Source organism: Flavitalea sp. (genome assembly GCF_035489435.1).
In the GTDB taxonomy this organism is placed as follows: domain Bacteria; phylum Bacteroidota; class Bacteroidia; order Chitinophagales; family Chitinophagaceae; genus DATHKG01.
In genome coordinates this window covers 1-57,671 of sequence record NZ_DATHKG010000111.1, presented here as the reverse complement: position 1 = coordinate 57,671, position 57,671 = coordinate 1, and the positions used below count along the sequence as shown (strand labels likewise).

42 protein-coding genes and 1 tRNA gene (1 of these 43 running past the window's edge) are annotated in these 57,671 nt (G+C 41.2%); 25 read left to right on the top strand and 18 right to left on the bottom strand.

Annotated elements, in window-relative coordinates:
• Positions 1-361: the 3' portion of a GNAT family N-acetyltransferase gene (locus VK664_RS18190; RefSeq protein ID WP_461400117.1), read on the top strand. It extends 146 nt beyond the left edge of the window; only the last 361 of its 507 coding nucleotides appear in the window; its start codon lies off the left edge, out of view; the stop codon is at positions 359-361.
• Between the two features lie 38 nt (positions 362-399).
• Here VK664_RS18190 and VK664_RS18185 read toward each other — a convergent pair whose 3' ends face one another.
• From VK664_RS18185 to VK664_RS18175, 3 genes are all read right to left on the bottom strand, one after another.
• On the bottom strand, positions 400-525 hold the full coding sequence (locus VK664_RS18185; protein WP_461400128.1) for a hypothetical protein: 126 nt from the start codon (positions 523-525) through the stop codon (positions 400-402).
• Between the two features lie 290 nt (positions 526-815).
• Positions 816-1,637 carry a class I SAM-dependent methyltransferase gene (locus VK664_RS18180; RefSeq protein WP_461400116.1) on the bottom strand — a complete coding sequence of 274 codons (822 nt, stop codon included), beginning with the start codon at positions 1,635-1,637 and terminating at the stop codon, positions 816-818.
• 65 nt (positions 1,638-1,702) lie between these two features.
• Positions 1,703-2,299: an RNA polymerase sigma factor gene (locus VK664_RS18175; RefSeq protein WP_461400115.1), complete on the bottom strand. Its 597-nt coding sequence runs from the start codon at positions 2,297-2,299 to the stop codon at positions 1,703-1,705.
• A gap of 96 nt (positions 2,300-2,395) precedes the next feature.
• Here VK664_RS18175 and VK664_RS18170 point away from each other — a divergent pair, with 96 nt between their 5' ends.
• The 5 genes from VK664_RS18170 to VK664_RS18150 are packed head-to-tail and all read left to right on the top strand — an operon-like array spanning position 2,396 to position 11,757.
• Complete coding sequence (locus VK664_RS18170) at positions 2,396-3,421, top strand: FecR family protein (protein ID WP_461400114.1); 1,026 nt, start codon at positions 2,396-2,398, stop codon at positions 3,419-3,421.
• A gap of 28 nt (positions 3,422-3,449) precedes the next feature.
• A complete protein-coding gene (locus VK664_RS18165) occupies positions 3,450-6,947 on the top strand; it encodes a SusC/RagA family TonB-linked outer membrane protein (RefSeq protein ID WP_461400113.1) in 3,498 nt (1,165 codons plus the stop codon).
• Positions 6,948-6,972: 25 nt separating this feature from the next.
• Entirely contained in the window at positions 6,973-8,421 is a 1,449-nt protein-coding gene (locus tag VK664_RS18160) for a RagB/SusD family nutrient uptake outer membrane protein (RefSeq protein WP_461400112.1), read from the top strand.
• Entirely contained in the window at positions 8,399-10,051 is a 1,653-nt protein-coding gene (locus VK664_RS18155) for an FG-GAP repeat domain-containing protein (protein ID WP_461400111.1), read from the top strand. Before VK664_RS18160 ends, VK664_RS18155 begins: the two co-directional genes overlap by 23 nt.
• Positions 10,052-10,080: 29 nt before the next feature.
• Positions 10,081-11,757, top strand: a complete 1,677-nt coding sequence (locus VK664_RS18150) for an FG-GAP-like repeat-containing protein (RefSeq protein ID WP_461400110.1) — start codon at positions 10,081-10,083, stop codon at positions 11,755-11,757.
• Between the two features lie 46 nt (positions 11,758-11,803).
• Here VK664_RS18150 and VK664_RS18145 read toward each other — a convergent pair whose 3' ends face one another.
• Both VK664_RS18145 and VK664_RS18140 read right to left on the bottom strand, forming a co-directional pair.
• Positions 11,804-12,523 carry a LytR/AlgR family response regulator transcription factor gene (locus VK664_RS18145; protein ID WP_461400109.1) on the bottom strand — a complete coding sequence of 240 codons (720 nt, stop codon included), beginning with the start codon at positions 12,521-12,523 and terminating at the stop codon, positions 11,804-11,806.
• A complete protein-coding gene (locus VK664_RS18140) occupies positions 12,520-13,632 on the bottom strand; it encodes a sensor histidine kinase (RefSeq protein WP_461400108.1) in 1,113 nt (370 codons plus the stop codon). The genes VK664_RS18145 and VK664_RS18140 overlap by 4 nt, the downstream gene beginning before the upstream one ends.
• A gap of 306 nt (positions 13,633-13,938) precedes the next feature.
• Between VK664_RS18140 and VK664_RS18135 the strand changes: the two genes are divergently transcribed.
• The gene (locus tag VK664_RS18135; RefSeq protein WP_461400107.1) at positions 13,939-15,288 is read left to right on the top strand and encodes a vanadium-dependent haloperoxidase; all 1,350 of its coding nucleotides are present in this window, start codon (positions 13,939-13,941) and stop codon (positions 15,286-15,288) included.
• Positions 15,289-15,338: 50 nt separating this feature from the next.
• Here the strand turns inward: VK664_RS18135 and VK664_RS18130 are convergent, their stop codons facing one another.
• Together VK664_RS18130 and VK664_RS18125 are read right to left on the bottom strand one after the other, a co-directional pair.
• Positions 15,339-15,962 carry a response regulator gene (locus tag VK664_RS18130; RefSeq protein ID WP_461400106.1) on the bottom strand — a complete coding sequence of 208 codons (624 nt, stop codon included), beginning with the start codon at positions 15,960-15,962 and terminating at the stop codon, positions 15,339-15,341.
• Between the two features lie 36 nt (positions 15,963-15,998).
• Positions 15,999-17,945 carry a tetratricopeptide repeat-containing sensor histidine kinase gene (locus VK664_RS18125; RefSeq protein ID WP_461400105.1) on the bottom strand — a complete coding sequence of 649 codons (1,947 nt, stop codon included), beginning with the start codon at positions 17,943-17,945 and terminating at the stop codon, positions 15,999-16,001.
• 171 nt (positions 17,946-18,116) lie between these two features.
• Between VK664_RS18125 and VK664_RS18120 the strand changes: the two genes are divergently transcribed.
• Together VK664_RS18120 and VK664_RS18115 are read left to right on the top strand one after the other, a co-directional pair.
• The gene (locus VK664_RS18120; protein ID WP_461400104.1) at positions 18,117-20,252 is read left to right on the top strand and encodes a tetratricopeptide repeat protein; all 2,136 of its coding nucleotides are present in this window, start codon (positions 18,117-18,119) and stop codon (positions 20,250-20,252) included.
• A gap of 5 nt (positions 20,253-20,257) precedes the next feature.
• Positions 20,258-21,361, top strand: coding sequence for a hypothetical protein (locus tag VK664_RS18115; protein WP_461400103.1), 1,104 nt, complete (start codon positions 20,258-20,260; stop codon positions 21,359-21,361).
• Positions 21,362-21,394: 33 nt separating this feature from the next.
• On the opposite strand, the gene VK664_RS18110 is transcribed toward VK664_RS18115, so the two are convergent.
• Positions 21,395-21,892 (bottom strand): Hcp family type VI secretion system effector, encoded by a 498-nt coding sequence (locus VK664_RS18110; protein ID WP_461400102.1) that lies wholly within the window; start codon positions 21,890-21,892, stop codon positions 21,395-21,397.
• A 207-nt stretch (positions 21,893-22,099) separates the two neighbouring features.
• On the opposite strand from VK664_RS18110, the gene VK664_RS18105 reads away from it, so the two are divergent.
• Positions 22,100-25,213, top strand: a complete 3,114-nt coding sequence (locus VK664_RS18105) for a hypothetical protein (protein WP_461400101.1) — start codon at positions 22,100-22,102, stop codon at positions 25,211-25,213.
• Between the two features lie 5 nt (positions 25,214-25,218).
• On the opposite strand, the gene VK664_RS18100 is transcribed toward VK664_RS18105, so the two are convergent.
• The 3 genes from VK664_RS18100 to VK664_RS18090 all read right to left on the bottom strand — a co-directional run bounded on the left by VK664_RS18100 (position 25,219) and on the right by VK664_RS18090 (position 28,139).
• A complete protein-coding gene (locus tag VK664_RS18100) occupies positions 25,219-25,614 on the bottom strand; it encodes a DUF1801 domain-containing protein (RefSeq protein WP_461400100.1) in 396 nt (131 codons plus the stop codon).
• A 267-nt stretch (positions 25,615-25,881) separates the two neighbouring features.
• Positions 25,882-26,730, bottom strand: a complete 849-nt coding sequence (locus VK664_RS18095) for an ASPIC/UnbV domain-containing protein (protein ID WP_461400099.1) — start codon at positions 26,728-26,730, stop codon at positions 25,882-25,884.
• A gap of 164 nt (positions 26,731-26,894) precedes the next feature.
• Positions 26,895-28,139, bottom strand: coding sequence for a DUF6807 domain-containing protein (locus VK664_RS18090; RefSeq protein WP_461400098.1), 1,245 nt, complete (start codon positions 28,137-28,139; stop codon positions 26,895-26,897).
• A gap of 841 nt (positions 28,140-28,980) precedes the next feature.
• Here VK664_RS18090 and VK664_RS18085 point away from each other — a divergent pair.
• Positions 28,981-32,277, top strand: a complete 3,297-nt coding sequence (locus VK664_RS18085; protein ID WP_461400097.1) for a SusC/RagA family TonB-linked outer membrane protein — start codon at positions 28,981-28,983, stop codon at positions 32,275-32,277.
• A gap of 36 nt (positions 32,278-32,313) precedes the next feature.
• Complete coding sequence (locus tag VK664_RS18080) at positions 32,314-33,681, top strand: SusD/RagB family nutrient-binding outer membrane lipoprotein (protein ID WP_461400096.1); 1,368 nt, start codon at positions 32,314-32,316, stop codon at positions 33,679-33,681.
• A gap of 303 nt (positions 33,682-33,984) precedes the next feature.
• On the opposite strand, the gene VK664_RS18075 is transcribed toward VK664_RS18080, so the two are convergent.
• Together VK664_RS18075 and VK664_RS18070 are read right to left on the bottom strand one after the other, a co-directional pair.
• Entirely contained in the window at positions 33,985-34,524 is a 540-nt protein-coding gene (locus VK664_RS18075) for a hypothetical protein (RefSeq protein WP_461400095.1), read from the bottom strand.
• A 533-nt stretch (positions 34,525-35,057) separates the two neighbouring features.
• On the bottom strand, positions 35,058-36,407 hold the full coding sequence (locus VK664_RS18070; protein ID WP_461400094.1) for a vanadium-dependent haloperoxidase: 1,350 nt from the start codon (positions 36,405-36,407) through the stop codon (positions 35,058-35,060).
• 481 nt (positions 36,408-36,888) lie between these two features.
• On the opposite strand from VK664_RS18070, the gene VK664_RS18065 reads away from it, so the two are divergent.
• The 6 genes from VK664_RS18065 to VK664_RS18040 all read left to right on the top strand — a co-directional run bounded on the left by VK664_RS18065 (position 36,889) and on the right by VK664_RS18040 (position 44,153).
• Entirely contained in the window at positions 36,889-39,051 is a 2,163-nt protein-coding gene (locus VK664_RS18065) for a tetratricopeptide repeat protein (RefSeq protein ID WP_461400093.1), read from the top strand.
• 29 nt (positions 39,052-39,080) lie between these two features.
• A complete protein-coding gene (locus VK664_RS18060; RefSeq protein ID WP_461400092.1) occupies positions 39,081-39,833 on the top strand; it encodes a LytR/AlgR family response regulator transcription factor in 753 nt (250 codons plus the stop codon).
• A gap of 840 nt (positions 39,834-40,673) precedes the next feature.
• Positions 40,674-41,135 (top strand): hypothetical protein, encoded by a 462-nt coding sequence (locus tag VK664_RS18055; protein ID WP_461400091.1) that lies wholly within the window; start codon positions 40,674-40,676, stop codon positions 41,133-41,135.
• Between the two features lie 926 nt (positions 41,136-42,061).
• Positions 42,062-42,220 (top strand): hypothetical protein, encoded by a 159-nt coding sequence (locus VK664_RS18050; protein ID WP_461400090.1) that lies wholly within the window; start codon positions 42,062-42,064, stop codon positions 42,218-42,220.
• Positions 42,221-42,449: 229 nt separating this feature from the next.
• Positions 42,450-43,421 (top strand): hypothetical protein, encoded by a 972-nt coding sequence (locus VK664_RS18045; RefSeq protein ID WP_461400089.1) that lies wholly within the window; start codon positions 42,450-42,452, stop codon positions 43,419-43,421.
• A 231-nt stretch (positions 43,422-43,652) separates the two neighbouring features.
• The gene (locus tag VK664_RS18040; RefSeq protein WP_461400088.1) at positions 43,653-44,153 is read left to right on the top strand and encodes a hypothetical protein; all 501 of its coding nucleotides are present in this window, start codon (positions 43,653-43,655) and stop codon (positions 44,151-44,153) included.
• A gap of 161 nt (positions 44,154-44,314) precedes the next feature.
• Here VK664_RS18040 and VK664_RS18035 read toward each other — a convergent pair.
• From VK664_RS18035 to VK664_RS18025, 3 genes are all read right to left on the bottom strand, one after another.
• A tRNA-Leu gene (locus VK664_RS18035) sits at positions 44,315-44,398 on the bottom strand.
• A gap of 209 nt (positions 44,399-44,607) precedes the next feature.
• On the bottom strand, positions 44,608-45,687 hold the full coding sequence (locus tag VK664_RS18030) for a DMT family transporter (protein WP_461400087.1): 1,080 nt from the start codon (positions 45,685-45,687) through the stop codon (positions 44,608-44,610).
• 6 nt (positions 45,688-45,693) lie between these two features.
• Complete coding sequence (locus VK664_RS18025; RefSeq protein ID WP_461400086.1) at positions 45,694-46,506, bottom strand: 2,3,4,5-tetrahydropyridine-2,6-dicarboxylate N-succinyltransferase; 813 nt, start codon at positions 46,504-46,506, stop codon at positions 45,694-45,696.
• Between the two features lie 61 nt (positions 46,507-46,567).
• Here VK664_RS18025 and VK664_RS18020 point away from each other — a divergent pair, with 61 nt between their 5' ends.
• From VK664_RS18020 to miaA, 5 genes are all read left to right on the top strand, one after another.
• Positions 46,568-47,137, top strand: a complete 570-nt coding sequence (locus VK664_RS18020; protein ID WP_461400085.1) for an L-threonylcarbamoyladenylate synthase — start codon at positions 46,568-46,570, stop codon at positions 47,135-47,137.
• A 156-nt stretch (positions 47,138-47,293) separates the two neighbouring features.
• Entirely contained in the window at positions 47,294-48,292 is a 999-nt protein-coding gene (locus tag VK664_RS18015) for a glycosyltransferase family 9 protein (protein WP_461400084.1), read from the top strand.
• 102 nt (positions 48,293-48,394) lie between these two features.
• Positions 48,395-49,810, top strand: coding sequence for a CCA tRNA nucleotidyltransferase (locus tag VK664_RS18010; protein WP_461400083.1), 1,416 nt, complete (start codon positions 48,395-48,397; stop codon positions 49,808-49,810).
• A 134-nt stretch (positions 49,811-49,944) separates the two neighbouring features.
• The gene (locus VK664_RS18005) at positions 49,945-50,532 is read left to right on the top strand and encodes an IS1096 element passenger TnpR family protein (protein ID WP_461400082.1); all 588 of its coding nucleotides are present in this window, start codon (positions 49,945-49,947) and stop codon (positions 50,530-50,532) included.
• Positions 50,533-50,667: 135 nt separating this feature from the next.
• Positions 50,668-51,555, top strand: a complete 888-nt coding sequence (gene miaA, locus VK664_RS18000; RefSeq protein WP_461400081.1) for a tRNA (adenosine(37)-N6)-dimethylallyltransferase MiaA — start codon at positions 50,668-50,670, stop codon at positions 51,553-51,555.
• Positions 51,556-51,659: 104 nt separating this feature from the next.
• Here the strand turns inward: miaA and VK664_RS17995 are convergent, their stop codons facing one another.
• Together VK664_RS17995 and VK664_RS17990 are read right to left on the bottom strand one after the other, a co-directional pair.
• Entirely contained in the window at positions 51,660-53,261 is a 1,602-nt protein-coding gene (locus VK664_RS17995; RefSeq protein ID WP_461400080.1) for an OmpP1/FadL family transporter, read from the bottom strand.
• A gap of 113 nt (positions 53,262-53,374) precedes the next feature.
• Positions 53,375-54,274 (bottom strand): hypothetical protein, encoded by a 900-nt coding sequence (locus VK664_RS17990; protein WP_461400079.1) that lies wholly within the window; start codon positions 54,272-54,274, stop codon positions 53,375-53,377.
• 285 nt (positions 54,275-54,559) lie between these two features.
• Here VK664_RS17990 and proS point away from each other — a divergent pair, with 285 nt between their 5' ends.
• Together proS and VK664_RS17980 are read left to right on the top strand one after the other, a co-directional pair.
• On the top strand, positions 54,560-56,038 hold the full coding sequence (gene proS, locus VK664_RS17985) for a proline--tRNA ligase (RefSeq protein WP_461400078.1): 1,479 nt from the start codon (positions 54,560-54,562) through the stop codon (positions 56,036-56,038).
• Positions 56,039-56,130: 92 nt separating this feature from the next.
• The gene (locus tag VK664_RS17980) at positions 56,131-56,586 is read left to right on the top strand and encodes a DUF5362 family protein (RefSeq protein ID WP_461400077.1); all 456 of its coding nucleotides are present in this window, start codon (positions 56,131-56,133) and stop codon (positions 56,584-56,586) included.
• Positions 56,587-57,671: the final 1,085 nt, after the last annotated feature.

Here is a 57,671-nt window from a genome sequence, read left to right as displayed (position 1 = left end):
AAGCTGGCAAAAAGTAGCCGCATTATCGGGACATTGGAATTTAAGAGGTTACGGTTCATACGCGCTTGAAGAAAAAGCAACCGGAAAAGTGATAGATGTTGCAGGTCTTGACTTTCCATTAGAATGGCCTGAGCCCGAAATTCAATGGGGACTGGCTAAAGCTTTTTGGGGAAAAGGATATGCAAGTGAAGCTGTGAAGAAAATAAAAATAATGACATCAGAGGTGATTCCTGATATGTCTCTTATCAGTTTAATATTTAAAAACAATAGTAATTCAATAAACCTGGCAAAAGCAGTTGGTGCCAAATTCGAAAAAGAATACCAATTCAGAAACGAACCCTGCCTCATATTTCGCCACTAGCATTTTTATACAGTAACAAATCTTTGGGGGTTTTTATTTTACGCTTCAAATCCATGAAGTCTTTCCATCACGGCCTGCTTGTACAGGCGTCCGATAGGAATCTCGGTTTTGTTCATATGTACAGATAATCCATTATAACCCGAAATCTTATCAGTGGATACTATATAAGAGCGATGATTGTAGCACCTTCAGCGCTGGTGGGTCGTCATCAATCAGAAGGCAACGCAGTTTCATGATAAAAGGTTTTGAGCAGATGGTACCGCTGCCGATGAAGCCGCAGGATACTTCATTTCGTGATAAATTAATTCTATCTGCAGGGATACCACAAAAAAGTCTCCTTCGTCAGAAGTCTTTAATTCATGTTTGTCCGCGTAAATAAACTGAAGCCGCTTTCTAACATTTTGAATACCGATACCGGATGAACTGAAGTGGTTTGTTCAAGGTCGGTTCTGATTTATTTCCAGGCCTGACTGATTACCGCACTCATTGGAGCGATCATTGGACGATCCCCGAATTTTTCAGCCAGTTGTTTTTCTAATTGAATTTTTATCTCGTTTATGCTCGTAGGATTACACTTTTTGATCTCCTTATAAATAAGCCCGCCTTCTGTTAGGCCATTTGCAGCTTCTTTTGCGGATGTACTTACGGAAGCAAGTTCTACTTTTTCAATTAACATTTTTGAAAATCCGGCATTCTGTAATAATGGTGTTATGGCAGCTTCATCACTCATAGAGGTCGCAAGGTCATATGATTCAGGTAACGGACCTTCCAAATATTGTTTGGCGATAGATGTGGAAGTGTAGGATGCACCGTTATGCTCCAACTTATCCCAGGTTGTAAACAAAAATTGCCCGCCTGGTTTTAGAACCCTATATACCTCTGCAAATGCCTTCGGTTTATCAGGAACGAACATATAGCCGAAACAACAAACAACCAGGTCGATGCTATTGTCGCTAAAGGGAAGCTGTTGAGCATCTATATTTTGCCAGCTTATATCAAGATGGTCTAATTTGCTTTTAGCTACGACCAGCATATCGTTACTAATATCTGATGCGATTAGTTTCGCCTGAGGTGGAATACGTTCACGAATATGGCGGGTGACACGGCCTGTTCCGGCAGCAATTTCAAGTACCATAGATAACCCGGCAGGGTCAATTCGTCTTGCAACTTCTATGGCATATGGTTCAAAAAACAGGGGACCGTAGAATTGATCATAATGAGTGGCAGTTTTTTCCGGCAGATCCGACGAAGAAAAATTAGCCGAATTATCATTCATACTTTATTGATTAATATTTTAAGAAATGGTACAGCGTTATAGAACAAAAGTCAGATCTCTTAGTGTCAATATGCAACGTATCCAAGTGCAGCCGGCAGTAAGAGTAAAATGGAGATATTTTCCGGACGCGTAACATTCTCCCTCAACAGTTTTACAGACTTAAAAACCAGGTTAGTCGCAGCCTGGCTACTGATCTTCATAATCTTGCTTATCTCCTGGTAATTAAGCTTTGCATAATAACGCAGGTACAAGGCTTCCTGCTGCCGGGGTGATAATAACTTTATCTGCTGCAAAAGCTTTTGCCGGATCTCCAATTGTACTTCCTGTTGAATGAGTGTTGATTCATAACTGAACTCTAATGAGTCTGAAGAATTGTCAGTGAGGCTTGAAAAACGTACTTCTTTTTTTAACGCCCTTATCAGTTTATAACGTAGCGCACGGAATAAATATGATTTGACAGATAAAGGAATTGCAATCCGTTCTCTGGACTGCCAGAGCTCCAGGAATAATTCCTGTATGCAGTCATCTATCAGTGTTCTATTCGCTACGATCTTATATCCATACTGAAACAATTCCTTATGAAAATGCAAAAAAATCGCTTCAAACGCTTTTTCATCGCCGTTTGTAAAATCCTTCCAATATGACAAATATTCATCGGGCATTCCGGATAGCATCGTATAACGAATGTAATAAAAAAAAATTCCGGCTAATGATTATATCCGGGCGGATAACTACACTTATATAATAAATGGATCATTTTGACGAAAAACAAGAAATACACAGTTGAGGAGTTAGCCACCGACGAATCATTTATAGGTTGGTTTGTTGGAAAAGAGGCAGGCCAGGTTAGTTACTGGGAAACCTGGATCAACAATAATCCCGACCAGCAGACTACCGTAGAAGCCGCTACCAACCTCCTTACTAAGCTAATGGCCGCCGAAACAACAGTAAGCGATGAACACAGCTTAGCAGCCCGGGACAGGCTGATGAATGCTATACGTGTTGAGCGGAAACCTGCAACGCTAATACGCATGCGCCCGAGAACAATTTGGTGGGCAAGCGCAGCTGTCATAGCAGGATTGCTTATTCTTTCCATTTATTATTTCCCTGATCTAAACCGGGTAAAATACGAAACCGAATATGCTGAAAGCCGCAATATTTTATTGCCCGATGGTTCGCAGGTTACCCTGAATGCACGTTCCACTCTTAGGATGAACAAAAACTGGAAAGCAGGCGAAACAAGGGAAGTGTGGCTCGATGGAGAGGGATTCTTTTCAGTTATACATACCCGTGAAAACTCGAAATTTATTGTACATGCCCGTGATATTAACGTAGAAGTGCTTGGTACAGAATTTAATCTCCAGCGCCGCCGCGAGCGCACTAAGGTGATCCTTCATTCCGGAAAAGTACAGCTCACCGAAGTAGATAAAAAACTGGCGGCGCCTATCATTATGAAGCCAGGTGATATTGTTGAATATAATGATTTATCACACAGCCTGGTTCGAAAAAGAGCTGATACCGAGATGTACAGTGTGTTGAAGGATGGTAAGATGATCTTCAATAATGCCGACTTTAACGAAATCCAGCAGGTACTGGAAGATAATTATGGATTGAAAGTGACTATGATTAACCTGGACCTGAAGGGAAAACAATTCAATGGAGTATTCCCGGTCAACAATTTACAAATATTATTAACGGCTCTTGGTAAAGCCTATGATATTAGTATCGAAGTAAACGATAAAGAAATAAAAATTCAAAACGCCAATAACCCATCTAAAGAATAATCAACACTGCTTTCAAAACAATTGCTATATGAAAAAAAATAAGTCCCTCCTGCCACTGGCATGCCTGCTCATGATCAATTGCTTCCTGATGTGGTGCCCTGCAAAGGCACAAACAATGGCTTTCCAGGACCATCGTCTGGACAAACCCGGAAACTACCAACAGTCTGAAAAAAATCTCAGCACGATACTGACCGGGCTGGAAAAAAAATATAAAGTTTCTTTTTCCTTCGATCTTAAGACCATCAGAGATAAGAAAGTAAGTACTGATGAAAAAAAGAAGTTTTCATCCCTGGATGCTGAGCTTAATTATTTGTTGCCACCACTCCAGTTGCTTTTCGAAAAGCTGGACGCGAAATTATATTTGATTTTGCCTGAAAAGAAACAGCAACCAGCAATACCAGTCAAGAGCCCGGCCGGAACTTCATCTGCTTCTTTTTACGAAAATGCCGGTTTGGAGGCGAATACGCAAAAAGTATTGCATGCTGCAATTGATGCTGCATCAATCAATTTAACCGGAACGGTGACATCAGCATCCGGTGAACCACTTCAAAAAGTTAGCGTGCTTTTAAAAGGGACGGCTCTTGGGACCGCTACCGATAAAGATGGTAATTATGCACTTAATGTTCCCGATGGGAAAGGAACCCTTCAGTTTTCCCTGGTGGGATATGTTTCCAGGGAAGTGGAAATCTCAGATCGTACGAATATTTCCATTAACCTTGAACCCGATTTCAGGTCTATGAATGATGTTGTAGTGGTGGGTTATGGCACGCAGAAAAAGAAAGATCTTACCGGATCAGTTGGAACAGTCAGCGGAACTGAACTTAATAAGATAGCAGTGGCTTCAGTTGACCAGGCCTTGCAGGGGAAACTTGCAGGAGTGATGGTAACAACTAATTCCGGTGAGCCTGGAGGCGCCACCACGGTGAGGGTCAGGGGCATTGGAGGATTTGGTAACAGCGAACCGCTGTACGTTATCGACGGTGTGATTATTACCTATAGTAGTAGCGATGCCTATTCCAATCCTCTTGCCACGCTAAACATGGCCGACATAGAATCTATAAATGTATTGAAAGATGCATCGGCCTCTGCTATATACGGTGCCCGTGCGGGAAACGGAGTGGTACTCATCACCACTAAAAGAGGTAAGATAGGGCAGGCCAGGATTAATGCTGAAGTATATTATGGCGTTCAGTCGGTAACGAAGAAAATGGATATGATGAATGCAAAAGAAATTGCGCAGTTCAGTAATGATTCCAGGACAGCTGCAGGGTTACCTATTTATGGTCCATTTACCAATCCCGAGTCGTTAGGGGAAGGGGTAGACTGGCAGGATCAGATTTATCGCAAGGCAAATATGAGTAATTATCAACTCTCCATTTCCGGGGGCAATGATAAAAGCCAGTATTTTATTTCCGGTGGCTACCAGAAACAGGATGGCATCATCAAAAGTTCTTCTTTCGACCGCTACTCATTACGTGTTAATCTCGACAACCAATTAACTTCCTGGTTAAAATTGGGTAATAATCTCACGATAAGCCGCACTTTGTCAAATTCACCCACCAATGTTGGAAACAACGATAAATTTGATGGGATTGTTGCTATTGCACTAAGACGATCTCCCACACTTGCCATCTATAATTCGGACGGCACCTGGGCTGGTACACCCAGCGGAGCGATAGCTTACCTGGGAAACGTCTCTAACCCCTTAAGAATAGCTACTGAACTAAACAATCCCAATGAACGCATCAGGGGTCTCGGAAATATTTTTTTCGATGTAAAACTTATGAGGGATCTGACTTTCAGAACCAGCCTGGGGATAGACTATGTATTAATCAACGCTTCCCAATTTCAAAAACAGATAACAGAGGAATCTGTACAGGATCTTTCACGATCTGCAACTTCAAGCAAAACAACCAACAGTAATATACTTTCGGAAAATACATTGAATTACAAAAAAGTATTTGGCAAGCATAGTGTGGATGTACTGGCCGGTTATACCACACAAAAAGCCACCTATGAAAACGTTTATGCCTATTCGGAAAATCACCTGAATGATGTACTAACTACTGTTGATGCTGGCTCGTCTATAGGCCGACTGGCATCAGGCAGCAAATCCATTGTCAGTTATGTATCATATCTCGCCCGTATTAACTACGCATTTGATGGAAAATATCTGCTGACAGCAAATATTCGTCGTGACGGCGCTTCTGTATTTAGCTCTGAAAATAAATTTGCCGTTTTCCCGAGTTTTTCTGCCGGTTGGAGAATCTCAAACGAAAAATTCATGGAGCATATACCAGCTATCAGTAATCTCATGCTTCGTGGAAGTTGGGGCCAGACAGGTATTGATGGAAGTTTAGGTGTAGGTGCCGAATATGCCAGCATGGGAACAGGATATCTCTATAATTTTAATGGCGTCCCGATAAATGGCATGGTGCAAACATCAATTCCCAATTCTTCCCTCAAATGGGAAACCGTAACACAAACCGATTTTGGATTCGACCTGGGATTGTTTAATAACAGGATCAACATTACAGCTGATTATTTTAAGAAACATTTTTCTGATATGATCGAACAACGTCCTATTCCAGGTTATTTTGGAATCTGGGATAGTCCATCGTCGGTCAATTCCATTTCCCAGGCGATGAATGGTGCTACAATAGATAATACAGGATTTGAATTTTCACTCAACTATGATAACCAGGCTCCGCAAGATAAATTTAATTACAGTTTGGGTGTAAACCTTACTACTTATTCCAATAAGGTAGTTGAATTAGCATCACCTACAAGCGGCGGTGCAGCGGGTGTCAATGTGATCCAGGGTAATCTTACCCGCACTGAAAAAGGACGTTCGGTTGGTGAATTTTATGGATATATAGTAGATGGAATTTTCCAGACCAAAGATGAAATCCTTAAATCGCCTTCACAGAATGCCAATACAGCACCGGGCGATTATAAATTCAGGGATGTAAATAATGATAATAAGATTAACGAAAACGACAAGACTTTTATCGGCAGCCCTATCCCCGATATCGCATACGGCATTACCGGAAATATGTCTTACAAACAGTTCGATCTAAATTTTTCTTTACAGGGTGTATCCGGAAATGAAATTGTGAACGTTAACAAATTCATGACTGAATCGGTTGCCAGCACGGAAAATAAAAATCGGACTATGTTGAACAGATGGACCGCTTCCAATCCTAATGCTACTTACGCAAGAGCAATCTCTACTGATCCAAATTTTAATGATCGATTTTCTACAAGACACGTGGAAGATGGATCGTTTTTCCGGCTGAGAAATATTCAATTCGGGTACAAATTGCCAGCACACCTGATCAATAAAATTTCTCTCAGCACTGTGAGAATTTATATCTCGGCACAAAATTTATTTACGATTACTAATTATTCAGGTTACAACCCGGATATCGGTTCACAAAAACAATCCAACGCGAGTAGTGGTTTGGATAATACTATATATCCACAGGCGAGGAGTATCATCGGTGGCATCCAGATCGGATTCTAATTTAATTAACCTTCATACAATTAATATGAAAAAAATAATTTGCGCATTCTTTACAATTTCTCTTTTCCTTCTGTCAGGATGCGGAAAAGAATTTCTCGAAAGACCGCCTTTGAACCAGGTGTCAGCAGCCACTTATTGGGAAACTGACCAGGCTGCCATCATGGGTGTAAGTGCAATTTACGATGCAGTTCAGAAAGACCTTGGCTACCGGCTGGGTATGATGACTTTTGGAGATGTTGCCGGCGACGGTATGGCTTCTTATGATCCGGACTGGTTTATTTTTATAGATAATTTTACTGTAAATTCAAGTGACAAACAGATACCAGCAGCATGGCGGGCCTGGTGGGCCGGTATTACACGTGCGAATACTGCCATTGACCGTATTCCAGGTATTAAAATGGATGCAACACTCAGAACAAGATTGGTGAACGAAGCCAAATTTCTTCGCGCTGTTTGTTATTTTAATATCGTAAACATCTGGGGTGACGCGCCACTGATCAATAGTGATATGAGTAAAGAGACATTACTAACGATCAAAAGATCACCGCAGGCAGATGTCTATGCACAGATCGAAAAAGATTTTATGGATGCTGAAGCATTACCGGTTTCTTATCCGTCGAGCGACCTGGGTCGCGCTACCAAAGGCGCCGCCATGGCTTTCCTGGCCCGTACTTATCTGTATCAGAAAAAATATGAGCTCGCAAAAACAAAAGCAAAACAGGTGATTGACCTGGGTGTATATGCGCTTCAGGATAAATACATAAAAAATTTCCAAACAGCTTTTGAGAATGGGATCGAATCCATTTTTGAAGTGCAGTTTGTTCCCGGCACCGGCGGTTGGGGAAATAATGAAGGCAATTGGACAAGCAACTATACGGGTCCAGGTGCGTATGTGCCTACAGGTGGATGGGGTGTTATCATGCCTGAAAAAAATGAAGAGAAAGCCTACGAACCCAACGATAAAAGAAGAGCCGTTAATCTTTTTGAGGCAGGATCTGTATATAGTGGTATTCCATATGATCCTTCCTGGTCACCTAATTCCGGTACACATATCGCTAAATTTATTGTGGGCGATGATATTATTGCTACCCAGGGTATGATTGATGCGGACCGCAATATGCCCGTGATCAGGTATGCTGAAGTATTACTTATTTATGCAGAGGCACTCAATGAAACGGGTCAAACTGCCGCCGCCGAACCATATATCAACCAGGTACGTGCGAGGGCTGGCTTGCCTGCTATTTCAGGATTGTCTAAAGACGCATTTCTTGATGCAATTCTCCAGGAGAGAAGGATTGAATTTTTTGGAGAGGGTCAGCGTTTCTTTGATCTCCGCAGAACCGGGAAGTCAGATCACTATATCCGCGTACTTCGTGGTAAAACTAATTTTGATGCTAAGAAAAACCTGTATTTTCCCATCCCGCTTGCTGAAATTGAATTAAATCCGAACCTTGTACAGAATCCGAACTATTAAGGCTCTTTTATTTTCTCTGATGTTGTTTGCCGCCTGTAATCCAGGCGGCAAACCTGTTTTATTTAAGTTAATGCCGGAAACTCAAACCGGCATAACCTTCCGTAATATCATAACGGAGTCCGACAGTCTGAATGCTCTCAATTTTACCAATATTTATCATGGCTCCGGCGTTGGCATAGGTGATTTTAATAATGATAGCCTGCCAGACGTTTTTCTTGCGGGAAATATGGTTAGCTGTAAATTATATCTTAACCAATCTGAATTTAAGTTTAAAGATATTACGACAGATGCCGGTACACAAACCCATCAATGGGTGAATGGTGTTTCAATAATTGATATCAACCAGGATGGTTGGAAAGATATTTATTGTAGCGTCGGCAATCTCGGCGACAGCGCTGCTTCTGCTAATCTTTTATTTATCAACCAGGGAAATAACAAATCCGGGATTCCTGTATTCAGGGAAATGGCAGCTGAATATGGATTGAATAATAAGGCCTATTCTATGCAGGCTGCATTTTTTGACTATGACAGAGATGGCGATTTGGATATGTACCTGCTGAATAACGGTGTGGCATCCGCGAAAACAAGCTATATGATACGACCAAGGATGTTGAATGGCGAAAGCGAAACAACCGATCAGCTTTTTCGAAATGATGGTGGTACCGATCATCCACATTTCACTAATGTTTCCCGGATTGCCGGGATAACTGCTGAAGGCTTTGGCCTCGGGCTTGCCATCAGCGATTTGAATAACGATGGTTTTCCGGATATCTATGTTTCAAACGACTTCATCAGCAGCGATCTGCTATGGATGAATAATGGTAATGGAAGTTTTACCGACCATTGCAACGACTATCTTCAACACACCAGCCTTAACGGAATGGGTGTTGATATCGCCGATATCAACAATGATGGTTGGAATGATATCATGCAGCTCGATATGCTGCCGAAAGATAACTTCCGTCGGAAAATGATGTTGAACAAAGCCAATTACAATAGTTTTCTGTTACAAAGAACTTTGGGTTACCAGGCGCAGTTTGTCAGGAATGTGCTTCAAATCAATCGCGGCCCTTCGCCGGATTCGGGTCTGAGCTTCAGCGACCTGGCTCAAATGAATGGCATTGCAGCAACCGATTGGAGCTGGGCGCCACTCATCGCTGACTTCGACAATGATGGCTGGAAAGATATTTTTGTTACCAATGGTTACCGCAGGAATATTACTGACCTGGATTTTATCAACTATGACTTTGTTACACATACCAGGTTTGGGTCTGCAGCATATAAAAAATCCACCTATAAAGAACAGTTGGCAAAACTACCAGAGGTGAAACTACCAGATTGTATTTTTCATAACAACCATGGTCAGGGCTTTACTGAATTGGGTGCAGACTGGGGTTTCAGTATACCATCTTTTTCAACCGGTGCAGCTTACGCAGATTTCGATAACGATGGAGATCTTGACCTCATAGTAAATGCAATTGATGAACAGGTAATGCTGTACCAGAATCAATCAGTGCAAAAATCGGTAACATTGATTTTCAAAGGAGATTCAATGAACCGCGATGGAATCGGGGCAAAGATTACTGCAGGTTTTGGTGGCGAAACCATTCACCTTGAAAACTATCCGTAAGAGGATATCTATCATCTGTTGACAGCAGGATGCTAATTGGTACCGGTAAAGTAAGTCAGGTCGATTCACTCATTATTGTTTGGCCGGATGGTGCAACGGAGACAAAAAAAGGATTAATAAGTGGCCAAAGAATTATAGTTAATTATGGTGATGCGAAAAAGAAACCTGCAGTACCTGGGGATAAAAAGAAAACGACCATATGTGAAAACAAATCTCTTACATGGCTGCAGGACATAAGCAGTCAGACAGGGCTGAAGCTGGAAATACAAAAAGAGACGTTCATTGATTTTAATCGCAACGTATTGCTTCCCTATAATTCGTCCGCAAAAGTTTTTTGTATGGCTGTTACTGATCTGAACAATGATGATCTGGATGATTTTTATATAGGAGGAAAAGATAGTGCAGAACGTTTCCTTCTCATCCAAACGGCAAATGGCAATTTTAAAAAATGCCGCTTACCCTTCGCCGGCATAGCTGATGATATAGACGCTATCTTTTTTGACGCAGATGCTGACGGTGATCAGGATCTGTATGTAGTTAGCGGGGGTGTAAGATATGGAGCGAATAATTCATCTTACCAGGATCACCTGTACATCAATAAAGGGAATCTCGTTTTTGAAATCGTAAATGCACTTATCCCGGATGAAAAATCCAGCGGTTCATGCGTAGCGTCAGCAGACTATGACATGGATGGCGACCTGGACCTGTTTGTAGGTGCTAAATATATTCCTGATCAATATCCAATGCCGGGAAACTACATGTTACTGAAAAACGAGAAAGGAAAGTTCAAGGATGTTTCTGATATCGACATGGTGAACCCCGGCGAAAAATCAATGATCAACACTGCGTTATGGACTGATATAGATGGCGATGGTGATCCTGACTTGATTACGGCAGGAGAATTTTCAGAGATATTACTTTTTCGGAATGAAAAGGGAAAACTGGTTCCCGATCGAAATAGCGGCGATCTGGCACAGAAAGGTTGGTGGACCAGCCTCGCAGCAGCAGATATGGATGGAGATGGTGATACGGACCTGGTTGCCGGCAACCTGGGATGGAACACACATTTTGCTGCAAGTGCTAAAACACCTATGATTGTATACGCAACAGATCTCGACAAAAATGGAAGTATAGAACCCCTGATAGGATTGTTTTTAAACGATAAAAATGGCTATCCTGCCCTGTTTCCTGAGATGGTTCGTGACGAACTTGCCACGCAAAGCCCCGTTGTGAAGAAAAAATATGAGCGCTATGAACATTTCGCCAGCGCTACACTTTCAGACCTGCTTGGGGAATCAAATAAAAATGCCTGGCATCGCGAGATCACGAATCTGAGTAGCAGCTATTTTGAAAATGATGGTAAGGGTCACTTCAAGGGCATTGCCCTGCCTCGTGAAACTCAGACGGCTCCGATTCAAAAGTTGTTGATTACAGATCTTGACGGTGATGGTATTCCTGATATCGTGGCTGGCGGAAATGACTATAGTTGGGACTCCAGGAATGGATATAGTGATGCTTCCTTCGGCTTTGTATTGAAGGGAGAAGGAAAGGGGAAATTTAAATCAATTAACTTTCAACAAACCGGATGGTGGACAAAAGGAGAAGTCACAGCTTTGAAACAATATAAAGGGCCTGCTAAATCAATGCGATACCTGAGTATTTCCAACCTGGGAGCAGCTTATATCTTTACGATCACATTTCAATAAAAAATTACATAAATCTTCACCTGGTTTAATGCCAGACTGTTTTATTTTAAGCTTCATATCCATGAAGTCTTTCCATAACGGATTGCTTAAACAAACGTCCAATAGGAATCTCGGTTTTATTCATTTGTACAAATAATCCGTTGTAACCCGAAATCTTGTCGATGGACACTATATAAGAGCGGTGAACCCGTACAAAGCGGTGCGCAGATAAAAGATTTTCCATGGAGCTGATGGGCTGCTTAACCAATATGGTTTTATTACCAGTAATAAATAGCTTCACATAATCTTTCCAACTCTCGATATAAAGAATTTCATTGACAAAAACCTTTTGCATATTCTTATCCACTTTTAGATAAACAAAAGCGCTCGGGTTGGGGCTGTATTCTGAGGTTTGCACATCTTTATCAGGCGTTGCCATTCGTTTTAATTTGGTCACAGCTTTTACAAAGCGTTCGAACGAAACCGGCTTCACCAGGTAATCAACTGCATCTAATTCATAGCTTTCTATGGCATAATCGCGGTAGGCGGTAACAAAGATCACTTTTGGAGGGTGCGAAAGGTTGCGTAGAAAATCTGTGCCCAGGAGCTTTGGCATTTTAATGTCAAGAAAAAGCACGTCAACGGGCCGTTGGTGTAGTACATCCAGGGCTTCAATAGCATTCCTGCAGAGGCCTACAATTTCCAATCCGTTAATTTGCGACATATGTGATTCTAACACCTTCAGCGCAGGTGGTTCATCATCAATCAGAAGGCAACGCAATTTCATGATAATAGATTTAGAGTAGATGGTACTGCGGCCGGTGAAGCCCCACGATACTTCATTTCATGATGAATTAATTCTATCTGCAGGGATACCACAAAAAAGTCTCCTTCATCAGAAGTCTTTAATTCATGTCTGTCCGGATATATAAACTGAAGTCGTTTTCTTACATTTTGAATACCGATGCCGGATGTACTGAATGGCACATAGTTGTTTTTGCTGTTGGCAATTTTACACCGCAAAATGTTTTGCTTTACAGCAAGATCCATACTGAGCCAGGGCTTCTCCAGTTGATCGGATGTGCCGTGCTTGAATGCATTCTCCAGGAAAGGCAATATTAACAATGGAGCTATGTATTTGTCTTTAATGTCTCCCTCAATGTTCAGCGATATCTCAATCTTGTCGCCATATCTTGCTTTCTCTAATTCAATATAATCTTCCATTACTGCTGCCTCCTTTTCCAGCATTACTTCGTCGGCTTTACAATCATAAAGCATATAACTCAGGAGTGATGACAGCCTTAAAATCATTCCAGGTGTTTCAGGCGACTGATCAATTGAAAATGAATAAATATTATTAAGCGTGTTGAAAAGAAAATGAGGATGCACCTGCGCTTTCAACAACTGAAGTTCTGCTGTTACTTTTTCTTTTTCTGCCTGTATCCACATCTGTTGCTTAATCAGCCAATGTTTGAATAAAAAGATGAAGCACACAATGCCGGCAGTGGTAGTTAATACCAGGAAGCTATTGGCGTTCCATGGATTCCGGTCTATGGGATTGAAATGCAGGGCTTCCTGCAATGGGATGAAAATAAATGCCCTGAAACTATAGTTAAGAAACAAACCGCCAACTCCCCATGCGAGGATGATGAGCGTAAAGACAACATATCTCCCTCTTAGCAAATACCGTGGCAATACCCAATAGATAAGCGGATAACAATAGAGCATTCGCACCGGTACCCAAAACAAGCCTTGATAAATATTCCGTTCGAAACTACGCCCTAAGTTTTGCCAGACAAAGGAAACGAGCACTGTATGTATGATCCAGAAAATAAGGTGCCGCAATACCCTATATTTTGGTGACATCAAAAGATCGTTGGCTTTAGAAACGTTCATCGTGCTGGCTTTCTATTACAAAGTTAGAATTAAGTACAGAATGTGCAGCCTTCCAGGATACAAATAAGACAGACGGTATTTATTTTCGACAAACAGCTGATAAATGCCTCTCAATTTACTTGAGAACCAACAGGTTTATTTGAGAAGCAACTGTGGTTTTATTTTTGGAAACTTCTACACTAAGCGATCGGGAAGAAGAAGGGATAATTTACTTGCTAACTTTTCATTGCAATAAAACGCAGCCGCCAGGAATGATTTTCCTTCATAAAAAGACTGCATTGACAAGCTCATCCTAAACGAAAAGTTATGAAATACAATTCCAGGTCATTCATCAATTTGTTTCTGCTTCTATCCACATTTGTTTTGCTCATATCCTGTCAAAAACGGGACAACGATCATACAAACGATCATGGCAATTTGACCAAAACCTATTCCTCTGACGTTTTGAAGGAATGGATAAAACTGGATCTGCAATTATTGAGAAGCAACGAAACAAAGCTTAACAACTTTGTCATGATGCATCATTGGGCATACAGCAGCATAGCGTTATACGAAGCAGTTGTTCCCGGTATGCCCTCTTATCAATGCTTATCAGGGCAATTAAACGAAATGCCGGCATTGCCCATCAGAGAACACAATAAAGATTACCATTGGCCCACTTGCGCCAATGCTGTGTTAGCGGCTATGACAAAAAAGTTTTACCTGGATAGCATTACGCAGGGCGGTAAAGATTCCATCACCCTATTGGAAGAGACATTAAACGCAATTTATAAAACAGAAGTCGATGCAACTATTTTTGAGCGATCAAAGGCTTTTGGCACGGAAATAGCCGCGCGGGTTTTTAACTGGGCGCTTACTGATGGTTATATTACCGCAAATCCTGCTTATGTTCTTCCCTTGGGCGAAGGGCAATGGCAAAGAACACCGCCCGGTTTTTTATCACCACAGCGACCTTATTGGGGTCTTAACCGTCCGTTGATGGCAGGCAGTGTAAAGGCAACGCAGCTATCCTCACCACCAGCTTATTCTGGCGATCCCAAATCAGCATTTTATGGATATGTAAAAGAAGTTTATGATTTACGGAATAGCGTTAGCAGTGACGAGCAGGCACAGGTGCTGTTTTGGAGAGATGTGCCTGGAGGTGGACATGCACACTGGCTTTCTATTTTTCTGCAGGTGCTGAACCAGGAAGGAAGCCGTGCTATGCTGGACAAGGCCGCCCTTGTATTTGCAAAAATGGGTATCACGCAAAGCGATGCCCGCATTAGCTGCTGGAAAGCAAAATACGAATACAATCTGCTGCGTCCCGTTACTTATATCAATGCAATAATATCACCACAGAAAAATTGGAATTCCTTTATCACCACACCGAATCATCCGGAATATCCATCAGCACACTCCAGTTTTTCGGCGCCTGCTGCGGCTGTCCTTACTCAGGAGTTTGGGGACAATTATTCTTTTACCGACCATACTTATGATTTCCTTTCGCTGCCTGCAAGAACATATAAATCATTTACACATGCAGCAACCGAAGCCGGAAACTCAAGAGTCCTGGGCGGTCTTCACTACCGGTTCTCCATAACTGCTGGCAATCATTTGGGAGATGGTATCGCAAACTATATGAACCAGCATATCCGGTTTAATAAGGGGAAATGATTGTAACATGATGTATTATGAGAGTGTTGTTTCCCGGTGTATCGTACAATTTAATTTATTATCCGCATCTGCATAGCCATTTTTATCAACGATGCAATATTGCGGGCTTTAAATTTCGCCAGGATATTTTTTCGATGTGTATCAACTGTGGTAATACTGATAAACAATTGTTGGGCAATTTCATTGTTGGTTAATCCTTCAGCAATAAGCCCCAGTATTTCTTTTTCCCTGCGGGTTATTATTGGAATGTTACTTTCAATATCAGGTTTTTTAATTGCCAAACCGGCTTCGAAACTTAAATACTGCTTACCTTTTACAACCGTCTGTATGGCTTCCATCAGTTCGTTTTGAGTAGCATTTTTAATGACATATCCTGAAGCACCGTTGGCAAGCATTTTTTCAATAAAGCTTTGTTGGTTAAACGTACTTAAGCCCAAAATATGAATTACCGGGTATTTTTCTTTTACTTCCCTGCATAAATCGATGCCGCTTGTATCGGGCAGGTTAATATCCATCAACAATACATCTGGTGTTTGCTGTTTTATAAAAGCAAGGCAGGATGCGGCATTGGTGGCATGGCCCATCCATTCGATAGCTGTTTCATTTTGCAACAACGAACGGATGCCTTCTATCACCATATAGTGATCATCTACTATAAAAACTTTTATTGCCATGCCCGGCTTATTTTAGTAAAAAGCATATTTTAATTTCTAAATGCTCAATTCAATAAAAACAGAAGTGCCTTTTTCTTTTGATGATTGTACGTCTAAATTACCTTTTAGAAATTCTACCCTATTTTGAATATTGCTCCACCCAATTCCGGTAGCGCGTTTTAAAATGGACGTATCAAATCCTTTACCATCATCTTCAACCGTAACAGATAGCTGGCCATCACTTTTAGTTACCTGTACAATAGCAGTTTTAGCCGCTGCGTGCTTCATGGTATTGTTGAGTAACTCCTGTACGATACGATAAACAGTAATCGAAGTGGTTTGTTCTATAGCTGCATTTTCAAGTCCTATGGATTGATACGAAACCTCCAATGCGCCTGATTGATTGATCTCGTTACAAAAATCTTTTAATGCAGTATCCAAACCAAATTTCACCAACGCCTCGGGCATCATATTATGTGCTACCCGGCGCATTTCTTTTATTGAACTATCCAGCATATCCATGCTGCGTTCAAAAGCCTGGTTATTTTCAGGCGTCATGATTAAATTTCCTTTCATGTTATTAAATGAATATTTTATTCCTGATAACATTCCGCCAAGGCCATCGTGTAAATCCCTTGCAAGCCTCGTTCGTTCCTGCTCTTCGCCTTTTAGCACTGCTTCGGTGGCGGTTAATTGTTGCTGGGTTTCTAATTCATTTATACGCTGCTGTTGCAGCTTCTGCTTTTGTGTATAATTACGATAAGTGAGTAAAGCAATTACCAGGAAAGCAGATGCTGACCCGATGAGAACATAATTTATGATTTTTCTTTTTTGCAATTGGGATTGCTGAAGTACGATTTGCTTATCTTTCTTCTCTGTTTCATATTTTTTTTCTAATTCAGTTGCGTATTTTTTTGAATCAAGATTAACTGTTGAATCATTGGCGTCTTTATATTTTTGAAAATACTCGTAAGCCTGTTGATACTTTCCTGTTGCTGCGTATATGTCGGATAGGTATTTATAGCCTTCATCAAGCATGCCAAAGTAATTAATGGCCTTAGCTTCTTGTATCCCTGTTAATAAATATGTTTCCGCATTTTTATATTTTTTCTGTAGAATGGCAATGGCTCCCATTTGCAACTGAGACTCAGCCTTCCCATAGCTATAGCCGTATTTATTTGATACGTCAAGACATTTCTGAAAATATAAAAAAGAAGAATCAGGCTGGTTCATTTTTTTAAAAACCTGGGCTGATATCAGGTAATAAGCGAAGATTATATCTACACTGTTAATATGAGCTGATTCGTCAAAATACAAGCTTGAACTATCAATGCAGGTTTTTGCCGATAAATTGTCTTCCTGCATGATATAGGCGTTTGCGAGAATGAAATATGCCATAAACAGGTGATTACGTACGCCGGTTTTTTTTGCAGTACTGACTGCTTTATGTGCATATTCGTTTTGCTTGTTATACTCTTTGATGTCCCCAAAAAGTGTTGAAACATTACAGTAGATATTAACCAATTCAGCATCTAAGCCAGCTTTCTCAAGTATGGCAATACCCTTTAAATAGTATAGTACAGATTGCTTAAACTCATTCTGGGTTTTTAGCCTGCTCGCTATGTCGCTATATGCACCTGCTTCAAATTTTATGGCTTTGGGATTACCTGATTTTTGATAGAAACCAATTGCTGTATCCAGGCTTGCTATTGATTGTACATTGTTGCCGCCATTACCCAATAAAACAGCCTGATTTTGATAAATACGACCCAAATTATAATTTAGGTTCTTTTGGCTGGCGAATTTTATTGCTTCCCTGTATGCCTTATGGGCTTTCGAAGTATCTACGAGTTCATAGTCTATGGCCAGGCGCATCATACTAACTGCCCTGTTTGTATCTGTCATCGACCCTTGTAATTCTTTAGTTATGCTGTCAACAAGATGCTGCTGGGCTTGTACAGAATGGAAAGTACAGAAGATGAATAACGGTATAATTATTATCATTCTCATACAGTTAAAATATCACTTTACTATTCATTCTACAAATAAAAGAAATAGCCATTAACGCGCTTCTCCTGTTTTTCCATGATTTTTTAGATTTATAAGAATATCCTGTTTTTACAGGATAACGAAAGTTTATAAAGCCTGCTATTTTTAGTTTCTAAAAATTTATTGATGAAATATCTTCTTATATCAACGGTTCTTCTTGCAGCGACTGTTTCATTTGCGCAAACAAAACCCAAACAGAAGGCGGAAGAAAAACCTCCTACCCAAAAAGAAATCCAGGGCATGATGAAAGAGATGCAGGGAGCCATGGACGGCATGAGTGCCGAAGATAAAAAGGCAATGGACAGTATGGGTATAAAAATGCCCGATATGAAAGTTATACAAAAAACAGTTGCAGGCATAAAAGATGGCCAGCTACAAAAAGCCTATGAGGATGAAAACAGGATTGTCCCGATAAAAGATGTTAGCCGAATTGCCAGCATTTCAAAAACACCAATTACCAATGTTACGATGGCTGCATTCATATTGACTGCTCATGGCAAAGTATTCATGCAATTAAAACCGGCATCAAAAACCAAGGGTGAAGAAGTTTACAAATTGATAAAGGCTCAATATAATTCTGATGTAGCCACCGGTAACACTGCTGCAGGTCTTTGGATGATGGGAAAGGCAGAGCTCGCCCTTTATGTAATGGGTAAAGCTTGCCAGGATAATCCGCAAAATACAGACAATCTAAACAATTACGCTTCGATGTTATCCATGAGCGGAGGGGAACAACTTTCTATTCCCATATTGAATTATGTCAACAGGCAATTTCCCAAAAACAGCACCGTTCTCAACAACATTGGTCAGGCATGGTTTGGCCTGGGTGATATCGATAAAGCCAATGCTTATTTAGACAGTGGCATTCGATTGTATGCTTATCATCCGCAAGCAAACTATACCAAATCATTTATTGAGGAAAGTAAAGGCAACAAAGCTGCGGCAATAGAAACCGCCAAACGCAGCGTTAAAAAAGGGTACACCCTTAAAAAGGAAGACCGTCTGAATAAATTGGGCTACAAATTAAAAAGCGATGACTTGAATTGGAATCGTCCTATGCCTGCCGATGTTTTGGGATTGGAAAAGTTCAGGTGGCCCGATTATCCACAAGATGTAGCTCTCAGCGAATTATTAGAAAAGGAATGGAGTGTTTTTAAAGCAGCATGTCAGGATGAAATGAATGCCCTGCGGGGTCAACAGACAAAATTGGAAGCTGAGATGACTGCCGCCAACCAGAAACGCTTAACGCAATTACTTCAAGCTGGTCAAAAAGGCAAATGGGTTGATCCGTTTCCTCCTCTTGCACCGATGGCTATGGTAAAATTAAAATACCTTGTTGATGGAAAGGATGGCCAACTTGCCAATTCCTATCAACAGAAAGTAGTGGCCCTTGGAAACGTATATCTTAACACGGAGCAAGCCGAAAAAAATCTTTCTCAACGGCTCGTATCTGTTAGGGAAAAATATGAAGACAAGTTTGGTGAGGGAAAACCTAACCCATTCAAAGATGCCTGCAAAGATGAGAATGATGCATTGAATATCTTTTTGACTTCAACCAATCAGAGCCTGGAACAAACCTCCAGGGTCTACCTGAATTTCTTACGCAGGAAACTGAATGACGAAGTGTACTATTACCAGTATACCATGTGGCCGGAGGAATTTGAAGTGGCCAAAGTACAGGCAAAAATCACCTGGTTAGGTTCAATCCATGGGCAGAAGGTAATGTTCAAAAATGAAAGCAACTGGTGCCAGGGGGAAGTAGTGGTAAAGGAGAAACCATTCAAACTTGTAGCATTCGATGACGTGCATTGCGAATACCACAGCCAATTAACACTCGGGCCAGGTACAATCAATGTCGACTGCGGCAGGATGACTACCCAATTGGATTTGAAAATGGTTAAGCTCGGATTAAAGCAAGACATGGATAAAGAAACTTTTGGTGATCAATTTATGAGTTGCTCTATTGAAGTAGGTGTTGGTGCAAGCGCTGGTATAGATGTTGGCCCTCTCAAAGCAGAAGCCTCCATTGGCGCAGCACTGGGTGTAGAAATTGACCGCAATGGTATTAGCGATGTTGTTATAAAAACTTCAGCAGGGGTGAGTGTCGGAACTGACATTATTAAAGACGGTAGTATGGCGGGTGTCGGTGTTAGTGATCTGTCGGTAGAAGTTGGCGTGAAAGGGCAGGTTAGTATTATCAGCGGGAAGTCATCGATAGAAAGTACAGGGCTTTTAAGTGGAATCACTAAACAGATACAGTAAAAATCATGAAATTTTCATTATTTATAAGCGCCATTCTTTTTACAATATCAGCAAACGCACAGGATTGCAATAGCGAATTATTAGTTAAAACAATGGGTATATTAAAAGCAGACTCGCCGGCTGGCGGAAGGGGATTAAAAGCTGAAGACCTGGCTAAAAATAAAGAGGTTTTAGCATCTATAAATAGGATGATAAAATCATCATATGCTCCTATGGGTGTAGATGCTGTTTTTCATGAAAATTATGGATCCCCTTCGCTAAACTGGCAACCCAATGGTTATAGCTATAGTATCATTCCATTAAACTATTATTGCGAAGGCAATACTATCAGAACAGCTCACGAAACTTCAACCTATTTTTCTATCAGTACCAATATTTTTGATGCTGAGATTTATGACACGGCACAAGGAGACAGATTATCAGCCGAAGGATTCAATGTTTTAAATTTTATGCCGGTTGAAAAAGATGGTTATTGGTATTTTAAAGAAACGGATGTCAGTCTGGGCTTTGGCATGACTGGTAAAAGTAATGCCTGGTTGATTACTCACAACGGTAAACTTCCCTTTGCCTATGTAACAAAAAAAGAGTTTTTGGAAAAAAGAAAACTCGCACTGTCAAATCAAATGCTTCAGTCATCCTCTGGCTTTAAAGATGTACTAAACAACAACGAAATAGGAAAAAAATATAAAGAAGCTGAGTTCAAAACCGATCCTGAAAAATTAAAAGAGTATATGAGAATGGACTACCAGCCCATCAAAGAGCGGTACGAAAAATTACTTTCTGATAATGAAAAAGAAATTAAACCGGCATTTGATAAAATTGAAACGCAACTTAAAATCCCGGCAGATGAATTGAACAAACAAGCCATTGTGAAAACGGACCCCAATGACCATTTATCTTATCTATTCACTGATGCAAATGACCCATTTGGAAAGATACTCATCAAGCCAAACCCCGGATATTTTAATAAAAAATTACATAAATCATCACCGCAGTTTTTTTGGGTACATGTAAGCGGCAATCACAAGGAACCCATAGCAACAAAATTCATGACTGATATAGTGAAAGCAGTTGATTTTGCTGTATTGAAAAATATGCTGGGAAAATAGGCCTGTACGAACCAATAAAAAATGACACTAAACTCAGGCAGAGGGGGAAGCAGTGCCTGCCGGGATATCCCAGTTATAGGTCCTGGCGATGCTCAGCGATCCTTTATTGTCCTGGATCTTGTATTCAATCTTCACAGTCTTGAACACCATTTCGACGCGCTGCATCACATTGCCTTCCTCCGTCCCGGCGTTCGACACCTTCGTAATGTAGACACCTTCCAGCAGCATCGTAAAATAGGTTTCGGGGATATCTTTACTGCCCGCTTTCAACATCTGCAGCTCGCACTTCGGGAAGGCTTTGCCGGAGCAAATATAGCCGAGGATAACGATGGAAGAAGTATCGAACCGGTGCTCGAAATTCAGTTTACCGGGATTCGGCTTGCCGACGCTTGCGCCGCCACCCCTGGTCCAACTCGACTCCGCTTCTACTTCCCAGTCCCAAGCCTGGATCTCGATCCATTTTTCTTTGCCCTTTTGGATGGACTCGCCGTCGGCTTTGTCGAAGAAACTCATGAATGCGTTGATGACCATAATAGACGCTCCTTTTTTTAGAGGTGATATAATCATGAAAGTGGTTAACAAAGTTGGTAAGAAAATAGCAATTCTTGATTATTTTCTTGTCATTCTAAAGTAGTCGTATTTAAAAAACTGGTCAGTTAGAATTATACTCATTCAAACCAGCTACTTATTGTCGGTAGTTACAGAACGTTTATATTGCAGATTTTTAAAGTATACATCATGGTTGACTACAGAAAAATCCAATTATATGTACCGTATCTATTTTTAGCCTTTTTCATTTTCCTTATTTTCCCAAATTACTTTTATACTCTTCCCGAGGCAGGTCTGGATAACTCCTGGAATATTGCTCTGCATCTGGCTCACAAGGATCATTTTATTCATGGGAAAGATTTTCTTTTTACTTATGGACCGCTCGGAGTTCTCCATTCACGCTATCCCATTTCAGTAAACCTGTTTGTGTATCTTATATTTGATATATACTTTCTGTTGGTAATTTATTTTATTCTGAAAGATGTTTTAAAGAAGCGGTTTAGTTATGGTCTTGCCATTTTTATTTTTTTGAGTTTCATGACTGCGATGTATGAAGGAATATATCAGTGGCATTTTTTCTTTTTCCTTTACTTTCTGTTTTCGTTTATAAAACAACCCAAAAATCCTGGCTTTTTACTGCACGCCGGAGTCCTATCGTTGATTTGTTTTTATTTTAAAGTGAGTTTCGGAATTGTGGCAGTTATTGTCTTTTTAATGACCATTGGTTACTCAGGAATTCGAAAAAAAATAAGTGTCCCGTCTGTTGCTGTAATTGCGGGTGTCTATATTTTCAGCCTGTGGCTAAGTTCAAAGCTGCTACTGGTAGATCTGAAAGGGTATGTGGTAGGAGCCCTGGAACTGATCGATGGTTATAATGATGCCATGTTTATGGAAATAAGGCCTACCTATGAGATTTTCACTTATTCAGCGATGGTTGCTGTTCTCATTGCCGGGATTTACATACTCTGGTTATTGATTTTATCTATACGCAAAAAAAGCTTTGTGGCGGAAATCGATCAATTTTTTATTTACGGTATTATTGGCCTGAGTGTATTCATTTTATTTAAAAGCGGATTTGTAAGATCTGATAGCCATATATTCGTTTTTTTCAAAGGCATTTGCCTGATCATGCCTTTATTTTACCTGTTTAGCCATGAAGGATTTCAACGAAAAATGGCTGCATTTTGCTGCTGGTTGGTACTGGCCATTTCTTTTTGGGCCGTAAATACCATTCCGGGAAACTATCGACCTTATACCCGCATTTTAACAATGTCCATTATACCAATTAAAATCGGGGAAATTAAAAACTACTTTCAGGGATTAATGAATTACAACGAAGCCGTTGAAGATTCCAAACTGTTGACTTCAAGAACCAATGACTTAAAGAAAATCATAGGGAGTCATTCAGTAGATGTAGTTCCCTCTGAGATTTCAAAGATATACTTTAATGGTCTGCGTTATAATCCCCGACCGGTCATTCAATCTTATTCTGCATACGGAAAGTATCTTGATAACCTCAATTATACCAAGTATACTTCAAACGAAGCACCCGACTATATATTATTCGATCTAACAAGCATTGATGGCAGGTTTCCTTATTTTGATGAATCGAAAACCAAATTGGCGATCCTCACGCATTACGATGTTGCAGGCGAGTATGAAGGGGATCTGATATTAAAAAGAAAAGTTACTCCAGACAAGCTTATCCCGCGGGATGAACAGGAAATCATCGATGCAAAAATGGGAGAGGATGTTCTGATTAAAGCAAATCAAGGATTTCAGTATTCAAGACTGTTAGTGAAATACGATTTCCCGGGCATGCTTAAGCGTTTGTTTTTTATTCCTCCCCTGTTAAAAATAACAATTACACTTGAAAACGGAGAGGTTAGGACTTACAAAGTGATTAAACCTATAATAGAAAATGGGGTGGTGTTGAATAAATTTATAGATAATGAGCTTGAATTTAAATTGCTAATGCTTGATGGAGGCGTTTTAAATACGCCTGTAAGAAAAATTCGTATAGAAGCAGATTCTTTGAATCCGGGCTTTGTGAAGAACTATAAGATTGTGAATACCTTTTATGATCTTAGCAGTAAATCAGCTGCCAGGAAAATTGCAGATAGTTTGAGCATTGTTGACATGCTTCATCAGTCTAAATATAAACCGACTGTAATCAGATCTGAAATGTCCGGGCAGGAACCATTCCGGTATAATATTGAAAATATCGACACCCATGGTCAGTTTTTCATAATAAGGGGATGGGCCTTTCTTGAGAAGGCAGATAATCGCAAATTGGTGACCAAAATCGTGTTACGTTCGGCCAATAAATTGTATGAATTACCAACAGTTAATGTCCCCCGGGAAGATCTTTGGGTAGTTTTTGAAAAAAAGGACCTCGTGAATTCGGGGTTCACCTCAACTGTAAGCAGATCGTTGCTGCCTGGTGGTTCATATCAGGTTGGCATAGCGATCTATGATACAAATGGAGGAAAAAAAATAGTGAACTATACTGATTACAACATTCAGGTAATAGCCCCCCTTAAAATTGAAAAAATTGACCCGGTTAATTTGTCATTCATTGATAAAAACAACACAAAAGCTAATTTTGACTTCGTTAAAGAATCTGACGATCATATAACACTTGCAGGGTGGGCTGTTGCAGACAATGAAGATACCAGGACGTCGACCACATCTTTAATCCTTCAGAGTAAAGAAGGAACCTATAGGATCACCCCAGACAAACGTAAACGAACGGATGTAAGTACTAATTTTAAAAACCCTCTATTCGAATTCAGCGGCTTCTTTGCAGAAATTCCGAAAGATAAATTACCCAAAGGGATCTATAGCATTGGTGTCGAAAAAAAATATGGAGAAAATCAACATGGTTTTGTCTCCATGAATGAAACGATCAAGTTTGGATATCCTGATGCATTTACTCCTGTAGTCATCACCTCCCTGCCGCCTGCCCAGGATTTTTTCCTGGGAATAGATTCGGTAGATGATAACGAGGCATTTATAACAATATCGGGTTGGGCAGTGCAAAGAGTAGATAATGTAAGTGAGAGCATTGTTAAAATTGTTCTCAAAAGCGATGACAATATTTATGTTTCCGACACAGAGCCCAATTCCACACCAGATGTAACTGCGCATTTTAAAACCAAATTCAATCTTGATAATAGCGGTTTCCTTGCGAAAATTTCAAAAAGCCCACTTAAAAAGGGGAAATACCAGGTTGGTATAATTATCAGTCAGAAAGGAAATACTGGAACAATGAAACTAATTGACAGGTTTGTTATTAGGTAATAATGTTATCCTGGAAATTTATTCTTGAAAGTGCCGTCTAATCTGATCGCTTCTTTTAATAGTTTTTTTATTGGTTTTTCATCAATCTCCTCTGGGGTTTGGTATATCTTATAAAAGACTTGCTTATTGGTGCCATGGGTCAGAAAGCGATCGCGGTCATTTAGTTTGTTCCCATGCCAAAACCCTAAAAGAACTCCTTTTTTGATACCTCCCCTCGGAACAGTGGACGGCCAAACAATGCATATTCCCTTGTTGCCATAAAAAAATGGAACATTGTATGATATTTTCTCCCGGCAATATTCCGGAATTGTTTCAATAATTATCTGTCGCAACACATCGACAATTATTTTTTCATCTTCAGGAAGTATAGTAAACAGATCGACGAGGTTTCTGATTCTCATTGAAGGTTCAAATTGAGTTTTTCAAATCTAGTCGATTTACTTTGTTCAACCAGTAACCTAACAGCAAACAAACATGAGCATTTTGAAACATCAATAGCCCGTTGTGTGGTAGTGGTGCTGCCCGCAATGCGTATAAAGTGTCGTCTTCAAGTCTCCAATAACATTCCTTACGAGCGTCTGGATTGCCCAGCCTGATAAATCAAATAATTCAATAAAACCCGTTCCTGTAAAGGATTTCAGCTAAGATCTTTTACCTTTTAATCACCACTATCTTTCCCGCAGATTTATTGTTTTCTCTTTCAGCTCAATCCAATAAATCCCTGCAGACAACCCTGAGAGATCAATCGAGTAATTTCCATTTCCCAGGGAGGTGATGGTCCGCCGGAACATCTTGCCAGAAGCATCATACACTGAAATCAAATTCGACCGGATCATCCTGTTGGCTGGGAACATCAAGTATGTTTTGCCGGAAGCCGGTTTAGGATATACTTTAACTTTCGTGTACTGGAGATCGTTAGTGCCGGTAGGTTTGGAAATCTCGGTAATTGTGAGAAATTGATTTTTCGAAAGGTTTGATAAGGATTGCTCAATGCCCGACGGCCATCGCACAATAATACTATCGATAATTATGGCAGATCCGAGTCCAAACTCGGCTGCAAAACTATTCTGGCCAAGATATCCGGAGCTACTCTCGATCCAACGGTATTGCCATTTGCCATTGCTTTTTATACTTACTCTTGCGCCAATAGCATTGGTGTTGGAGTACACGCCTTTGAGTGTGATGTTGAGGATGCTGGTAATGGATTTAAAGGCCGATCGGGAATCGTGAATGGAATCATTTGTCCACCCATTGAAATACTTATCATAAATCAGTTTCCCATCTTTAGAAATCAGAATACTATGAATATCTGTATAGTTATTCCCGTTCACAGCTATCGTCATGCTGTCCAGCCATCCACCTTGACCGGATACCTCCCCATTATCGAACGTGTCTACAAAAGTCAGCAAGGCCACATTGTGGTGAGGGTGATGCCTGGTGGAAACTCTTATTATATTGTGATCCTCGATGAGACGAAACCTGATATTCCGGTAAAAGCAGTATTTGGACCATACCATTCTGTTGCCGGAATAAAAAATCGTAGTACGGGTTTAAACAGCAAGCCATAACGTATATCCTCAAACTATATCAAATAAACCTTTTGAGTAAGAGAGTTTTTACAATTGATCGATTGGAAATTGTTTGATTGGGCTGAATGATGACATCAGATCATATAAATTATTTATTTCGCAAGTACTGTTACTTCAACCGGATGCACGATATCATTATTTAATTGCTGTATTCGATTATTGTCCGGATCATTGTTGTGCACATAATAACGATATGTCGACACAAGCCTTTCGGAAGGGTTGATTGTAAAGGCGCCCAAAGCAGTTGGCGCGAAACACCAGTAAGGCATTACAGGATGAACCCTTATAGGTTGCGGATAGTTATAGTTCGACGGAAATCCGATTACGGTTACTCCTCCAGGGACACCATCAATACGCCCTGAAGCTGACACGTAAGAGGCCCTGGTTCCATCAGCGGATTTGATATCGGCCTGAGTATCGGTATTGATATGCCATTGATAACGATAGTTTGCAGAGTCATCCTTATTCCATTGCCTGCTCCCTCTAAACGACATACCCCCGTAGTGATATTTATTGAGGTAGAGGGTGTCTTTGGAGCTGTTAAGCTGAACCGAGCGGATGTCAAACAGAAAATAGCTATCAAAAGGATAAACTGTCATCGTCCATTTCTCATTGAGGACTTCTTCACCGGTGTTTGTATAATGTCTTAACCACAGGGTTATGCGGGTAGTCACCGGACCTTTATCGATACTTTCAACTTTAAGATGTTCTACATTGCCTGTTTTTGTATGCTGATTCCAAAAATCATGAGGCTGGTTTTTATAAAGCGTATTAACCCACGCCATCATGATCCCATGTTGATGGGCATGTCCTTTTGGAAAGTCGTCAGTCAGTATTTTTCCGGCAGGCGTATACAAAGGGTGTATGAATCCGCTCCTGGAATAGATATCTGGGAATTCTGTTGGGGGTCGCACCAATGCTGTGTTGTAGTATAGCAGATTTTTATTGTTTACCATTATTTTTAAACCCTTATCACTCCTGATCACCTGGACAGGCAGATTTGCAGGCTTACGGGGTTTTACGCGTACCAGTTCATAGGTGGCTGACTGTTGCGGTTCCAGGCTGTCTGGCAGGATGAAGAGTATCCTGGTATCGGAGAATTGTTCCACCGCGGAACTCGATCCGTTTTCAATGTTCACTATTTTATAATTGTCCGATTTTCCCAACGGTTTGGATAGCGCTGCTTCAACAACGGTTTCAAACCTTGAGTAGCTACCGGCGTTTACTTTAATAAGCGTTCGCTGGCCCATCGTTGTATTTACGGATGCCAACAACAACACCAAACCCAGATATTTCATAAACGCTAAAATATCTTTTTTTTCCTCGTTTTCTGCCATGGGATGCTTACTTCAGCAAATACCTGCAGATGGAGACAAACTAACTCCGCCTGAACATCGTAAGCTATTATCGTCTGAAGTGCTGTTATTACTTATATCGGAATTGAATCTAAAAGCTGGACCGGTGGCCTTTCTTATGATGTTTCCAGTGGTAGTAATTGCAAGGGAGCAGCCAATAGAAAGTCGTTGGAACTATCGGTGACCGCTTTGTTTTAGCGGCTACCATGAATATTGAGCTTAGCCGATCCGCAATTGTACCATCTTTATTCGCAACTCTTATTTCAACTCCCGTTAACCTGGATAAAAACAAGAAAAAGTAGAGAGAATCAGCTCTTTAAAGTGAATTTAGAGCTGCACAAACTATACATTACGGAAATCAGGCATTGGCCGTTTACCGGGTAAAATAAAATGGAAAGGAAAAAAACAGATCGGATATTAATTTTTAATATTTTTTTAACTGAAATGCAACAAAAGGATAATCTTAGTTGTCTTTCAAAGTGGGTAAAAACGCCCAACTTATCACGTGGTTGAATTTAAGCCCCAATTAACAACCGCGGATTAGAGCTCCCTAAAGTGAAAGTATTTGTATTACAATACTTTCTAACCATGAGACATCTTCCACAAACAATTGAATGTGTTGACATGCATTCTTTAGCCGACTGGCTATGGACGGGTCATGTACGGCAGTAATGGTTATTGACTATATCTACGGTTATTGACTATATCTACCGATGGCACCTGTATACAGCACTGTTTATTCATCGACGGCGATGTGTAAGCATTCGGTATGTAATTGTCTTACACATTCACCATCTCGCTTTTTAAAAACTAAATAAGATTTATGAGAAAGTTTTTAACGTTGCTAGTGCTGTCGATCATCTACAGTATGTTAGCAAATGCGCAGAATCGGGAAATTACGGGTAAAGTAGTTGATTCATTCGGGGTTCCTATCCCCGGTGCTTCTGTAAGTTTTAAAGGAGCAAAAAAAGGAACAATGGCTACGTCGGATGGATCGTTTCGGCTAAGTGTTCCGCCCAATACAAATCTTACAGTAAGCGCTGTAGGATATGATCCAAAAAACATTGAGGTATCTAATACCACCGAATTTACTATCACTCTCCAACCAGCTTCCAACACGCTAAACGAAGTTGTGGTAACGGCATTAGGGATTAAGAGAGAAAAAAGACAATTAGCAACAGCAACGCAGGTTATTAATGATGATCAGATTAATAAATCCGGTACAGGAAACGTGTTAAGTGAACTTAATGGAAAAGCTTCGGGGCTAACGGTTATCAATAGTGGAAGTGAGCCTGGTAGTGGCACTTATATGCGGTTACGTGGAGTAACTTCTGTAACAGGTAATAACCAACCATTAATGATTGTTGATGGCGTGCCTATCGACAACTCTATTAACAACTATGATGCAACATCTGCAACAGCGAATGTATCTGGAGCTAATAGTAATCTTACCGGTGGCGTTCAGCCTACCAATCGCGGAGTTGATATTAATCCTGCCGATGTTGAATCAGTAACATTATTGAAGGGACCTGCAGCTACTGCGTTATATGGAATACAGGCAGCAAGCGGAGCATTGATCATCACCACCAAAAAAGGTGGTTCTGGTAAAAAAGGTGTAAGCGTTTCATTTAATTCCTCAGTAACTTTTGACAGGGTCAGTCAACTACCAGGACGGCAAACCCTGTACGCGCAGGGGGGCAGCGGTATTTACCAGGGACCAACAGGTGATGCGGACCGAAGAACAACATGGGGTGCTGCGATCGATACATTATCATGGGATGGTGTTAGTAATATCTGGGATCCTCATGGAGATATAGTTGGCAATTCGAACCCTTCTGCGAAAATTCCGGTCTACGCTTACGATCCGTATGATTTTTTTCAAACAGGACAAACGTTTAATAATAATATCGCCTTGTCCGGAGGAAATAGTAAAACAGGTTTCAGATTGTCGTTAGGTAACGTAAATCAAAAAGGAATTATTCCGACATCCAACTACGACAAAACAACTTTAGGCATTAGCGGTCAATCAGCCCTTACCGAAAGACTGAGTGTTTCTGCAGGGGTAAACTACGTCAGATCTTCTAATGATAAAATTCAACAAGGTTCGAATACATCAAGCATAATGCTTGGATTATTGCGTACGCCTACAACCTTCGATAACTCCTATGGTTTGGGAGATGATGCTGTATCCAATACTGCGTCTTATTTGCAGCCGAACGGGCAACAACGGAGCTACCGGGGCGGGGCCGGGTATGACAATCCCTACTGGACCGTTAACCGTATTCCTTTTCATGAGGATGTTAATCGTGTCTATGGTTTTGGACAAGTTGGTTACCAGGCCGCGGATTGGATATCTTTCAATTATCGTTTAGGTGGTGACATTTACTCTCAAAAAGCTAAGAATGCGTATGATATTTATTCGAATGCATTTCCGGCAGGCGCTATTCACCTCCTCAATTATTATAACGAGCAGTTTAATTCAGATTTCACAGTGAATCTGAAGAAGACATTCAATGATAATTTTTCTGGTTCGCTGTTAGTTGGGCACAACTATTTTACACTCCGGAACCAGGCGAGGCTTGCTCATGGATCTACTTTCGTACTACCTAATTTTTTAGACATGTCTAACGCTTCTTCCTATACAAATGATGAATTGGAGGAAAGAAAACGCACCATGGCTTTTTACGGAGAAGCACATCTTGACTATAAAAACATGTTATTCCTCACGGTAACAGGTCGTCGTGAAACTTCTTCAACACTTCCTGAAAAGAATAATAGCTTCTTTTATCCTTCGGCAAGCTTAGCCTGGGAATTCACCAAACTACCAGCTCTTACCGGTGATGTATTAGCTTATGGTAAATTGCGAGCGTCTTTTGCCCAGGTAGGTAAAGACGCACCTATCCAGGGGTTGCAAACCTATTTTAAAGGCGCTACTATAAATGATGGGTTTACTACAGGCATTCAATTCCCCATTAACGGAAACGCAGGTTATCAATATAGCTCACCTATTTCTGTTATCGGTAATCCGGACCTGAAAGCAGAGAAAACGAACTCGTACGAAATAGGAACTGACCTTGGTTTTTTACAAAACAGGGTAACGCTGAATGCCACATATTATTACTCCAAATCAACCGACGTAATTCTTACCGTGCCCATTGCTTATTCAACCGGATTTGCCTCACAATTGTTGAACGCAGCAACCATTACGAATAAAGGTTTTGAAATTACGCTGAACACTACACCCATTAAAACGAGCGATTTCCAATGGGATCTCAATTTTAACTGGGCTCGTAACGTAAACGAGGTTGTTTCTTTAGCAGAAGGTGTTCCAAAAGTTTTGATAGCGGGTTTCCAAAATGGTGAAGTTGATGCTATCGCAGGCAAAGCTTTTGGTCAGATTTATGGCAGCGTTTACCAACGCGTTGATCCGAATGATTTGAACAGTCCATTATTGATAAATGACAATAAATCTGACGACGGTTATGGTATGCCGATAGTAAGTACCCAGAACGCGGCAATTGGAGATATTAATCCCGATTGGACAGGATCGGCTATCAGTACACTTAGGTATAAAACCATCACATTTGGTTTCCAGCTTGATGTGAGGCAGGGAGGGGATATTTGGAACGGTACACGCGGCGCCATGTCTTACTTCGGAACTTCTGCTGAAACATCAAACAGGAACATGCCTGTTACTTTTGACGGTATATTAGGACACCTTGATGCTAACGGAAACGTAGTGCATTTTGCGCCAGACGGTGTTACTGAAGTTCCCAAGCAAGGAGCACCAAATACTGTTGCTACAACCTATAATCAATACTACTGGCAAAATGTGGGAAGCAGTTTTATCGGACCAGCCGAAGCAAGTGTTGAAGACGCATCTTTTGCAAGGATACGCCAGATAAGCCTGGGATACGAATTCTCAAGGGCCTGGCTGCAAAAAGCGCATATCTCCAATTTGGGGATTACGCTGTTTGCTAACAACCCCAAATTATGGACAGATTATACTGGAGTAGATCCGGAAACCAGCCTTGCAGGTCCGGCTAACGGACAGGGATTGGATTACTTTAATAATCCGGGCATTAAGAGCTGGGGTATAAGATTGAGCCTGGGTCTATAATGAGCATCTTTAATTACTGAACCTGAAATAGATATTATGAAAAAGTTTATCGATATATCCTTTATAGTTTTGACTTTCACGGTGCTTACATTGACTTCCTGTAAGAAATCATTTTTTTCAGATGTGAATGTCAACACGAATGCACCCGAAGCATCAAGCGTAGTTCCGGCTGTATTGTTATCTACTGTTGAAGGAGCTTTAGCTTACACCGTGGGTGGCGATTTTTCCCGCTTTTCGTCGATCATTACCCAACAAACCTTAGGTTTTTCCCGCCAGGCCCAGGGCTATAACGGATACATATTCACCTCTGTTGACTTTGATAATGTATGGGGCAACCTATATACATCTGTAATGGAAAATAACAAAGTCTTAATGCAGGTTTCTGATTCTAAACAAGCTAATGCATATAGTGGTATTTCGAGGATCCTTATGGCATATACTCTCCAGGTTGCAGTTGATACATGGGGCGCGCTTCCTTATTCAGATGCTTTCAAAGGATATGAAGGGCAACTTCAGTCTAAATACGATGCTGATAAAGCATTATACGATACAATAATAGTGTTGTTAAATACTGCGATTACCCAATTGAATAATATCGGGCAAGATATTTATTCACCCGGCGCGGAGGACGTTATATATGGGGGTAATATATCCAAATGGTTAAAATTTGCTCATGCTATCAAAGCACGTATATACATTCACCAAAGTAAAGGAGATGTCACTATGGCCAACAGTGCATTAACTGAACTGGCGCAATCATTTACCAGCAATGCAGATAATGCAAAATATATTTTTGGGAACACTGAAACAGCATCAAATCCCTGGTACCAGTTTAATCAGCAGAGAGCGGATATAGCTTTTGATGAAAGTACTTTAGGTTTGCGGTTGCTCGCTGATCATGACCCGCGGTTAACAGTTTACATTGATACTGCTTACAACGATGTAAATGGGGTAGGAATGGGTGATTATTATGGAGATATTGATGCGCCTGTTGAACTGATCGCTTACGATGAACTGCTTTTTATGAAAGCAGAAGCTACTCTTATTGCTACCGGCAATATTGCGACTGCTCAAGGCTTTTACCAGGTTGGTATCCGTGCGAATATGGAGAAATTGAATATTCCATCTGCCGATATCAACAATTATATTGCCGCTAATGGCACATTACCGGGATCAAGTGCTGCGGCCATTGCGAAAGTTTCTGCCGAAGAATATACAGCTCTTTACCTAAACCCGGAAGCATGGGTACTATGGCGCAGGAATAACAGCCCCGTTCTTACACCCGCTGCTGGTACAGCCGTGCCACGTCGACTTTTGTATCCTCAAACAGAATACTCTTATAACGGGGCAAATGTACCCGCATCGGTAACTTTATTGGCCCCGAAAGTATTTTGGGACAAATAAATTTTGGGACAAATAAAAAGTGTTTGCTGGTTAAATTATGAAAGAGCTATCCTATGATAGCTTTTTCAAATTATAAAATAGCTATGATTGGCTAGCTTTCACTTTTAATGGACCCGTTAGTCCGATGTAAATTTTCAACTGGACATCAAATCAGGCAACGTATTGTTTTGGAAGGAAAAAGAATAGGTCGCTACTTCGCGGTCTTCAGGCTTTTTTTATTCCTACATTTTTTCGTTTTATACTACTTCACATTTTTTTCTATTCAAATACTTGTTTACAATACGTATTTAAAAATTTATTTGCTCAGCAACCGCCTTTGCGAGGGACACGTTTAAAAATTACTTCACGATCTCGTTCTACATATTCGCCCGATACTATTGGGTATGAATACTTGGGCGCGTACGATACGTTACGGCTTCTTAAAATTATTTTGTCGTTAACTTTCAGGCTATGCAATTGCTCAAGTTGAGACTTTTCCGGCTCAAATTTTACAATGTAATCGACACCATTAATCCTGGCCATCACACCGAAACCTAATCTTGATCCTGGCGGAAGAGAAAGAGAGGTTATAACAGCCTCCATATTGGTAAAAGCACTTAAATGCTCCCTTATTTTAGCAGCACCGGCATACACTTTTTGACCTGCGGGAGACGCTTCCCATTTTTTGAACTTTACACCTTCAGGGGTAGCCTCCCATTTTTTCAGTTCGGCTTCCCTTTCAGCAGCAGAGAGGGTTTTTGGGGTTGACATTTTAGAAGTTTCATTTTTAATTTCGCGATTAGCAAATACTAGTCCGCTTACCACAACCAGCGGTAAGATCAGCGCATAAATAGCTTTTTTCATATTTTTTGTAGGTTTAATTAACATAGATCTATCTGCTGATAAATCAGATCCGTTTAAGGCATTCTATTTATTTTACTTATCCTTTTAAAGTAGGTGCAACAAAAATACTTTGATATATTTCAGCCTGGGGAATTTAGATTGTAAATTAAAATGTAAACATTGTAAATTATTGTAAAAGTACCTTGGATCTTAGAAACTCGTTGCTTAAGATCATCACTGACTGCAAAAAAGGTTGCTGCTCCGTGTCTCTAAATGATACAAAATGGAAAAGTTTACATATCGCAAATATCTCTTCATAAAACAGGTGCCAGAAAATATATATTTTCAGATAGCCCTCAAGTAAAAGAAGCTGCCCAAAATAAGAGCAGCTTCCAATTCTTAAAAAATTGAAACTTAACATCTACAACGCATCTATCATCTCGTCGATTTATTATTTCCAATATTCAACCTATAACCGGGCCAGCTTCAGGTGAGTTCCACCATAGTGGTCACCGAGCAAAATCCATAAATTTATTGCTTAAGGGTTCCCATTTCTATTTTTCCCTGGATCCTACTAAGTTGATGTCAGCGATATTATTGCCTAATTTCTGGCCCAATTCCACACTAATGTCCTGCGTAAACTGGTAGTGTATGCCTGCATAAACCCTGGAATTAGCAGCTTCTCTGATCAATGCGCTAATAGAAGCATACTGCCGGGAACCGTCGCCCCTCCAAACATATGTGTTATCCATCAGCGGTAGGTCGCCGAACTCTCTTTTCAATACCTGCATAAAGGGGGTGATTACACCGGCAAGTCCGGAAGTATAATCAGGATAAGGGGGGGTGACTAAATAAGCCTGCCAGCCTGGATCGATGAGCTTGTTGATATAAGTGATCGGCCGGACCAGGTTAAACTGGTATTTTGCTCTCCATACAATAATAGGACCGTCTTTAAAAGCAATTGAAGCTTTGGCATAAGTTTGGGCAGCCTGTCCCAGCTTCGCTTTCTTTCTCTCCAATATCTGCGTTGCGATAGAAATAGGATGTGCGCCTGCTGCAAAATGCAGTGTTTCCCCAGGACCACCACCCCACCAGTTGGCAATTATTTTTTGTTCCACTGTTAATGCATTCCCTACATCATAAACTTCTTTTGCCGCTTTATAGAATTGAGATGACGGGTCTTCCGAATAAGGAAAAGGTAGTGGGGGTGCTGTGGCTGTCAGGCTATACGCCATGAAAGGTCTTGAGTTCGCTAAAAAAGGTCCCACCGGAGCGGCAAGTCCAGGAGGGGTGGGCACCCAGGAACCCGGAAAAACAGGTAGTACATACCCGGTACTTGAAAGGTTGAAATTATCGGTGGTTGACCAGTTGTAAATGGCGGTGGCAATGGAAAGTCCGAAGGCCTGCGAGCGGTTAACAACAGCATCTGATGTACTTAATCTGAATCGGTTGTTATAGGCATTCTCAAGAGAATCCATCCTGGCTATATCAGCATTAGTCAGGCCAGCTAAAATCTGCTTAAACATGCTGGGGAAGAAAGCATTGGCACTGGCGCCCCACAAATAATCTTTGTTCGACTCCGGTGTTGGCATAGCTGGCATTTGATAAAGTTTGGTCGATAAACTTACAGCTCCTTTAATGCCCGGTTGTACTGCTTCATACAAACCTACCCCTACAAAACCAAAGTTTCGATAGTTTTGTAGAACGGGTGAAGGGTTTGAATACAACTGAATTTGTGCTATCAATTTATACCAGTCATACACCACATCTGCACTTTCTTCCGTAGCCTTGGGATCCTTTCGCGGAAAAGGATCAAGTTTCGAACAACCAGGCAGTAAGCTTACGACCATGATCATAATAAGCAGTTTTGAGCTTTTAATAATCTTAGTTAAAGGGGATTGCATAATTAATAGTTTTAATGGTGAAAGAAAAGATTAAAAGAAGGTTCATTACTTATTGATTGTAATGGTGAATGAATCAGAAACTGAGTCTATTTTCAAGAAGGGGAATTACTTCAGTAATTGCGCAATCGAATATTGAAACTACTACCATCATAAACCAAAGGGCAATTGGAATTAGCAGTTTGCAGAAATCGATGATGATTTGTGGAAATGAGTGAGAGGACGGTGAAATGTGTCCGGAGAAGATATGACCCGTCAACTAATCAGTCGTTGTTATAAAGTATTTGCCAGATCCTCCAACTGCTCATTGTACTTTAGCTTACAAGCAAAACGGATTTAGATTTGCCAGGAGAATTTATTGCAAGAAGCAGGTAAATTTTATTTAATTTAAAAGGGAAATTTCTTTCAAGACTGGCTTACAAAATCTAACGACTCCACATCCATATTCCGGTCATCGTTTGTACTGTTGATTTAAAGGCTTTTAATGAAAATAAGGTTTATCATAATAGCCGCTTTTTTATTTCCGGTTCTTGTTAAGGCGCAGGTCTTTAAAATTGACAAACCGCCACTCCCCATTGATAGCTTAAGAAAAGTACTACCCTTTTTGCGCGATAGTGCCCGCGTGGATTGTATGAATGAATTAGCCCGTTCATATGTAGAAACAATGAACCCGTTGCTGTCTGATTCGGGGTGGTCACTAGCCAAACAGGCTTATGAGGAAGCTTCTGCCATCAACTACATAAAAGGCCTGGGTGATGCGAGCCTTCGGTTTGGACTCTTCGCCCAGTGGGATTTTTTTGATTCCGGTGAAATGGAAAAATATTTCCGGGAAGCCATTTCGTGGTATAAAAAAATACCGGATGATGAAGGATTAGGGCATGCATTCATGGGTTTGGGCACCGCATTTCTGATGCTGGGTACCCCGGATAGTGCTAAGAAAGCTTTTGAAAAATCCGCAGTACATTTCAGGAAAGCGGGCAACCGGGTTATGCTAGCTGAAATAAATGATCAGTTTGGTTATGTGTACCATGAAAAAGGGGATTTTGAAAAATTCTTTGAGAGCATAAAACAGGGAGTCAGGGAAAAAAAAAGGATTGGAGATAACAGGGGAATCATATGGTCATTGTATCGCCTTGCGCACATTTACCGGTCTGTCGGCGATCATGCGGCGGCTCTGGATTATTTCCGCCAAAGCTATGTGCAGGCTCGCAGCCATGGGATAAAATGGAACATTTTCAGATCAATGGGTAATGTGTTCCTGGATCTGAACAACTATGACTCGTCCATATATTATTTCCGGCAAGCCTTTCCGGACGATGGACCCTCACTGGCGGGACTTGGGAAATTGTATATGTTGCGGAAAGAATATGACACAGCCCTCTATTATTTACAGAATGCATTAACCAGTTTTAAGAAACGAAGTAACGATAACGGAGCAATGTGGGCCTTGGTAGATATGGGAAAAAGCTATACCGGCCTAAAGCAATACGCAAAGGCATTAGAGTGTGCAAGGCAATCATTAACAATAGCAGATCGCTGGGATACAAAGGATGCAAGATGGCTTGCTTATGAGTTACATTGGAAGGTATATGAAACCCTAAGGCAGTCAGACAGCGCCTATTTCTATTTTAAAAAGTTTGTGACACTGAAAGACAGTTTGGAGGATGCTAAGTTTAAACTTCAAATTATTCAAAAACTGGCATTATATAAAATAGAAGCAAGGGAGGAACAACAACAGGCTCGTATAGACCTCTTACATAAAGACAACCAGATAAAGAACCAGCAACTGAAAGAGGAATTGTTAATGAAAAAGATTCTTATAGCCTCTCTAATTGTTTTCGTAATGATTGGCATTATTATTTTCAGAAACATAACCCTCAAACGCAAAAATGAAAGACATCGCCACGAACTGGCAGAAAACGAATTACAGATTCAAAAGCTTGAAATCGACAAAGCAAAAGCCGAACTTCAACAGCAAGCCACGGAATTAGAGATGCAGGCATTACGCGCACAAATGAACCCGCATTTCATTTTTAATTGTCTTAGTTCTATCAATAGGTTCATATTAAAGAATGAATCGGAAGCGGCCTCTGATTATCTTACTAAATTTTCCAGACTGATCCGTATGGTGTTGAATAATTCTAATAAATCGATGATCATCATGGAAGATGAACTGGAAATGCTGCGTCTCTATCTTGACCTTGAAAGATTACGTTTTAAAAACTCTTTTGATTATACCATAAGCTTTCATAACAATTTTGACGCCGCCTCTATCTTCCTTCCACCGTTGCTGCTACAACCGTTTGCTGAAAATGCTATCTGGCACGGCCTTATGAACAAACAAGGGCGGGGTGCCCTGGAAGTTGCTTTCGAACTCAAGAGTAATATGCTATACTGTTATATTACTGATAACGGTGTTGGACGAAAAAAAGCGGAAGCATTAAAAAGCAAATCAGCAGAAAAGCAAAAATCTATGGGCATGCAGATCACGGCTGAACGTCTTGCCTTGCTTAATAAGGATGTAGAAAAAACGACTGTTACCGTCCAGGATCTCGTAGATGCAGAAGGACAAGCGGCCGGAACGAGAGTTACAATAAAAATCAGCTATAGAGAGACCATCGCGGAATTTCATGACACAGAATTATAAAAATACTGCCTTCATCAGTTTTGACCACTATGATAAAAGCCATTATTGTTGATGATGAGCCTTATTGTTGCGAAGCGCTGGTCACTCTGCTGGAACGTTATTGTCCTGCTGTGAAGGTGGCAGATATTTGTTATTCGGGCGAAACGGCTTTATCAGCTATAAAAGAACAGGAGCCGCAAATTCTTTTTCTTGATATTGAGATGCCCAGAATGAATGGCTTTGAAATGCTGGAAAGATTGCCGGAGATACATTTTGAGATCATTTTTACCACCAGCTACGATCAATACGCTATCAAAGCCATACGCTTCAGTGCGCTGGATTATCTTTTAAAACCTGTTGACCGGGAGGAATTACAAAGAGCTGTACAGAAAATTACACAGCGTTTGCATTACCCGCTTCCCCAGCAACTTGAAATTCTCTTGCAAAAAATTCATCAGCCTGCTTCTTTTATTCAGAAAATTGCGCTACCGACCATGGAAGGATTGCAGATGATTGATGTGAATTCCATTATCAGTTGCGCTTCAGATAGTAACTACACCATCTTTCTTTTAAAGAATAAACAAAAAATAATTGCATCACGCACGCTAAAGGAGATAGAAGAAATGCTCGAAGAATATTCCTTTCTCCGCGTGCACAATTCCCATATAGTTAATCTGAATGAAGTAAACAAATACATCAAGGGTGAAGGGGGCTATCTTATTATGAGCGATGACTCATCGGTTGATGTTAGCCGAAGCAGGAAAGAAATGCTATTGAAAAAATTGCAACACGGAAAGTACTGACATGTTTTCTCATCATTGTCTGGCTATCAAACCGTTAAAAGAAAACATTGATCCTGATAAAATTAATTTCAGGAACCGTTGACAATTCTATAATTATGAGTATTTTAAACGCTTATTTGCTGCCTTTTGAATCCGTCAATGGGACTGGCATGGCGAAGCTCTGCGATCAATGAACTCAGGAGTTGAGGTTTTAGCCGATATTTTAAATGCATTGACGAGGCAGGTATACCAGGTATTGAGCGCTGTGTTATCAGCATATTCATTGGTTAGTTGGATAGATGCGATCCTTCACAAATGGATAAGTATCGCGTACTCAGGATACGCTATATTTTCAAGTCAGGTGCACCTATTCGCTATTCGCAGATTGCACTTTTTATTTGGCTGCGGCTGAAGAAGCAGGGTAGCTGGCATTTAATTACAGTATTGAATTGAAAGAATCAATACCACACTAATTATATTTACGTCACTAGGTGCATATAATTATAAGTTAGCCAACATTGCCGATGATCGCCAGAGTCTTGAGTATGCCGCAGTTGTGCCAGTTCGGACGTCGAAGGGAAGGCTACCACACCAAAATTATTACAGAGAAATATACGATAAATTAAGTATGCTAGGTGAGCCGGGCGCTTCGGCGAGGTAAGCTTGTTTGCGAAAGCCGAAGCGCCCGGCTCACCCAGCGAAGTTAGCGGGTAAAATTTTAAATGTTGGTGATCCGGGGACGTATTAATATCATGAACTCCTGGTATTTTCACCGTATTCAACCCAACGACAAAGATTAATTAAGTAGGACCGTATTGGTCCTTCCTGGCCAGGAAAAATAACATCATCAATCGGCCATTGATGAAATTATTTTTCCTTCACAACTGCTTAGCTGTTGCTGATCATCGGCAACGTCGGCTAACAGGGGTATTGCCAAAAGCGGCCATTGACATTCTTGATTTTACAAGTTACTTTAGGGCCGCCTTCGGCAATACCCCGAACGTTAGCTGCCAAACTAGAAACCAACAACCAAACATGATTAATATATTATTGCGAAATATGGGAGTATGGCGACGTGCTTTTGTCGCTGGTATGATTTACATCGTTTTTTTTGTAACCGCTTGGCTGACGAACTTGTCTTCCCCATCTGGCCCCTGCACTCCAGGACTCGGGTTGTTAATGTTATTCCTCTTGCCGCTATTAAATATCATATGGCTAATTATTGATCTTGTCGAGTCGGCCAAGGCTCAAAAGTTCGACAGAATCATACTGGCGCATAGCATTGTATTACTTTTTTGGATGTTTATGTTCTTTGCGGGCTAATAAAATGGCGCGTCATTTTGGTATGGTAAGCGCAGAATGTGCAACAATTTTGACAATTTTTGAAAAAATGTGACAGGCCATAACGACATAAAACTTATTTAAACTGGAAGCCCAATTGCCTACAGGAGGAAAGACATGCAGGGCCAGTCGTTCTAATGTGTTGACCTATTGAGGCGTCCGTTCAGCCGCTAACATGGCTTGGCAAAAGTGGGCGGCGATACCATGGCCAACACAATACCAGGTTCACCCGCCTTCGCCAATACTGCCACGTTGTGGGCAATGCTGCAAACGCCTATGAATAAATTTACAAGGAATGTGACAGTTAAATTAATGCTCCTCCGAACAGTGTTCGTTGTGCTCTCTCTCTCTCTGGCTTTCAATTTCTGTTGTATATAGTCAGATGATGGGAGTTTACTTAAGCATTATTATGTTGCTTGCCTTTGCAATACCTGTTATTGACCGGGTGACAGTCACCAAAGAAGATGCACTTTGCGAACGCTATTATGTCTACTCTTTTGTAAAGCAGTCATGGCGCGCTGGTGACGCACTGAACTGTAGATTCAACCTTTATTCAGGGTTGGAGAGTGGCGATCTTCCTGATTCCTATATTCCAGTGGTTGATTTTATTATACTGTTTATACCGTTTCGCTATAAGAACCAAGGAATCGTTGTAAGTAAAGGGTCAACAAAATGGACATATCGGAAGGCTAATTTTCAATTAAATGACTAAGAATATTCTCTGATTTCTGAACTGTTAAAAACTTGACGCACTGCTCATAGATGCTTGGCAAAAGCGGGCATCCAGTTGCATGTAATCCACAACACCCAGCTGTGCCCGCCTTCGCCGATACTTCCACGTTAGCGGCAACATCATGATACCTCGCAATTACATATTTACTTTGTTATTATTGCTATTTGCAAGTTGTGTGGTACATAACAAAAAGTATCTGCCTATTATACCTAAGGACAAAACATTCAAGGCTGAGCGTGAGAACAGATTATTTGCATTTGTAGGAGAAAAGAATGAAGTAACGGAACTTCCTTATGAAGAGGATTCACCACCTTCGGCAATATTTCCGCGTTAGTGGCAACATTATGACAACCCTTCTTCAGGCGATATCAGTTCTTATAGTGACACTACTTTTAGGTTGTAGCAGTCAAACCGCTGATACGGTTAACATCAAAACAACGCCAGCATTAGTTGACACACCCAGAAGCTTTGTAACTAATTATGGCGTAAACGACACCACACGATTATTTGCTTTCGTGGGAGAAAAAATATCAGTTGACCCACTACCGCATAAGCGAGGCTCTATGGACAATGGTTTCAAAGCAAAATATTTGATTCTCGAAAAAGTATATGGCAATTTCCCACAAGACACAATTGAGTTTGTTAGCTACGACCACTATGGCACACCTCCTTTTTCAAAATTCAAAAATGTTCTCCTTTATGTTTCAGCGGACAGCGGGACTTATTATCACCAAAAATACATGTTCAACGATGTTTACAAAACCAATGATGGACGTTGGGCCGGAACGTATGCAGTAGACGACTATGAGCATGCCTACAATAAACACACGAAAATAAAACCTGTGAAAATTGAATTTGCTGAGAAAATTTCGTTTCCAACTAAAATGGTAGACAAGGAAGGACGAAAACTTGAGTGTTCATATCCAAAACCATACTTCAAAACTGTTGGTGACAGTGCATTTGCTGTTTATGGTAACTATGTTGACGATTTAGTTACTTTAAAAAGAACTGGGATTCTCACAATAAGAGGATTGTTTGAAGCAACTGCTGAACACGAAGAAGATATGGTAGAGGCATGGCAACCAGAACCGGGCAAAACACCGCCAAGTGCAGACGATTTGAAATTCCTTGCATTCTGGAAAGACTTCGTTGCATCTCTAAAAGAACCTGGACTAAAGAACTTTAGGAAAATTGCATTGGACACATTGTATATATGCGGCCAATTGCTTCCTTCAGATGCGTTTATTGATAAATGTTTTAACCAAGTGATTGACGATGAGGTAAGGAAAAGAATTGTTGACAGTACCAAACTTGAATATACCTACACAGAGGTAGAATTTTTTAATCTCCTAACCTCTCAGGTCAAAAAAGAAATCATGATGGTAGGAGACAGTTACAGGTTAAGAGAGATGTTGGTAACACGCAGTACTAAAAATACTAACCCTCCAACAATATATTTTGATTTTATTGAGACCAAAAAAGGATACAGGCTTTATGAAATAAGCCATCACTGGTTTAAGGATTGTTGCAAGTAGTTTTCCCTGTGAAATGCTGCCCCGAGCAGCGTCCGGTAACCGCACTATTGTAAAAACTAAATCCTTGAAAATGCTAATAAGCCTTGGAGAAATTCGCTTAATAAAAGGTTCCAGCAGTGGACCTGCTTCGCAAAAGTGGGCAGCCTATATTTTGTGAACAAAAATGGAAGGTGTTCTTCTTAACCAATCCTTTCACGTGGACGAGAAACCTAAATTCATACCTTTACTCAAATGGAAATAGTAAGAAAAATTGACTGGACACCAAAATGGGACGGAGGCACTCCAATGCCTCAGGTATTCTCAAACGGGCATAAAGTTTATCTGATATACACCGTTGCCGATTGGGACAAAGACTCTGTTAGAAACGTTAAGACTATAGGAAAGAGCGAAGAAAATTCTGAGCTACTTGCTCTAACAGAATTTGACGGATACACCTTCAAATTCGGCATTGCGAATGACGAAGTTTTCCCCGGACTTCCACTTTACAAATGTGGCTTAGATGAGTGGGCTCATATAATTGAAAATTCAAATTGGGTTGAAGAACTGAAGTCAATACATAAGATACATCCCAGTTACAATCCCTTTAGATGGAAACAATTAAACCATTATGTTCTTTTATTTAAAGACCAATTGATGGAAGTTATTGCAAAGCACTATACCATCGAAGTTTATAAGGCTTCATATCATGATCTATCCTTAGAAATTATCAGGCGCATGAATTATTTGGACTAGTGGCAGAATCGTAAACTTATTTGATGCATGACGGTAGCCAATTTTGGGTAATGTGTCATTTATGTGTCGTTTTGAGTGGTAGAAAGCGAAAAAAAGCGGGAATTAACGACATCAGGGCATAAAAAAAGCCTTGTAAATCAATGACCTACAAGACTTATACGTGCCCAGGACTGGATTCGAACCAGCACATCCTTGCGAACGCTGCGACCTGAACACAGTGCGTCTACCAATTTCGCCACCTGGGCATCTATTATAGATTTTCAAAAAATCTATTCAGGGGTGCAAATATAGGGAAGTTTAAAAAGTAGTCCCAAATCTCTGCAAGGAATTATTTCTAATTCGCTGATTTTCTTAGGATTTTTTGCAGCCGACTTACTCTTTTTGGCTTCAGACTTACTCTTTTTTACAGCCAGCTCACTCTTTTTTCTTTCCAGCCTATAATTTTCCTACCAGCCTATGATGTGGCTTCAACCTCATTTTCAGGTTTCTTTTTCCAGCCCGTCAATAAAATCCCACCAATAACTAATGCCGTCCCGAATACTTGCGCCGCAATAATCCTTTCGCCGAGAATAAAATGGGCCTGGATGATGGTGGAAACCGGACCTATGCTCGAAATAATGGCTACATTGTTTGAGCCTATTCTTTTCATCCCATTTGAAATCATAAAAGATGGTATCACTGTTGCAAGTAAGGCAAGCATAATACCGTAAATCCAGAAATCAGTACCGCCATTTAATTGCTGGTAATTTCCGCGAAGCAAAAAATGAATAAAGATTCCTGTTGTAGATGCCAGCATTGCGAATGCTGTGAACTTCGTTCCCCCTATAACAGGGATGATTCTACCGCTGCCGGCGATATAGATAGAGTAGGTGATCGCACAAAGAAAAATGAGCAGGCTTCCTAAAATAAAGTTTGGATTACCGGATTCAAACTTCATCTCTCCGAAATAAGCAATCGCTATACCCACATAGGTAAGGGTAAGCGCGGCAATCTGGATGTGACTGATCTTTTGCTTAAAGAAAAATGTGTTGATCAAAACCGCGAAACTCGGATACAAAAACAGGATCAACCGCTCAAGACCAGCGGAGATATATTGCAGACCAATAAAATCAAACAGGCTACTGAGATAATAGCCAAAGAGGCCAAGCACAATAACTGTCAGCCATTGCCGGCCAGTCAGCCTGACATTTAACTTGTTACTACTCGTTAAAATGGCAGCGCCTATAAAAAACGGCAACGAAAACAACATACGCAGAGCAAGCAGGCTAAGCGCATCCATAGGTGTGTCTGCAAAAGCCTTTTTTACGATGATTGCTTTTGTTGAAAAAAGAATCGAACCAAAAAAAGTTATGAGAAACCCTGCCAGCGTAACCGTATTGTTTCGGGTGATTACCGGATTTGGTTTTGAATTTATTTCTTCAACCAGTGGTAAGGCCGGGGCATCCGGGAACACGGACGCTGCAGCCGGCACCCCTGAAGGCGCTGGCTGATTATCATCGTGCGTGATATCGTTTTCGTCCGCTCGGGTTGTCATGAGAATTTAAGCACTTACATTAAAATCTCTCAACGCATCATTCAGACTTGTCTTAAGATCTGTACTTGGTTTACGCTGACCAATGATAAGTGCACATGGCACCTGGTATTCACCTGCAGGAAATTTCTTGGCATAAGTACCTGGAATCACAACGCTTCTTGCCGGTACGCGACCACGATATTCAACCGGTTCATCGCCGCTTACGTCAATAATTTTTGTGCTTTTTGTGAGCACAACGTTAGCACCGAGCACCGCTTCTTTTTCTACGATAACACCTTCTACCACGATACAGCGGCTGCCGATAAAACAACCATCTTCAATAATAACAGGACTGGCTTGTAAAGGCTCCAGCACACCACCGATACCAACTCCACCGCTCAGATGCACACCTTTTCCGATCTGTGCACAACTTCCAACCGTAGCCCAGGTGTCAACCATAGAGCCTTCATCAACATAAGCGCCAATGTTAACATAGGAAGGCATCAGCACAACGTTTTTACCAACAAACGCTCCATATCTTGCCACTGCATGCGGTACTGCACGAACGCCTAAAGACTTATAATCAGACTTCAGCAACATCTTATCATAAAATTCAAAAGGGGGAATGGTCCAGGTCTGCATGGTCTGGATTCCGAAATACATAAGTATCGCCTGTTTAACCCACTCATTTACCTGCCAGCCATCAGCGCCCGGTGAGGCAACACGCAGGCGTCCTTTATCAACTTCCTCGATCACAGATTTTACGGCAGATTTGTATTTTTCATCCTGCAAAAGATCACGATTCGCCCAGGCTTCAGCTATCAAAGTTTTCAATTCCATTTATTAAATTTTGTGCAAACATAAAGAAGTCGGTCTAACTTCGCGGCCACAAATTGATAAAATGGATTTTTCGAGCGACCTGGAAATCTGCCTCAAGGTGCTGCATGCCGGCGGGATCATACTTTATCCGACGGATACCGTCTGGGGTATTGGCTGCGATGCTACAAACACCTCAGCGGTTAAAAAAATCTTTCAGCTGAAAAACCGGGAAGAATCAAAATCCATGATCGTATTGCTGGCAGATGATCGCGACCTGATTCAGTATGTTGCCCATGTTGATCTGGCTGTATTCAACTATCTCGATACTGTCACTAAGCCAACAACCGTTATATATGATGGTGCGATTGGCCTGGCAGAAAACCTGGTTGCCAGTGATGGTTCCATTGCAATTCGTATTGTTAAAGAAGATTTCTGTCGCCATTTGATTAAACGTTTTCGCAAACCGATTGTTTCCACCTCAGCAAACATTGCTGGTGAGAAAACACCGGCAAATTTTTCTGAAATTACAGATGAGATAAAAAGCGGGGTGGACTACATAGTGAACTATCGCCAGGATGATATCAGTCCAAAACAAGCTTCTTCAGTGGTGCGATGGAATGAAAAAAATGGTGCAACTATTTTGAGGAATTAAAGGTGCCTGCCACTGAAGGGTTTTCAACAAAATGTTTAATACATAAAGCATCCCAACCCCGCACTATGGGGTTGACTTTGCACGGTACTTCTAATCCGTATTACTTCTCATCCGCGTTACTCTCATCCGCATTACATTTCATAACTTTGCGCCTCCATGCAGCAAATCCTTATCATACAAACGGCTTTTATCGGCGACGTTGTGCTTGCAACCGGCCTTATCGAAAAACTCCATCGCTATTACCCGGAAGCAAAAATTGATTTCCTGTTAAGAAAAGGCAATGAGGGTTTACTCTTAGGTCATCCTTATCTCCGCGAAGTGCTTATCTGGAACAAAAAATCAAACAAAAACATCAATCTTTATAAACTCCTGAGAAAAATCAGGAAAAACCAATACGACAAGATCATAAACGTTCAGCGTTTTGCCGCGACCGGTATATTAACAGCCTTCTCGGGTGCAAGCGAAAAAATCGGGTTCGATAAAAATCCTTTGAGTTTGTTTTTCACCCAAAAAGTCGGTCATGTTATTGGAAGTGAAGACAAAATTCATCATGAGATTGACCGGAATGCCAGGCTGATAAGTTCTTTTACCGATGATTTGCCCGAAAAACCGGTGCTATACCCAACATCATCAGATGTAAATAAGGTAGCTCAATACAAACTGCGGCCATACATCACCGTTTCACCTTCATCCATTTGGTTCACCAAACAATACCCCGCAGATAAATGGTTGAGTTTTGTAAATGAAGTGCCACCTCAATACAATATCTATTTATTAGGTGCGCCTTCGGATCATGAACGGGCGGAAAAAATAGTCGCAAGAAGTACACAGGGTTCCGTTGTCAATCTTTGTGGTCAGCTAAATTTTCTTCAGTCAGCGGCACTGATGAAAGATGCGCTGATGAATTATGTGAACGACTCAGCACCTATGCATTTTGCTTCCGCGGTTAATGCACCTGTTACGGCAATCTATTGTTCAACATTGCCTTCATTTGGCTTTGGTCCATTATCAGATAACAGGCATATTGTTGAAGTTCCTTATCCCCTGGCTTGCCGCCCCTGTGGACTGCATGGACGCGAAGCCTGTCCGTTGGGACATTTTAAATGCGCATATGATATCAAAGATGAACAATTACTACAACACGTCTTTGGTTGACGAAAGCTTCATTCGATCATCACGTTTTATTCGATCATGAAGCTTATCCGATCACAAAGCTTCATCCGTTAATTCATTCCTCATCCTTCGTACATTTGCAAAATGGAGATTGATTGTTCAGAAAAGGAACTATTCATATTTAAAAAAGTTGCTCATGCGGCTGCGGATGTCGGATTTCCCTGTTATCTCATCGGCGGTTTTGTGCGTGATAAGATAATAGGGCGTAAAACAAAAGACGCTGATATTGTTTGTGTAGGGGATGGAATTCATCTCGCCCATAAAGTAGCAGACAGGTTTTCACCAAAACCTTCAGTTGCATTTTTCAAAACCTATGGTACTGCACAAATAAAACTTGATGACTTCGAGATGGAATTCGTCGGGGCCAGGCGTGAAAGCTATGGCTATCACAGTCGTAACCCTGAAGTTGTACCAGGTACATTAAAAGATGACCAGGAGCGTCGCGATTTCACCATGAATGCGCTTGCAATCAGTCTGAATGAAGACGATTATGGTAAACTGATCGACCCGTTTGGTGGCGTTTATGATATTGAAAACAAAATCATACAAACCCCTCTTGATCCACTACAGACTTTCAGCGATGATCCATTGCGTATGATGCGTGCCATCAGGTTTGCTTCACAACTTCATTTCAACATTGAAGCGAAAACATTCCAGGCCATAAAAGACAATGCTAACCGGATCAGGATCATATCACAGGAACGTATAACCGAAGAACTGAACAAGATACTGCTTAGTTCTAAACCTTCTATTGGCCTTGACCTGCTTTACCAGTCGGGCTTGTTGCATATTATCTTTCCATTGATGACGGAACTGGCGGGTGCAGAATACATCGATGGCCATGGTCACAAGGATAATTTCTATCACACACTACAGGTGATCGATAATATCAGTGCCAACACCAACGATCTTTGGTTGAGATGGGCGGCATTATTACATGATATTGCCAAACCTGCAACAAAAAAATTTGAAAAAGGACATGGCTGGACCTTCCACGGTCATGAAACGCTTGGAGGCAGGATGGTTCCCAAAATCTTCACCAAACTCAAGTTGCCTCAAAATGAAAAAATGCGGCTGGTAAAAAAACTGGTTGAACTTCATCTCCGGCCAATCAGTCTTACTAAAGAAAACATCACGGATTCCGCGGTTCGCCGGCTGCTGTTTGATGCGGGTGAAGATATCGAATCTTTGATGATGCTTTGTGAGGCAGACATCACTTCAAAAAACAAACAAAAAGTTAAACGTTACCTCGAGAATTTCGAACATGTTAGAGAAAGAATGAAAGAGGTAGAAGAAAAAGACCAGCTACGAAACTGGCAACCACCTATCACCGGTGAGATGATCATGGAGATTTTTAAATTACCACCATCCCGTCCAGTTGGTGACCTGAAAAATGCCATCCGCGAGGCAATTCTCGATGGCGAAATTGAAAACAACTATGATGCAGCCTATGCCTTTATGCTGCTTAAGGCCGGTGAAATGGGCATCAGCATCAATTGATCAGTTCCCCGTTTGCATATCATCTAATATTAACCAATTATGGTTTGGTTAGCTGCGATGGTACAATAGTTGTGAATATTATATTACATTTGAAGCCTAATTTTTCCGGCTTTCTATAAACAAATCAAATCAGGATGGCGATTTTAAAATTCAGGGTATATTTTGAGGAGGATGACAGTATCTACCGTGACATTGCAATTAAACACAAGCAAACATTTCTGCAATTGCACCAGGCGATCCTGAAGGCCTATGAATTTGATAACAAGCACCAGGCGACTTTTACAAGAAGCAACGACCTTTGGGTGAAGGGTAGGGAGATCAGCCTGGAGAAGTATGACAGGCCATATAAGGTTCCGCCGTTGATCATGGAAGAAACTCCCATAGGGACAGAAATAAAGGATCCAAATCAACGCTTCACTTATTTATACGATTTTACCCGTAACTGGCATTTCCAGATTGAACTCATCAATGTTTCCAAAGAAGAAAACCCAAAACTCGATTATCCTGTTGTGGTGAAAACAGAAGGCATAGCTCCTTCACAATATGGAACTAAGGGACTGGTGGGGGATAAGCTGGCAGAAATGGAGGAGAAATATGATCTTACTGCTGGTGCTGAAGGGTTTGGTGAAGAAGGCGAGGAAGATGGCCTAATCGGCACCGATACCGATACCGATGCCGATAGCGACCAGGAGGAAGCTGTTGATGATAAGGAGGAGATTTGAAAATTTAACCCTCCATCTATTTAAACCAATCGGACTATATATGCCCGTCGGACTATTTATGCCCATCGGACCGTCACGACACTGAGGTCCATCATCAATCCATGAGTAAGACTGTTATCATCTCCATTATCAACCATGAGTAAAACGGTTATTATAATCGTTGGTCCTACTGCTGCCGGTAAAACAGCTATCGCAATCAGGCTTGCTCAACAACTCAAGACCGAAATAATTTCTGCAGATTCTAGGCAATGTTACATTGAAATGGATATAGGGGTCGCGAAACCATCCAAGGCTGAGCTGGAAGCTGTTCATCATTATTTCATCAACAGTCATTCCATTCATCAACCAGCAAATGCAGCAGATTTTGAAGCATACGCATTGAATGCTGCCGAAGAAATTTTTACAAAACACGATATAGCAGTAATGGTCGGTGGAACTGGTCTTTATATAAGATCATTTTGCGAAGGGCTTGATATCATACCACCCATCGATCCGGTTTTACATAATGAGATCAATGCCAGCTATGATAAGTTTGGGCTTGAATGGTTAAAGCAGGAAGTCAGTGAACTCGATCCCCTTTTCTATGCCACCGGTGAAATTGATAATCCACATCGATTGCTAAGGGCGCTTGAAGTAATTAAGGCTACAGGACATTCAATCAGGCATTACCAGACTCAGCATAAGAAACAAAGAGCGTTCAACATCATCAAGCTTGGAATTGCTCCGCCGAAACCAATTCTTCAAAACCAGATTGATAAAAGAGTTGACCAGATGATCGTTGCAGGGCTGGTTGATGAAGTAAAAAGCCTGGTCCCTTATAAATCACTCCCTCCTCTACGAACCGTCGGTTATACAGAAATATTTGAATACCTCGAAAACAAAATCAACCTTGAATCTGCAATTGAAAATATAAAAATCCATACGCGTCAATATGCAAAACGCCAGATAACCTGGTTCAAAAAAGATCCTGATATACGCTGGTTCCAACCAGATGATGAACTCCCAATAGATGGCTTAAAATAATGTATTTAACTCCCTGCACTCATAACTCCACTCATCACACATCACTCATCACTCATCACTCATAACTCATAACTCCACTCACCACTCACCACTCACCACTAATTCTACGGGAACTTAAATCCAACAGTCAACAACACTGTCCCATTGCTTTCTTTTAAAGCTGCAAACGTATTGTCCTTATCAGCCAAACGATAAGGGAAATTTACATCCCTGTTCAGGCTATGAATATAGGTCAGGTCGATAAATATTCCGCGGTTACGGTATCCAAGTCCTCCACTTAAATTCATGCGGCGTGGCTTCAGCGTATTCTCATTATTCTCTCCATACTTGTATGACTTTTCTTCATAAGGATTACCATAATAGGCAAACCCAAGCCTGGTCATAATCGTGTTAAACTTTAATTCTCCACCTACCCGGAAGTTGAATGCTCCTTTGTACTCATTCTTTATAGTTGAATTCACAGCATCATAATAATCATCATTTTGTTCTTCATCGCTGGAACGAAACTTTGATGAGCCATGTGTTACATATTCAATATCTGCAGTGATAAATCCTTTCTGCTGTGTAACATCTTCCACTTCATACAATACATAAGAGCCACTCACCAAAAATTTCCAGGGCGACACAAGATCATAACTGAATTCGGGAATGCCATAGCCAAACTGTGTATAAATTGAATCTGCAGTTGCAACCCTTATGTTCTTTCCCGCTGGAAAATAATTTTCAAGATCCGTTTCAATACGCCCGGTTATTTGTTCATCAATTGCGTACCACGATGGTGTATGAATAGCAATTCCAATCCGGAGTTGTGTGGCTGGTTTGAAGATTACACCAAGTTTTGCGTTTATACCAACACCCCTGGCTTCGTATTCTTCCAGGTACTCCGCATATCCGAAATTATTGTTGTTAACGCCCGTTGCATCAGTTTCGCGCAACACAGAAGTACGGCTGTAATTCATGATGGGAATGCCCAGGCCAGCACCTATATAAATCTTATCGTCCATGTTGGAAGCAAATCCCAAAGCCAGTTCCGTTATTCCGCCTTTTGTAGTGGTGGTTTTTTCCTGGTCAAACAAGACCGGCTTATTGCCTATTGTTGCATCACGAAGTGGTAGACCCACTACTTCGGTCTGGCCGGCTATAGTAGCAGTATCTATCAGGTAAGTATAATTTGCAAGCTTAGTGCCTAATGAAAGCGGTGCATCATATAGAGTCGTGCTTATGTCGAGACCTGAGGCAGCAAACTCTTCTGCAAAAGATTCTGAAAAAGAGCTATAATTATTCTGGCCCTTATAATACTGGGTGTTGTTGAAATTGGCCATCCGGTTTACTCCAATTCCAAAAGTTTTGTTCTTCCATTTGCTATTGTTGTCTGCCCAACTCAAAACGGCCCCTGTTGTGCCAAAATTGAATTTTGAAACATTGTCGGATTTAGCTTCAGTTCCCCGGTAAAAACCTGTTCCTTTATTGAAACTGATACCCGGGCTGAGAACAAACTCACCTTTTTTATACATCCCAAGACCTGCCGGGTTAACAAACAAAGTAGTTATTTCGCCACCCAGTGAACCCATAGCCCCGCCTATTGCCTGGTTTCTTGCTGTTCCTGATGGAATGTTCCAGCTCATTCTTATCGCATCTTCCGGAACCTGGGCATTGAGCTGCTGTGCACAAATAAACATTCCAAATACATAAGCTATCCTTTTCATATCGCTTCTCTGATTATCGTTTTTCTCTTGCCGCCAAAAAAAAGGAGGAATCAAAATTCAGGATTATCCTTAAATCGTGTTCCTCCTTGTTATGAAATATCGTAACAATTAGATTAATTTCCTCTGCCAGGGCGACTACCGGTACTTCCACCGCCGCCACCTGAACTGGATCCGCCAACACTTCCGCCACTGCTTCCGGTACTCTGGGTACGAACAGGTGAAGAATTGTTATTGGATGGGGAATATGATCTTACAGGTCTGTCATTGTTTGGTGTATAATAACTTCCCCGGTCGGCGTTCGAGTTATTATTGCCTGATCCACTCGAGAATACCCTGCGGAGACTTGTTCCTAATGTATTTGTATTTGAGTTGTTATATCCACTCTGACCAACCGGGCGTGTTGAGCCGGGACGGGTCAGGGAACCACTCGAATTGGAACCATTGAAAGTTCTGTTTGAATAGGTGTTAGGATTAAAACTTCTTACCCTTGTATTAGCTGTTGGTCCGGGTTTGTTGATTATAACACCACCACCATAATAAGGATTATAGTAGTTGTTCCAGCCATAATAATTATTGTAATAATTGCCGAAACTCAATCCAAGTCCCAGGCCACCATAGGACCAGGGGCTATATCCAAAAGAACTTCCGTATCCGAATCCGCTATAACCATAACCACCATAACCTCCGTAGGCAAGGCTATTATATCCCATTCCACCATAAGGCATTCCTGCATAGCCAATACCACCATATCCGTAGTCATCAAATGCGCTCCACATGCCACGATTGCGGACTCTCATTTTTAACACGCGGTCGTCTTGTGAAAGATATTCTCCCTCATCATTTCGGTACCTGCCGGCGCGGTCATCAGGTTTGTCCATCTGGACATAGGCGGCAGCTTCTTCGCGTCCGGGTGAAAAATATATATCGTCAGGAGTTTGAGCGGTCCTGTACACAGACGAGCAACTGCTTAACGCAATTGCTACAATACTGGAAAATACTAATGCGGACTTCATATAAGTGTTTTAAATTTTTACGGCTTAACTTGTTATTTTTGCGTTAGCCTTATGAAGTTACAACAAAATGAGCTCCAAAGGTATTAAAATAAACGCCGCGATTGTTAAATTTTAGGTTAATAAACACCTGAGAACCAGTACATGAGCGCTGGGTTCGTCATTCCCGGATTAAAAATAATCACAGTTGCCTGTAGCCAGGATAAAGCTAAAAATATTGTGCCGTGAACCGGAGCACATAACAAAAGAATTATAAGTATACAATAAAAGAATTATAAGGATAAAATTATGAGCAAAGAGATTACTTCCAGGAGCCAGGATTATTCGCAGTGGTACAATGACCTCGTCATTAAGGGCAGCCTGGCTGATTATTCAGCCGTTCGTGGTTGCATGGTGATCAAACCCTATGGTTATGCACTTTGGGAAAATATGCGGGATGCGTTGGACAAAATGTTTAAAGACACGGGGCATGTAAATGCTTATTTCCCATTATTTGTTCCGAAAAGCCTGTTTGAAGCCGAAGAAAAAAATGCCGAAGGTTTTGCCAAGGAATGTGCCGTGGTAACTCATTATCGTTTAATGGCCAACCCGGACAAAAAGGGTTCGCTGATGGTCGATCCGGATTCTAAACTGGAAGAGGAGCTGATTGTTCGTCCAACCAGCGAAGCTATTATCTGGAATACTTATAAAGGATGGATACAATCTTACCGCGATCTTCCCCTGCTGATCAACCAATGGGCAAATGTGGTAAGATGGGAAATGCGTACCCGTTTATTTCTTCGTACTGCGGAATTTCTGTGGCAGGAAGGTCATACCGCCCATGCCACCTCAACCGAGGCGATTGCAGAGGCGGTCCAGATGCTTCATGTATATGCCGATTTTGCTGAAAACTGGATGGCGCTACCCGTGATACGTGGTGTGAAGTCAGAAAGTGAACGTTTCGCCGGGGCACTGGATACTTATTGTATTGAAGCTTTGATGCAGGATGGTAAAGCTCTACAGGCTGGTACTTCGCATTTCCTTGGTCAGAACTTTGCGAAAGCCTTTGATGTGAAGTTTTCTGACAAAGAAAATAAACTTGATTATGTATGGGCAACGAGCTGGGGGGTAAGTACCCGGCTTATTGGTGCCCTGGTGATGGCACATAGTGATGACGAGGGCCTGGTGTTGCCACCCAGGATTGCGCCTTTACAAGTGGTTATAGTACCAATTTATAAAGGGCCTGAGCAGAATATCCTGATTAATGAAAAAGCTGCTGAAATGGTTAAACAGCTTAAAGCTGCCGGCATAAGGGTGAAATTTGATGATAACGACAATAACCGTCCGGGTTGGAAGTTTGCAGAATATGAAAAGAAGGGTGTGCCATTGCGTGTAGCCATTGGTGCACGTGATGTTGAAAATAATTCCGTTGAAGTTGCGCGGCGCGATACCAGGGAGAAGCAAACAATTTCGCTTGATGGCTTCACCGATACCATTAATGCTTTGCTTGATCAGATTCAACAGGCCATGTATACTAAGGCGCTTGCTTTTCGCGACGAACATATAACCAGGGTTGATAGTTGGGAAGAGTTTCAGTCTGTATTGAAAGATAAAACCGGGTTCATCTCGGCGCATTGGGATGGTACTGCAGAAACTGAGGACAAGATAAAGGAGCTCACCAAGGCAACAATCCGTTGTATTCCTTTAGACAATCCACAGGAGGATGGAAAATGTATTCTCACCGGCAAACCAAGTACGCAACGGGTTTTGTTTGCCCAGGCATATTAAACCCGGGGGTTGAAGGATGATTGCATTTATCATCTATAATGCTTATTTTGGGTGCATAAAAATTTCTAACCCTTCAACCCTCAACCAATCTTATGGAACAATCAAACAACCTGTTCGAATTACATGTTGATCACAGCGGATCTTCATTTTTACGTGAAATTGCCAAGTGGTCAAAGTTTCTTTCAATAGTAGGATTTATTATGATCGGCCTGATGTTACTGGTCATTGTATTTGCAGGTAGTACCATGGCTACAATGTTTTCAGGCACGGCTTATGGGGCTTCCGGAGAACTCTTCGGTATGATCTATATTGGTGTTGTCGCCGCTATCATGCTGATTTATTTTTTTCCATGCCTCTACCTCTTCAAGTTCGCTACCAAAATGCAGGTTGCTTTGCGGAATAATGACCAGGACACGCTGAATGCATCATTTGAAAACCTCAAATCCTGCTTCAAGTTTATGGGAATTTTTACTATCATCTGCCTGGCACTTTATGGGCTAATTTTTCTTTTCGGGATATTTGCGGCGCTTGGTACTGGAACTGTATAAGTATTGTCGTTTGTTGATTTTCGACGTTCATGGCGTTCACTCGGTTCTTCCCTTCGCCGGATGGGCCTTTCGGTTGGTTTGATTTGCCACTGTGATTCCTGGTTAATACCCTTGTTCATGCCGCTGGTGGTTCTTGTCTCCGATCAGCTTTTTGTTCCCTGATCGGCTTTTTTAGGTATTCATGTTGTGCCAGGGGTTGTTGGGCCCTGATGGACTTCAGTAACTCCGAACAGGAATCGAAGGTGGCAATCAAACCAACCTCAGGCCCATCCTGCACGTTCTAATCTCGTTCACTTAGGGGGATATGCGACTAATTTAACAAATTCACCATTCACTTATTGCAATAACCGGCATTGACATTATCGGCATTGCAGAAATTGAAATGACATTGCTGTGTTACCGTTCTCTGAATTACAGTTACCAGCTATCCGGTTATCGGAAAAACGATTGGCAAAATTCCATTTGCAACAATCTTAACCAATCTTAGCTACCGAAACTTCGGTTGAGCATCATTGCATTTGCATTCTTTTCATCTAATTCGCAAGCAATCTGGTTCCAGCGCATTAATAATCTTTCCCATAGCGCAAAGGAATAAATAACGGTAGGTATTGCATCGATTGCTCGTTACAGCCTGGCAGTGATTCAGCGCAGTAGTGATTCAACGTTTGCGGGTAGCATCGTTTGCAGGTGGCTACGTTTGCAGGCAGCATTGTTTGCGCGTGGCTGTGTTTGCGGGTGGCTACGTTTGAAAGCGGCCGGGTTGTTTCCCCCAATCGAATGTGAGATCGGTTTGTATATTAAATCGGGAAGGGAATTGCAAAACGAATATCAGCTCATTTGTCATCTATGGCTAATTAAGTGATTGGCTTATTCACAAGATTTAATGTTGATTGAATGATGGGACAACAAAGCCTGCTATATAGGACTCGTAAGAATTGTTATGCTAGTATGATATTCCCCCAAGTGGATGAGCTAGTTGGGAGTGGGATTGTGCCTTTGCGCGGCCTTCGTACCGTGGTCGAGTTACTGAAGCCGATCAGGGCGATACTGCAACCAGCACTGGAAGAAACCCTAACAAAGCTGAT

Bases quoted from the DNA above. Each gene is read 5' to 3' on its own strand.
- VK664_RS18110 (WP_461400102.1), bottom strand. From the start codon at position 21,892: ATGGTCATCAACGCATTCATGAGTTTCTTCGACAAAGCCGACGGCGAG.
- proS (WP_461400078.1), top strand. From the start codon at position 54,560: ATGAGCAAAGAGATTACTTCCAGGAGCCAGGATTATTCGCAGTGGTAC.
- VK664_RS18075 (WP_461400095.1), bottom strand. From the start codon at position 34,524: ATGAAAAAAGCTATTTATGCGCTGATCTTACCGCTGGTTGTGGTAAGC.
- VK664_RS18135 (WP_461400107.1), top strand. From the start codon at position 13,939: ATGAAATACAATTCCAGGTCATTCATCAATTTGTTTCTGCTTCTATCC.
- VK664_RS18030 (WP_461400087.1), bottom strand. From the start codon at position 45,687: ATGACAACCCGAGCGGACGAAAACGATATCACGCACGATGATAATCAG.
- VK664_RS18130 (WP_461400106.1), bottom strand. From the start codon at position 15,962: ATGGCAATAAAAGTTTTTATAGTAGATGATCACTATATGGTGATAGAA.
- VK664_RS18025 (WP_461400086.1), bottom strand. From the start codon at position 46,506: ATGGAATTGAAAACTTTGATAGCTGAAGCCTGGGCGAATCGTGATCTT.
- VK664_RS18085 (WP_461400097.1), top strand. From the start codon at position 28,981: ATGAGAAAGTTTTTAACGTTGCTAGTGCTGTCGATCATCTACAGTATG.
- VK664_RS17995 (WP_461400080.1), bottom strand. From the start codon at position 53,261: ATGAAAAGGATAGCTTATGTATTTGGAATGTTTATTTGTGCACAGCAG.
- VK664_RS18080 (WP_461400096.1), top strand. From the start codon at position 32,314: ATGAAAAAGTTTATCGATATATCCTTTATAGTTTTGACTTTCACGGTG.
- VK664_RS18015 (WP_461400084.1), top strand. From the start codon at position 47,294: ATGCAGCAAATCCTTATCATACAAACGGCTTTTATCGGCGACGTTGTG.
- VK664_RS18100 (WP_461400100.1), bottom strand. From the start codon at position 25,614: ATGAGAATCAGAAACCTCGTCGATCTGTTTACTATACTTCCTGAAGAT.
- VK664_RS18070 (WP_461400094.1), bottom strand. From the start codon at position 36,407: ATGCAATCCCCTTTAACTAAGATTATTAAAAGCTCAAAACTGCTTATT.
- VK664_RS18060 (WP_461400092.1), top strand. From the start codon at position 39,081: ATGATAAAAGCCATTATTGTTGATGATGAGCCTTATTGTTGCGAAGCG.
- VK664_RS18010 (WP_461400083.1), top strand. From the start codon at position 48,395: ATGGAGATTGATTGTTCAGAAAAGGAACTATTCATATTTAAAAAAGTT.
- VK664_RS18175 (WP_461400115.1), bottom strand. From the start codon at position 2,299: ATGCCCGATGAATATTTGTCATATTGGAAGGATTTTACAAACGGCGAT.
- VK664_RS18065 (WP_461400093.1), top strand. From the start codon at position 36,889: ATGAAAATAAGGTTTATCATAATAGCCGCTTTTTTATTTCCGGTTCTT.
- VK664_RS18045 (WP_461400089.1), top strand. From the start codon at position 42,450: ATGGACAATGGTTTCAAAGCAAAATATTTGATTCTCGAAAAAGTATAT.
- VK664_RS18180 (WP_461400116.1), bottom strand. From the start codon at position 1,637: ATGAATGATAATTCGGCTAATTTTTCTTCGTCGGATCTGCCGGAAAAA.
- miaA (WP_461400081.1), top strand. From the start codon at position 50,668: ATGAGTAAAACGGTTATTATAATCGTTGGTCCTACTGCTGCCGGTAAA.
- VK664_RS18165 (WP_461400113.1), top strand. From the start codon at position 3,450: ATGAAAAAAAATAAGTCCCTCCTGCCACTGGCATGCCTGCTCATGATC.
- VK664_RS17980 (WP_461400077.1), top strand. From the start codon at position 56,131: ATGGAACAATCAAACAACCTGTTCGAATTACATGTTGATCACAGCGGA.
- VK664_RS18115 (WP_461400103.1), top strand. From the start codon at position 20,258: ATGAAATTTTCATTATTTATAAGCGCCATTCTTTTTACAATATCAGCA.
- VK664_RS18095 (WP_461400099.1), bottom strand. From the start codon at position 26,730: ATGGTATGGTCCAAATACTGCTTTTACCGGAATATCAGGTTTCGTCTC.
- VK664_RS18160 (WP_461400112.1), top strand. From the start codon at position 6,973: ATGAAAAAAATAATTTGCGCATTCTTTACAATTTCTCTTTTCCTTCTG.
- VK664_RS18105 (WP_461400101.1), top strand. From the start codon at position 22,100: ATGGTTGACTACAGAAAAATCCAATTATATGTACCGTATCTATTTTTA.
- VK664_RS17990 (WP_461400079.1), bottom strand. From the start codon at position 54,274: ATGAAGTCCGCATTAGTATTTTCCAGTATTGTAGCAATTGCGTTAAGC.
- VK664_RS18150 (WP_461400110.1), top strand. From the start codon at position 10,081: ATGCTAATTGGTACCGGTAAAGTAAGTCAGGTCGATTCACTCATTATT.
- VK664_RS18005 (WP_461400082.1), top strand. From the start codon at position 49,945: ATGGCGATTTTAAAATTCAGGGTATATTTTGAGGAGGATGACAGTATC.
- VK664_RS18120 (WP_461400104.1), top strand. From the start codon at position 18,117: ATGAAATATCTTCTTATATCAACGGTTCTTCTTGCAGCGACTGTTTCA.
- VK664_RS18090 (WP_461400098.1), bottom strand. From the start codon at position 28,139: ATGGCAGAAAACGAGGAAAAAAAAGATATTTTAGCGTTTATGAAATAT.
- VK664_RS18055 (WP_461400091.1), top strand. From the start codon at position 40,674: ATGAAATTATTTTTCCTTCACAACTGCTTAGCTGTTGCTGATCATCGG.
- VK664_RS18140 (WP_461400108.1), bottom strand. From the start codon at position 13,632: ATGAACGTTTCTAAAGCCAACGATCTTTTGATGTCACCAAAATATAGG.
- VK664_RS18020 (WP_461400085.1), top strand. From the start codon at position 46,568: ATGGATTTTTCGAGCGACCTGGAAATCTGCCTCAAGGTGCTGCATGCC.
- VK664_RS18040 (WP_461400088.1), top strand. From the start codon at position 43,653: ATGGAAATAGTAAGAAAAATTGACTGGACACCAAAATGGGACGGAGGC.
- VK664_RS18125 (WP_461400105.1), bottom strand. From the start codon at position 17,945: ATGATAATAATTATACCGTTATTCATCTTCTGTACTTTCCATTCTGTA.
- VK664_RS18145 (WP_461400109.1), bottom strand. From the start codon at position 12,523: ATGAAATTGCGTTGCCTTCTGATTGATGATGAACCACCTGCGCTGAAG.